Genomic DNA, 57,671 nt, shown 5'->3' on the forward strand with positions numbered 1-57,671 from the left:
TGTCCAGATGATCCAGAGGATAACCAGCCTGGGTCACACGTCGCGAGGCAGTTTTCAGCGCGGCTGCAAGATCGCTGCGGCTGCCATCAAATAACGGCAAAGGCGTAATGCCCGAAGGCGGATTCCTTAAAATGATCAGGCCGTAATCATAAGGAGCGGCTGAAGAAGGGACGATCCAGCCTTCGCCATCGGCCTTGAGTTTTTTACCCAGTTCCGGATCGACGCGGCTAATAATGTCGTGGATTTCATAGCGCCAGCCGCCTTTGCCGTTGGAGATAAAACGCAACGCGATGGCCTTGTCGAGTTTACCCGGAGGGGCGAACAGACAGTGTCCGGCAGTTAACGCCAGATGAGCAGAAATCAGGGTGGCGGTGCAGAGGTTACCGCTGGCGGTTTCCAGCTGGCCAATGGCTTCCCAGGGTTGTGTCGCCGTTTCGGTGATCGCCTTGCGGTCATCTTTCCCGAAGAACAGCGTTTTGACTTCAGCCGGGCCTGGGCCTTCATCATCATCGTCAGCATGGGCATAAAACGAAAAGGCTAAACATCCGATTAAAAAAACAGCAGTCAGGCGCATATCTCTCTCTGAGTGGAGAATTATTGGAAAGTGTCGGAACCACCAGTGACGATAACTATAGTCGGATAGTGAGAAAAAAGGGAGTTGAATATTGGAATATCAGAAAGCAGGGTATCAAAGATAGAAGCTGACAGCGACAACGCCGCAGAGGATCATTAAACCCAGGATAATTTCGAATAAATAGCGGCGCACCATCATCCGATACTCCAGAAAGAAACACCCGGACGAACCGGGTGTTTAAGTTATCAGTCTTAAGAGGGAGCAAGGCTCCCGCTTCATCAGTTATGCTTTAGGGGCAGCGGATTTTTTAGCCACTTTTTTGTGATGAACTTTTTTAGCAGCCTGAGCTTTCTGAGCTACTGGTTTTTTAGCTACTTTTTTGTGATGAACTTTTTTAGCAGCCTGAGCTTTCTGAGCTGCTGGTTTTTTAGCTACTTTCTTGTGGTGCTTTTTGGCAGCCTGAGCTTTCTGGGCAGCGGCTTTCTTTGCCACTTTCTTATGGTGTACTTTTTTAGCAGCCTGAGCTTTCGCAGGTACAGCTGAAGTCGTGGTAGCAGCAGGAGCAGCTGGAGCAGCGGTGGTTTCAGCTGCGAAAGCAACTGAAGACAGACCCATAGCAGCGGCTACAACCAGAGCAAATAATTTTTTCATTGCAAAACCCTCAAAGTTTATTTCACGTGTCAGCCCACTGCGGGGCCGGTGAAACAAATATATGAGATAGCGATGAAGGTTTCCGTGAGTGATTGGTATCGGCGTGTAACCGATTGTACAAAGCAGAGAGGGGAGCAAAAAACTGAGGATATACAGCATTGCGGCCCCAGCATAAAGGTTTATGGCAGTGACCGCAATCCATCAGCCTGCTATCGGTTGTTGAGGTAGCGGTTTTCAAGATGCTGTTTAAAATACAGCGGGTTAAGATCTTCACCGGTAGCATTTTCAATCAGCTGGCGGGTGCTGAAGCGGCTGCCGTGCTGCCAGATATTCTGTTCCAGCCAGTCAAATACCGGCTGCAGATTGCCTTCACGCAGCAGCTCGTTGACCTGAGGTAACGCTTTTTTCACTCCCTGAAACAGCTGAGCCGCGTACATTGCGCCCAGTGTATACGTTGGGAAATAACCAAATGCGCCATCAGTCCAGTGAATATCCTGCATACAACCATCGCGATAATTGCCGGTGGTATCAATACCCAGCAGGGATTGCATCTGTTCCTGCCACAGCGCCGGAATATCATCGACCTCAATTTCTCCGCCAATCAGCGCTTTTTCGATTTCATAGCGCAGAATAATATGTGCCGGATAGCTGACCTCATCAGCATCCACACGGATCAGGCCGGGCTTCACACGCTGATTCAGAGCGATAAAGTTGGTTTGCTCCAGCGCCGTTTGATCGCCCAGCAGCAGCTTTACATGTGGCAGCAGCAGGTTAAGAAATTCTGCACTGCGGCCCAGCTGTTTCTCAAAAAACAGGCTCTGGGATTCATGAATTGCCGTGGAGCGTGCATGGGCAACCGGCTGGCCTGCCCACTGTTTGGGCAGATTTTGCTCGTAACGGGCATGTCCGGTTTCGTGGATTACTCCCATCATCGCGCTGATGAATTCGTTCTCGTTGTATCGCGTAGTAATGCGGACATCTTCCGGCACGCCACCACAGAACGGGTGCGCACTGACGTCCAGCCGCCCGGCGTTAAAATCAAAATTCAGCAGCTTCATAATCGCCAGTCCCAACTGTTCCTGGGATTCAACCGCAAACGGGCCGACCGGGATATCAACCGTCTCCTGCGCCTGCTTATCAACGATGCGCTGAAGCAGGGAAGGCAGCCACTGTTTGATTTCACCAAATGTTTGATCCAGCCTGGCGCTGGTCATTCCCGGTTCGAAAACGGACAGCAACGCATCATAACGTGTGCAGCCGTTGGCCTGCGCGCGGATCTCCGCTTCCTGGCGGCTCAGCTTTACCACCTCTTTAAGGTTTGCTGAGAATCCCTGCCAGTCATTGGCCGGGCGCTGCTGACGCCAGGCGTGCTCACAGCGGGAGCCGGCAACCGATTTGGCTTCCACCAGCGAGGCCGGAAGCAGGGAAGCCTGCTGCCAGGCACGCTGCATTTCGGACAGGTTGGCACGCTCAACATCATTCAGTGGATCCTGTGCCGCCTCTTCCAGCCACTGGCCGACCTTTTTGTCGGTCAGAATTTCATGCTGTAGCACGCTCAGTTCAGCCAGTGCAGCCCCACGGGCGCTGCTGCCACCGGGCGGCATCATGGTCATCATATCCCAGCCGGTGATGGCGGAAAGATGGCTGAACCGGGACAGGCGGGTGAAGGTTTTCGTCAGATTAGCGTAGGCAGATGACATGGGTATCCTTGACGTTTTCGGGCGCTGTCAGGCAGCGCGGGGAGGAGTTAAGGGTAAATCAACCGGCCAGCAAAAGCGAACGCTTGCACCGCCAAGCGGGCTGGCGTCAATGACCACGTGGCCACCAAATGCCTGGGCAACGGAGTGGACGATAGCCAGACCCAGACCGCAGCCGCCGGTAGCACGGTCACGGCTGGGATCGAGGCGGACGAACGGCTCAAATACCCGCTCACGTTCGGCCTGCGGGATGCCCGGACCGTCATCCTCAACCTGCAGGCAGGCAACGTTACCGTCAAACCACAGGCCGACGCGCAGGTGCTGACCCGCATAGCGCAGGGCATTATTCACCAGGTTATCGAGTACACGCTCCATCAGGCGGGTGTCCGCTACGCCGACGTTCTGCCGCTGCGGAGTGTTCAGCTCAATCTCAAATTCAGGATGAACAGAGCGGATATCGTCCAGTCGCTCACCCAGCCACTCCGCCAGATCCAGAGACTGCAGGTTGAGATCGACTTTGGGCCGGTCCAGGCGGGCATAGGTCAGCAGCTCTTCGATCAGCGCCTCCAGCTGGCCAATATCCCGGTTCAGCGCAGCCGCTTCGGTATCGCTTAAATTATCACTCATTTCCAGCCGGTATCGCAGGCGTACCAGCGGCGTTCGCAACTCATGGGCAATGCCGTCGATCAGCTGCTTTTTACTGGCGACCAGCGTGTTGATATTGTCAGCCATTTGATTAAAGGCCACCCCAAGGCGCAGCAGGCTGGAAGCACTGTCAAAGTGAATGCGTTCATCCAGATGCCCCTGGCCCAATCGCTGAGCCGCTGATTCCAGCCGCAGCATGTCCTTCCAGTGCGGGCGCATCCAGATAAACACCGGCAACGCCAGTGAAATACCAATAAACGCCAGCAGCGCGATATCAAGAATGCGCATTTCATGCAGGAAAAACAGATAGGGGATTGGTCCAACGGCCAGCACATAATGGCTGCGGGGAATATGCTGCAGGAAAGTGTATTCATCATCCAGCGCCACAATCTCTCCGGCGCGCAGGCGGCGCAAAGTAACCGGATCGAGCTGGTATTTGCTCATCGGTTCAATATGCAGTTTGAACGACAGATTCAGCTCCAGATTATCAATGGTTTTATTCCAGTCGCGCGGTGGTATTTCACGCAGCTCGCTGCGCATCAGATACAACGAGCTTTTCATCAGATCGTCCATCGACTGACGCCCGGCACGTTCGGCGGTAAATTTGTAAACCAGCCCGACCAGCATGGCCATAACCAGAAAGCAGACAAACAGCAGAAGATAGAATTGGATAAAGAGCTTTCTCATTATTCATCACCATTAAAACAATAAGTTACCAATGCTTCCCCCCGCTGGCAAGGGCATGTCGGGAACGGTAATGTAACCGCCAGTGTGCTTATCTGACCGTCATCCAGTGCATTTATCCACGCGCAGCGCACTGTGTAAACCATTTCCGTGTTTTCGTGCCCCAGTTGAGCGGCTATCGTATCAATTGTTTTTCTGTCTTACTCAACTCGCGGTATTGAATAATGACCGGTTTTTTTCACTTGAGGAATCTGCATGAGAATGTATTACTTTCTTTTGGAAATAATTATATTAACGAATATTATTACGCATACAAGATAAATCGCTGTAGAACCCCATGCATAATCTGGCCAGTAATTTACAGAAATAACTAAAAATAGAATTACTGTTCCAAGAGGAATGTATGCGGTAAATAAGCTATCTAATAAATCCTGCCACCATCTACGAAATAAAAACTTCATCTCATCAACCTTAGGATAGCAGACGCTATTTCCTCGTTTGTTTTTGTGGATATGTCAAGTTCAACTCTGGTGACAATTGATTCAATCAAAAAATAGAGCATTTCGACTTCAGCACGATAGAAGGCCTGGTACAGACCAGTATTGCGGGATTTGAGTCTGGCGGCACCCTCAGCAGCTAACTGGACATGTCCATAAAAGCTGGCAGCGACAACATATAATTGGCTTCGTGATTTAAGTTTGCTATCTATAGCGGCACGAAGTCCGAAACTCATACAGATAGCAGAGGTTACTGCATACGTGAAGCTGCGAGTCGTGAACGTTGAACTGGAAATATTTGCACCGAGTTTAAACAATATTGCCTGGGTTTTATTGACTCTTTCGTCCGACATGTTACCTAACCAATATTTAACGAATATGTAAATCAGTAATTTAACAATGTCGGGATGTTTTATTACTTGTATTATTGCCATGCCAAAACGAACATCTTCTTTTTTTAAATTAGCGCAAACATCCTGGTAGTTATCAAAAAAACAAGAAGAATACCATGTCAGGCGAGTGACGCCTGCACTTATCGTTTGGGCCTGTTGCATAATTTGATGACCAGTTTTCCTGACTCCTTTTCAAGGATTATTGCCAGCTGCTTTTCAGCATCTAACTTGTCCAGTATCAGTGAGTTATAACTCATATTCCCTCTTTAATATCTTCCTTACAGATGGCTAAACTGCCATCTTTACTGTACAGAGCAGGAACTTTATCAGGGTTGCGATTAACCACCGTTAGTATGTGGTTTTGGCCGGGCTATGTAAAGTCGGCCCTTATTAATGGGGCAATGATAAAAGCGGCTTTATTGCGCGTCCCAGGCATGCGGTGCAAACAGATACCCTTTATTACGAATAGTTTTGATGCGATAGGGCTCCGTTGCGCTGTCCAGCAGTTTTTTGCGCAGGCGGGAAATGGCCACATCAATACTGCGATCCATGCCGTCATAGCTGACTCCGCGCAGGTTTTTCAGCAGTGCGTCACGGTTCAGGATCGAACCGGCATGCGTTGCCAGTTCCCATAGCAGATCAAAGTCGGCGGTGGAAAGGGCGATGATTTCACTTCCCAGCGTGACCTGACGGTTAATCGGATCGACAGACAGCGTGCCAAAGCGTAACGTTTTTTGTCCCGGAACCGCAGGGGCAATCTCGTCACTCTGAGCATGCGTCCCGGCCTGGCGCAGATGTAAACGCAGGCGTGCCAGTAAAACAGCGGGTGGGGTGGTTTTCAGAATGTAGTCATTCGCCCCCATCTCCAGCGACAAAATATGGTTCATATCGCTGTCCAGTGAGGTCAGCAGCACGATAGGTCCCGACCAGATTTTACCGGCACGCAGGTCGCGGCACAGGGTCATCCCATCTTTGCCTGGCAGCATAATGTCCAGCATCACCAGATCCGGATTGGCGGCGGCGATGGTGGCTTCAGCCCGGTCACCGCGACTTTCCACAATGACTTCAATGTCATGGCGGCTCAGATAAGCTGCAATCAGTTCACCCACATCCTGGTCATCTTCCACGAAAACGATTTTGTTCATAGCGCCATTTATCTGAGGAGGAAAGGTTAGATTACTATTTGTTAACACGGACTACTATGTCTCCGCGCTAAATAACTCTCGATGTATAGTAAAGGAGTCACTAAATATGCCATTATATCCGCAGGGTTGCTTCAGGCCGCCCGGGGGATTTTTTTCGGTGAAAGGAGAGCATAGTGTCGGATAAAGAACTGGCTCCAGCAGTGCACAGTGACCATATCTGCCTCAATTACATCGATTTTCTTGCGGCTTCCTGCAAAAAACGCTGGAGTTTTGTCGACGCTATCTACGGCGTAATGCCCATCTTTGGCATGGTCACCCGCAAGTCGCAGGATCTGCCCGGTGCCCCTTCAGAACGGCTGAAGGTGCTGGCATTACAGATCATCTCCACTCAGGTGAGTGATGAGATTAATATTGCCCGATTGATAACTTTAGCTGAACAACAGCACATCTCGCAGTTCGATATTTTACTGCCTTACCCGCTTTCAGAGCAGCAACTTAAAGGTATTCGCCTGGAGTACGTTAAGTCGCTGGATCTTGAGCAGTATGATGACCGACTGACGGTCACCCTGCCTGCCTTTTCGCATTCGCACTGATTACCGCACCTAAAGCCCAGCACTGCCAGCACAATAAACAGTCCAAGCGGCACCATTTTGCCCAGCGTGGCGGCCAGGTTGATGCTGGCCGCAGTTTGCACGCCGCGCAGCACCAGCCACAACAGGATCGACGCACCGAGAATTGCCTGCCAGGTATTGCCATCGCCAAACACCACATGGCCTGGAGAGTCGGTGAAAAAGCTCAGCGCCGAAAAGACAATCACCAGGTAGGAAACGTTGGCGATCACCGCACACAGCCAGTAGCCCCAGGCGGAGCAGAAACCGACCAGCTCGCCAAAGCCTGCGCGGGCGTAGGTGAAGATCCCGCCGTCCAGCTCAGGTTTCAGGCGGGTCAGCAGCAGCGCCAGCGACAGTAAAATAATCCCCGCGCCGGTAATTGCCCAGCCAATCAGCAGGGCTGCCGGGCTGGCGACAGCGGCCATGTTCAGTGGCAGGCTGAAAACGCCTGCGCCGAGCATGGAACTCAGAACCAGCGCCGTGAGGGCGGTAAGACCTAATTTTTTGTCCAAAAAAGCATCCAAAATTCAGAATAAAAAACCATTACAGCGGCAATGGTACGTTTTTAATTCGACCGGCTGCGCTTAAAAACGAATGAATGCCCGTAAACCGGCGGCGATTTTACGGAGTGAGCCAGACAGATGCAATGCGAAGGGGACGAAAAGATGCATGGTTATGCAAAATTCAGCGGAAAATTATGCATGGCGGAGGCGACCGAAAGCCGCCTCCTTTAAAGCTTACTTAAACAGGTCAGCAGAAACGGTGAGGTTACCGCCGCTCTGATTGGACCACTGACGGGTGATATGGTAGTACTTCGCGCCCTTATCGATAGCGGCACGGCCCACGGCGTCAGAGATTTCGGTAGGGGTACCGAAGTGACCGGTGAAGGTCACGCTGTCAAACGGCTGCATCTGCGCGGCGGTAACAGCGTTAACTTCCTGCACGCTTTTACCGTCTGGTGTTTTAACAGTGTAGCGCTGACCCGTAGAAGACTGAGTCTCAAAGAAACGACCCACTTTATTGCTTGGGGTTTCAGAAGAGGCCACGCCAGGGATCTGCACGGTTTTAGCGGCAGCGCCACCGGCAGCCAGGGCGGCTTTGCCCGCCTGAGAATCCGCCGGGATCAGGTCAGGGGACTGTACTTTACGCTCCGGTGCATCCGCTTTATAGATATAAGCAGTGATGTACTGGTTGCCGCCGCTGTTGGCGTCAATCTGACGGATAATAAAGAAGGAAGCAGCACCTTTGCTTTTTGCCTGCTTGGTGATGGCATCGTTTACATCCGGCTGGCTGCGGTAGAAGCCGCTGATAGAGACGGTATCGTAAGGCTCCAGCTTGTAGGCTTCACTTTTGGTCAGCTCACGGACGCCGTTAATCACACGATCCTGGTTTTTAGTGTCCTCTGGCGCATCTGCATGATACAGGTCTGCCACCACACGCCAGTTACCGCTGTTGCCGTTGCTGTCGTTGATCCCCTGAATATAGTAGGAAGCCGCACCCAGTTCATCGGCACGTTTAGAGATGGCATCGCTCGCATCACCAATCGCATTAAAGCGGCCTGAAATCGCAATACGATCGAATGGCTTCAGTGATGCCGCTTTTTCTGGCGTCAGTTCCTGTGCCGCATAAGCGGATAATGATGTGAGTGACAACAGGGCTGATGCCAGAATGGTATTCTTCAGCTTCATAAAAATAATCCTTCGCCTTACGCAAAAAATGAGTACGAAAACGTGCTGGACTCTTGATGTGTAACAGATTAGCTGCCGATTATTGCATGTAATAATGCATCCTGTCTCAGCCATTTTGAGCGAAACAGGGCAGCGGGGAAAAGTCACGGGCAGCAAGATATTAAAGAAATGTTAAATTGCGGCTTTTGTCACCCACTTACCAGTTATAGCGGTTATTGTTACCTGTTATATAGTTAATCCTTTGTTAAATAATGTTTTTTAACCTCCGTCCTGCTATATCATCCCGGATTTCGTTAGCAGATTATGCGTAATTTCCAGTTAAATTCAGTGCAGAAATAGCGTTATTGGGACTTGCCTCTGAATTTTTATATGAAAAGCGGAGAAATGCGCGCAGGACGGCTGGATCGCAAGTCATAATTTCAGTAGGTTATAAACAGTTTGCAACAGTTCCTGCGAGGGCCCGTTCGGGCCAGCGCAGCGAGGATCAATCTCCATCACCTTTGATGAAAGGGAATATTATGCTAATTGGAATCACCAAAGAGCGATTGCCCAACGAAGCACGAGTGGCTGCCACACCGAAAACGGTTGAGCAACTGCTGGCTTTGGGCTTCAGCGTCGCAGTTGAAAGCGGGGCAGGTAAGCTGGCTAGTTTTGATGACGCTGCTTATGTCGCTGCCGGTGCAACACTCACTGATACCGCCACTGTCTGGCAGTCCGATATCGTTCTTAAGGTTAATGCGCCAACGGATGAAGAGATCGCGTTGACCCGTGAAGGCAGCACGCTGGTGAGCTTTATCTGGCCTGCTCAGAATCCGGAATTGCTGGAAAAACTGGCTGCCCGTAAGGTCACGGTAATGTCGATGGATGCGGTGCCGCGTATATCTCGTGCACAATCCCTTGATGCTCTGAGCTCAATGGCGAACATCGCCGGCTATCGTGCAATTGTCGAAGCTGCGCATGAGTTTGGCCGTTTCTTTACCGGTCAGATCACCGCTGCAGGCAAAGTGCCACCGGCGAAGGTGATGGTGATTGGGGCTGGTGTGGCCGGTCTGGCCGCGATCGGTGCGGCCAACAGCCTCGGTGCAATCGTCCGCGCATTTGATACCCGCCCTGAAGTCAAAGAGCAGGTGCAGAGTATGGGTGCCGAGTTCCTCGAACTGGATTTTGAAGAGGAAGCGGGCAGCGGTGATGGCTATGCCAAAGTGATGTCCGAAGCCTTTATTAAAGCGGAGATGGCCCTGTTTGCCGCTCAGGCAGAAGAAGTGGATATTATTGTTACCACTGCGCTGATCCCAGGCCGTCCGGCACCAAAGCTGATCACCGCAGAGATGGTGGCTTCGATGAAGCCAGGCAGCGTGATTGTCGATCTGGCGGCGCAGACCGGCGGTAACTGTGAGCTGACTGTAGCGGATCAGGTGACCACCACCGAAAATGGCGTAAAGATTATCGGTTATACCGATCTGCCAAGCCGTTTGCCGACCCAGTCTTCTCAGCTTTATGGTACCAACCTGGTGAACCTGCTGAAGCTGCTGTGCAAAGAGAAAAACGGCGAAATCACCATTGATTTCGAAGATGTTGTTATTCGCGGTGTCACCGTAATCCGCGATGGCGAAGTGACCTGGCCAGCGCCACCAATTCAGGTATCAGCCGCGCCAAAAGCTGCGCCTGCAGCCGCGAAAGTGGCCGAAAAGGTGGAAGAGAAACCGGCTTCGCCGTACCGTAAATATGCGCTGTTCGTGCTGGCTATTGTGCTGTTTGGCTGGTTAGCCAACGTGGCTCCGCCTGCGTTCCTCTCGCACTTTACCGTCTTTGCCCTCTCCTGCGTGGTGGGTTACTACGTGGTGTGGAACGTCAGTCATGCTCTGCATACCCCGTTAATGTCGGTGACCAATGCCATTTCCGGCATCATTGTGGTCGGTGCTGTGCTGCAAATCGGTCATGGCGGCTGGGTCAGTTTTCTGTCCTTTATCGCCGTGCTGATTGCCAGCATCAACATCTTCGGTGGATTCACCGTTACTCAGCGCATGCTGAAAATGTTTCGTAAGAACTAAGGGGTAATCAATGTCTGGCGGATTAGTGACTGCAGCATACATTGTTGCCGCAATTCTTTTTATTTGCAGCCTGGCCGGGCTGTCGAAACATGAAACGTCCAAACAGGGCAACCTGTTCGGCATCAGCGGGATGGCAATTGCACTGCTGGCGACCATTCTGGGTCCGGACAGCGGCAACGTTGCCTGGGTTCTGCTGGCAATGGTCATTGGTGGCACTATCGGTATTCGTCTGGCGAAGAAGGTCGAAATGACCGAAATGCCAGAGCTGGTGGCCGTGCTGCACAGCTTCGTCGGTCTGGCTGCGGTGCTGGTAGGCTTTAACAGTTACCTGGATCACGCGCCAGGTCAGGAAGCGGTGATGGAAAATATCCATCTGACCGAAGTGTTCATCGGTATCTTTATCGGTGCGGTGACCTTCACCGGTTCGCTGGTCGCTTTTGGCAAGCTGCGCGGTAAGATCTCTTCCCGTCCACTGATGCTGCCGCATCGCCATAAGCTGAACCTGCTGGCGCTGGTGGTTTCGTTATGCATGCTGATCATCTTTGTGCGTACTGACCGCACCGTGGCGGAAGTGTTTGCGCTGATAATCATGACGCTGATAGCACTGGCCTTCGGCTGGCATCTGGTGGCGTCTATCGGCGGGGCGGATATGCCGGTGGTGGTCTCAATGCTCAACTCCTACTCTGGCTGGGCGGCGGCGGCGGCGGGCTTTATGCTCAGCAACGACCTGCTGATCGTCACCGGTGCGCTGGTGGGCTCAAGCGGGGCGATCCTCTCTTACATTATGTGTAAGGCGATGAACCGTTCGTTTATCAGCGTGATCGCTGGTGGCTTCGGGACGGACAGCAGCTCAACCGGTGAAAGCGAAGAAGTGGGCGAGCACCGTGAAATTGATGCGCAGGGTACGGCTGAACTGCTGAAAAATTCCAGCACGGTAATCATCACCCCGGGCTATGGCATGGCGGTAGCGCAGGCACAGTATCCGGTGGCTGAAATCACCGAGAAGCTGCGTGCGCGTGGTATCAAAGTTCGCTTTGGTATTCACCCGGTGGCCGGTCGTCTGCCTGGTCATATGAACGTGCTGCTGGCCGAAGCCCGCGTGCCTTACGATATCGTTCTGGAAATGGACGAGATCAATGATGATTTCGCGGATACCGACACCGTGCTGGTGATCGGCGCTAACGACACCGTCAACCCGGCCGCGCAGGAAGATCCGCGCAGTCCGATTGCGGGCATGCCGGTACTGGAAGTGTGGAAGGCGCAAAATGTGGTGGTCTTCAAGCGTTCAATGAATACCGGCTACGCCGGGGTACAGAACCCGCTGTTCTTTAAAGAGAACACCCAGATGCTGTTTGGCGATGCGAAAGCCACCGTTGATGCAATTCTGAAAGCACTGTAAACAAAATGCCCCTGAACGGGGGCATCTATTTGGCCAGTCTGATGCGGCCAGCGAAAAGGGGCAGAGAAATCTGCCCCTTTTTTACGTTAAAACCGGGGATCAGTCGTCTTCGTCGTCGTCCAGTTCCACAGGCGAGTTGAAGCCATCTGGCTTGATCGCCAGCAGATCGCAGCGCAGATGATCGATAACCTGTTCGGCGGTATTTCCCAGGAAAGCGGCTGACAGGCCGGTACGGCCAATCGTTCCTAATACCACCACACCGGCATCCAGGTGAGCGGCCAGATCCGGGATCACTTCCTCTGGCAGGCCTTTATCGACGTGGGTAAACTTCTCGTCGATGCTGAATTTCTGCCGCAGGGCCTTCATCGCCAGCAGATGCTGCCCACGGATTGCATCGTTGTACACGCTGGGATCGAAATCAGGCAGTTCGATAGCAATATTGATCGGGGTGATGGGATAGGCTCCCACCAGGTGCACTTCGGTATGATTAACCATCTCCGCCAGTTCCAGCGTCTCCTTCACCAGCTTGGTGTTGAGCGGGTCATGATGCGGTTCTTCACTGGCAAGGTTGACGGCCACTACTGCTTTACCACCTTCCGGCCACGGCTGATCTTTCACCATCCATACCGGGCAGGGACATTTGCGCAGCAGATGCCAGTCGGTTGGGGTGAAGACCACCGCCTGCAGACGGTCATGCTGGTGTGCCATTTTGATCACCAGATCGTAACGGCCATTCAGCACCTCCTGGATAATCGCCTCGTACGGGCGGTTATGCCAGATCACTTTGACATCAATATCCACGCCAGCCTCAAGATAGGCCCTGGCCTGCTCGCGGATCCATTCCGTGCGCTGGCTGACAACGCCTTTACGCATGTTGGTGCGTTCATCGGGCGACAACAGGGTGGTCATCTCATACGAGAAGTCGTAGATAGGAAGGAAGGCGGTGATCCGCCCGCCAAGTCGCTGATTCAGATAAACAGCACGGCGGAGCGCTGGCTGATCGTCCTGCTGAGGATCGATAGCCACGAGAATGTTTTGATACTTGGCCATAACGGGTTCTCCATACGCTGGGTAGGTTAAAGATAGCCCAATAGCGGCGAGTGCAGAAGGAAAAAGTTATAGTCGGATCAATATTATAACAAATAATAAGCAGGCTATTTACAGGCCAGGGATAAGCAAAACAGAAGCTGGCCGGGTCAGGAGGGTAACCCGGCCAGAGAGTCAGGCAATGGCGCGGCTCTGACCGGCAAGCTGCGACAGCTCGTCGTGATTCTCGATAGTGATATATTTGCCTTTTACTGCCAGCATGCCACTCTTCTGGAAGCGGCCAAGCAGGCGACTGATCGTTTCTACGGTCAGGCCAAGATAGTTACCGATGTCACCACGGGTCATGGTCAGGCGGAACTCGCGCTGCGAGAAACCACGCTCACCAAAGCGGCGTGACAGGCCATAAATAAAGGCTGCCAGGCGCTCTTCCGCATTTTTCTTCGACAGCAGCAGGATCATCTCCTGATCGCCTTTAATCTCGCCGCTCATCAGACGCATCATCTGCTGACGCAGGCTCGGCATCTTACCGGAGAGATCGTCCAGGGTTTCAAAAGGAATCTCACAGACCATTGCTGTCTCCAGCGCCTGTGAGAAGCTGGGATGCTGACCGGCGCTGATCGCATCAAAGCCCACCAGATCGCCCGCCAGATGGAAACCGGTAATCTGCTCATCACCCTGTTCGGTGATGGTATAACTTTTGATGGTCCCGGAGCGGATAGCGTACAGTGACTTCAGCTCGTCTCCCGCTTTGAACAGCGTCTGGCCTTTCTGGATCGGCTTTTTGCGTTCAATGATGTTATCCAGCTGATCGAGTTCGTGCTCGTTCAGCGTGAAGGGGATGCAAAGCTGGCTGATGCTGCAATCCTGACAGTGAATCGCACAACCGCCAGACTGAATACGTCTGCTGATAACACGCTTTTCAGGGATCATAGTTATAGGCTCGATTGATTATTGACTGAGGTCAATTTTATCATTTTTTAGTCACTAAAGGGAACTGATCAGAGCAGTTTTAGGCACATTAAAATCAGGGATGTCATCCTCAGTGACTTCCCGTTTAAAAATGTGCCTTATTCGGGCGTTAAAACTTATTCTGTGCCGTTGCAGCAGGCCGGTAATGATTTGTTTCTTTTTTGGTAACAGAGCGAGCAGGTTGTTCCACCTTTATGATTAGCGTCAAAATACCCGCAAAGAGATAGAGAGCAGTGTAAGTCCAGACCACCCCAACGATATCAAAAAAGGGCAAAACCAGTGAGGCAATCGCCGGGGCAAGGAAGTTACTCAGACCGGCAGAAAGGTTATAAATTGAAATTGCCGCGCCCTTATGTTTCGGCTCCAGTACCGGAAATACGGCGGTCATCGGCACAAACGCCGCGACGGTAATCCCCAGCATCACTGCCGGGATCATGGCCACCCAGAAGTTATGTCCGAAGGTGACGGGCAGATAATAAAACGCCAGGCTGGAAAGGGCGCAACCCAGGCAACCGAACCAGCGCACCTGACGGATCCAGCCAATATACTCCCCCAGCACTCCCCACATCACATTGGTGAAGATGGTGACAAAGAAGAACACCGCCCAGATTTGCAGCCATTCTGACATGCTGAAGCCAAGACGGCCGACAAACAGCATCGGCATCACCACTGCAAAGCCAAACAGTGACAATGTGTTGATTATGCGGATAAGACAGGCAAGAAAGATATTGCGGTTGGTAAACAGGATCGTCACCGCGCGTGAAAGCTCGGTGAATTTCTCGCGGGTGGTCAGGTTGGCTTTTTGACTCTCGCCGCCGACGTTGCGCAGCAGGACCATCGCCATCAACCCACCCACGACCACCCAGGCAATTGCAAACCACAGCGTTCCGGTTTCCCCCATCCACGGGATGGTAAAGCTGGGGAGATAGCTGCCGATACAGCCGATGCCAATGGAATACATTGCCCAGAACCAGCCCATCGCGGAGGAGAGCTGTTGCTTTGGCACGTTCTGTACCACCAGCATCACAAAAGAGTAGATAAACAGAGGATAAGCCAGACCGCGAATGCCGTAAAACAGCAGCATCAACGGATAGTTACGCATGCCCAGTCCCAGCGTCATAAACAGGATATGCATGACCACCCACAGCACAAAACCGATGCGCATGGCGCGTTGCGGGGTGATAATTTCAGCCACCACGCCGGAGCTCCAGGCTGCCAGCGCGGCCGCGGCACCGTAAAGGGTAAACACCATCGCGGACTGAGCGGGCGAAAATCCTAAATCGGTGATGTGCTTTGACAGGAAGGCCATTTCAAAGCCGTCCCCGCTCATAAATACGGCTATAGCGATATAGCCCCAGAGTAAAGACAGTGGGAGACCGAACCAGTTTTTTGCTGAATTCATGATAATTCCTCGTGGGATGCAGGGCCCGGACGGACATTGCGTCCGGGTCGGGGTTCAGAAGCCGGGTGCGCGAGCCTCGCGCTGTTGTTGGTATAGCAGGCGAAAATAGTCGAGCCGTTTTTGCAGGTACTTTTGACGCCCGGGATCGGGCAGATAACGTTTCAGTTCTTTCGGTTTGCGGCAGACTTCTGACTCGTCGCCACCGTCGGCCAGCCAGCCCAGCCTTGCTGCGCCCAGCGCGCCGCCCGCTTCGCCACCCGGATGAGTGACCACCGGCAGATTCAGCACGTCAGCAATCAGTTGTGCCCACCTCGGGCTGCGTGCGCCGCCACCAGTCAGCGAGCAGCTGGTCAGGGTGGTTCCCGCTTCCTGCAGCACCTTCAGCCCATCGGCCAGACCAAAAGTCACCCCTTCCAGAACGGCATAGGCCAGCGAGGCCCGCTGGGTGGAGAGCGTCAGGCCATGGAACGATCCGGTGGCCTGTGGATCGTTGTGCGGGGTGCGCTCTCCGGATAAATAGGGCAGGAAAACCGGCGCTCTGCGCTGGTCAGCGCCGCTCAGAGTGGCCACTTCCGACAACAATGTGGTTTCAGAAGCGCCGATCAGTTCACACAGCCAGCGCAGGCTGCTCGCCGCTGTCAGCATCACGCTCATCTGATGCCATCGGTCAGGCAGAGCATGGCAAAAAGCATGGACCGCCGAGGCAGGATTAGGGCGGAAGCGATCGTTCACTGCAAACAACACGCCGGAGGTGCCGAGAGAGATAAATGCATCTCCTGGATTAATTGCGCCAATTCCTGCTGCGCTGGCCGCATTATCACCGCCGCCTCCAGCAATGATCACCTCTTCGTTTAATCCCCACTGGCGGGCCAGCTCAGGGCGTAGTTTTCCGGCCGGTTCGGAACCTTCCACCAGGCGTGGCATATGGTCACGAGTCAGACCACAAGCCGCGAGCAGGCTGTCAGACCAGTCACGACGGCCGACGTCCAGCCACAGCGTTCCGGCGGCATCGGACATGTCGCTGAGTTTCTCACCGCTCATTTTCCAGCGCAGATAATCTTTTGGCAGCAGTATGCTGGCGGTCTGCTCAAAGATCTGCGGCTCATGACGGGCAACCCACAGCAGCTTCGGCGCGGTAAAGCCAGGCATCGCCAGGTTACCGGTTACGCTGTGCAAATCAGGAGCCAGTGCGGTAAGTTCAGCACATTCGGCCGCGCTGCGAGTGTCATTCCACAGGATGCAGGGCCGTAGCACCTGATTATCACGGTTGAGCAGAACGGCCCCATGCATCTGCCCGGAAAGACCAATCGCCCGGATTTGCGACCAGCGGTCACCCACTTTCTGACGTAATTCACTGACCGCCTGCTGAGTGGCCATCCACCATTCAGCCGGATCCTGTTCTGACCAGTGAGGATGCAGGCGCTGCACCGTAAGCTTTGCCCCGGCAGTGGCGACAATCTCTCCCTGACCATCAATCACCAGCGCTTTGATTTCTGAGGTTCCGGCATCGATTCCAAGATACATAGTCCGCTCCTTACTCACTGACCGGCTGCGGCTGCCTGGCCCAGGATTGCAGGCCGGAGACCGTTTCTGCCAGCAGGCTGGCGAACTCCGCACGTTTTGCCAGCGGCCCGAAAAGCGTTTCATCAGCCGCGAAACGGGCCAGCGCGTCTGGTTTGCTGAGCAGGGTGTGCAGCGCATCATCATTCAGTGCGCCATCCTGATACTCATAGGGCAGTTCGCCCTGATGCCAGCGCTGCAGGAAGAGAAAGAACAGCGCTGGCAACACAGTAGTGACCCTTGGTGTTTCATTGCGGGCATAACTTTCAACCAGAGTTGGGGTGATAAAGCCCGGAATTTTCGACAGGCCATCGGCAGCCACACGCTGATTGGTGTCGCGAATATAAGGATTGGCAAAGCGCGCCAGCACCACGTCGCGGTACTCTTGCAGATCCAGCGGGCTGGGCAGCAGAGAGGGGATCACATCCTGAGTGACGTATTCCCAGGCCATCTCCTTGATCTCCCGGGTGCGGGTGCTCTGATGGATATACGACTGGCCCACCAGCGTACCGGCCCAGGCAATGCAGCTGTGGCTGGCATTCAGGATGCGGATTTTGGCTTCTTCCCATGGCAGCACGGAACCGACCATCTCCACGCCGACGTTTTCCAGCGCCGGTCGTCCGGCAGCAAAATCGTCTTCAATCACCCACTGAATGAAGGCTTCGCCCATCACCGGGGCACTATCGCTGAAGCCGGTCTCTTTCAGCACGCGCGGGGCGATATCTGCGGTGGGACGTGGCGTGATGCGGTCAACCATAGTATTGGGTGATGTGGTGTGTTGCTCCACCCACTGCAACAGCGCTTCTCCACCCCGCAAGCTGAGGAATTTCAGGAAACCCGCCCGGAAGCGCTCGCCGTTATGTCGCAGGTTGTCGCAGTTCAGCAACGTCACCGGGTTACCGTGCGCTGCCATGCGGGCCAGTAAAATTCGCGTCAACGCACCATAAATAGTACGTGCTTCGCCTTTTAAGTCAGCCTGAATATCCGGATGGCGTGGATCCAGGCGGTGATCGTTATCCAGGTAATAGCCGCTTTCTGTCACCGTAAAGGCAATCACGCGGGTGGCCGCATCCGATCCCTGCTTGATCATGCCATTTAACTGGCTGTCCCACGGCACGATGGTTTTGATTGAGGTGATTTTCTCATACTCACGCTCACCCTCCGGAGTGACGGTTTCCAGCACGTACTCCCCGTTTTGAGCTGCAAGGGTTTTCAGCAGAGGTGAGGCATCCTCACGAATATTGCTCAGGGCGATGTGCCAGCGATGATCCCCCTGTTGCAGCAGGCGGTGCAGATACCAGGCCTGATGAGCACGATGAAAAGAACCCGCACCGATGTGCATCCAGATTGAGGCTGTAGCAGTCATAACACTCTCCTGTTTGTTTGGGCAATTGCTCTCTAAAGGGGCTTTTGCTTGATTGGGTAACAGCCTGCGGATTAAGCCGCCGTATGTCTGCGGGCGGGATCACAAAATTTGTAATTGCCCGACTGGTGGGCAATTATTCGGAGTAGGCTGGAAAAAACCTTACAGAGCCTTATGATGATCAAGCACGATAAGAAACTGGATCAGGCGGCCAGAGCGGCCTGGATGTATTACGTGGCGGGGGAAACTCAGCATGACATTGCCGATAAACTGGGCGTCTCCCGCCAGGTGGCGCAGCGTCTGATTGCGCTGGCGGCAGAGCAGGGGCTGGTCAGCGTCAACATTACCCACCCGGTGGCGGACTGCATGACGCTGGCACAGCAGCTGAAAGAGCGGTTTGATTTGCAGGTTTGTCAGGTGGTGCCGTCTTCTGGCGTCGAGGGCGACGGACTGCAGAAGATGATTGCGGTGGCCGGGGCCGAAGTCATGGCACAGACCCTGAAGCTCGATCAGGCGCAGATCGTTGCCGTTGGTTCAGGCCGGACGTTACGCGCCACTATTGATGAATTACCCGAGTTTGACAAGCCGCAGCACAGCTGCGTTTCCCTGATTGGTGCAATAGCCAGCGACGGTTCCTGTACCCGCTACGATGTTCCGCTGTGGATGGCGGAGAAAACTCAGGGGCGGTATTTCATTCTGCCTGCGCCGCTGTATGCCGACAGCGCCGAAGACCGCGATCTGTGGTGCAATCATCGCATTTATCGAACGGTGACGGAGAAATCGGAGCAGGCTGACGTACTGTTTGTCGGTATCGGTCAGGTCAATGCAGGATGCCCGTTGAATGCGGACGGTTTTATCAGCGATCGCCAGGTGGCCACGCTGGAATCACAGGGAGTGGCTGCGGAGATCGTCGGGCATTTTATTGGCCAGAATGGGGAAAGGCTGAACAGCGAACTGGATGAGCGGCTGACCAGCGTGCGGCTGACCGCCCACAGCGGGCGCAATATTATCGCTTTTGCCGGTGGCAGTGATAAACATCAGGCGATTGCCGCCGTGCTGAAAGGTCGCTGGGTCAGGGGGCTGATCACCGATGAAGAGAGCGCCCGTTTCGCTCTTGAGCTGCTGTGTTGAGATCTCAATTCAGAAGAGTTTTGCTAAACTAGCCCGGTGGGTCTGAAAATCCACGCCATCATTTTTTGTTGCCACCGGGGATCCACATGATGAGCCTTGATGATAAAGATCTGTTCAAAGACGCGATGGAAGACGTCACGCCGCTGAAAGATTGCGCCAATATTCTCTGGTTGAAATCCCCCTCGACCAAATCTCCCCGCCAGACGCAGGAGGATCAGCAGCTCGACAATCCACTGGTCAGCGGCTTCCTTACTGTAGTCCCGCTGGAAACCCCGCTGGAATACAAAGCCGAGGGCATTCAGCAGGGCGTGCTGGATAAGCTGCGGCTTGGCAAGTATTCGCTGGATGCCAGCCTGAATCTGCTGCGTCAGCCGGTAGAGATCTGCCGTCAGTCACTTTACAGTTTTATGCTGGCTGCGCAGCACGAAAACTTTCGCAATCTGCTGATTATTCACGGTAAAGGCCGGAATGATGACTCTCATGCCAATATCGTGCGCAGCTACGTTTTCCGCTGGCTGCAGCAGTTTGAAGAAGTGCAGGCGTTCTGCAGCGCACAGCCACAGCATGGTGGCAGCGGGGCCTGTTATGTGGGGCTGAGGAAAAGTGAGCAGGCAAGGCTTGATAATCGCGAACGACACGCCAAACGCAGCCGTTAAGAGGCGTAGAAAGCTTAACTCTGGCGCTGCCGTTTACCAGCGGCTAGCCAGAATGAGACTTACGAATAGTCGCCATCAGTACTTCAGCATTCAGGCTCAGTGACGCGCCAGTGCGGGTAATAATCCCCACCGGTTCACCCGGCCCGTGGGAGGCTATTGGCAGGGCCGCCAGCGACTGGTGCAGCAAATCGTCTTTGATGGCACCGGAAGGAACAAACCAAACATAATTATAGCGCAGGGCCAGCTGTCGGGCGAGAGAAGTGGCCGAAGTCTCAACCAGCGAGGCGGGGAGCTGACAGCCTTGTTCCTTAATCATTATATCCGCAATCCGGCGTGGAGCAGTGCCTTCCGGTGAAATGACCACCGGCCAGGTGAGGGCACGTGACAATGTGACATTGTCACTTAACAGGGGGTGATCCGGACGCACCACCAGTTGCAAAGATTCCAGGAACAGCAGCTCATAAGTCAGCCCGGTCATCATTTCCGGATCTGCCATGCGGCCAATCCCGACATCGAACTCACCGGCTCTTAACCCGGCCAGCAGCACATTATTGTGCAGCGTGGCGACCTGAACCAGCGTCTGTGGCTGCTGCTGATGAAAACGCTCAAGAATGGAGGGCAGCATGCCCAGCGCCACGGTAGTCAGCACGCCAACCCGCAGAGTGGCAGGCTCATGCTGCAGGACGGGACTGAAGGACTGACCGGCATGATTTAGCGCATCCAGAATGCGCACCGCATGGGTCAGGAACTGCTCGCCCATGGTGGTCAGCTGTGCACCCAGTCGCCCGCGCTCAAACAGCCTGGCTCCCGCCAGCTCTTCAAGTTCGTTCAGGGTTTTCGACAGCGCAGGCTGGCTGAGAGAAAGCGTCTCGGCGGCGCGACCCAGCGTGCCCTGCTGAGCCACGGCAACAAAAGTATGTAAATGGCGCAAGCGAATGCGCTGATTAAACAGGTAATTTTTGTCCATAACCCAGCGTAGCCAGCGGTGATATTGACAGGCAAGCCTGTGACGAGATATTTGTTAACCTTATTGCAAAATTTAGTTAACATTTTCCGCTTCTGCACGCTTTTCCATCACTTTCTTTATTATCTGCCCATCGTCGCCATCAGTTTCGCTGATGAAATTTTCTCATTGTCCCCATGTTCAGGGATTTCCCACCGCCGCGGAGTGTAATTTAACAGGTGAAGCGGATAACAATCCGTTATTATAGCCGACACATTTTTTCAGGAACTACGCCAGCCGGCCATCGCGCGCTGGCACATGGAGCGCTATCGTGGAAAGTACCGCTGCGACAGATGTGCGAGCCCTGATTAACGAGGGCTGCATCAGTCGCTATCAGCAACGGATTATCGTCCTCTGTTTTGCCGTGGTGGCAATGGACGGCATGGACATCGCCCTGATGGGCTTTATTGCCCCGGCACTGAAAACCGCCTGGGGCGTCACCACCCATCAGTTGGGTGCGGTAATAAGCGCTGCCCTTATTGGCCTGGCGCTGGGCGCGATGTTTGCCGGGCCGCTGGCTGACCGCTTTGGTCGCCGGGTGATCATCATCAGCAGCGTGTTCTTCTTTGGCCTGTGGACGCTGGCTACCGCCTTCTCGCAAAACATCGATCAGATGATGTTGTTCCGCTTTCTCACCGGGCTGGGACTGGGTGCGGCGATGCCTAACGTCGGCACGCTGGTGGCGGAATACTCTCCGGAACGTAAACGCGCCTTTATCATTACCGTGGTGTTCTGCGGCTTTACCTTCGGGGCTGCCGGAGGGGGGGTTGCCGCCTCATGGCTTATCCCTGATTATGGCTGGCATGCGGTGCTGGTGGTCGGTGGTTTACTGCCGCTGATGATCGTGCCGGTGCTGCTTTCATGGCTTCCTGAGTCGGTGCGATTCCTGCTGTCCCGCAACGCGCCGGTTGGACAGATCCGCCGCATTGTGGAGAAAATGGCACCAGGCCGGGTGCATCATGACAGTCACTTCGCAATGGTGGAGCACGCGCACCTTCACGGCGCGGTTCGCCTGGTCACCAGCCGTCCTTACCTGCTGGGCAGCTCGCTGCTGTGGGGCGGTTATTTTATGGGGCTGTTCCTGGTATATCTGATAGGGAGCTGGCTGCCGTCGCTGGTCAAAGATATGGGCATGACCGTGACCCAGGCTGCGCTGGTGACGGCGATGTACCAGGCTGGCGGCACGGTGGGGTCGTTGTTCACGGGTTGGATGATGGACCGCTTCAATGCCAACCTGGCGCTGGCGGCGATTTACTTTGTCGGCGCGATTGCCACCGTGGCAATTGGCTATGCGCCTGCTCACACGCTGGTTCTCAGCCTTGTAGCTTTCTGTAGTGGTTTCTGCCTGAACGGGGCCAACACCGGAATGAACGCCCTGTCGGCCAGCTATTATCCCACCCATGCCAGGGCGACAGGCTCCAGCTGGATGCACGGCGTGGGGCGAATGGGGGCGATCCTCAGTGCCTTCGCCGGGGCGCAGATGCTGTCGATGGGCTGGACGATCACCGACGTGTTCAGCAGCCTGGCGATCCCGGCGGTGCTGACCTCGCTGATGCTGCTGGCAAAATATCGTTACGGCTATCGTCGTGACGGAGTGTAATATAATAAGCCCTTTCGGTGCCGGATCACAGTTTGCTAATTATTCTCCCGGGCGGCCTGGGAGTCCAGTAATCTGACAACATATTCGTAACAGAAAGGTCAGATGATGGCAGATTCATGGGTAACAGCAGACAGTATCCGCGCCGGGTTCGCCAGCGCGATGTCGGCAATGTATCAGCAGGAAGTGCCTCAATATGGGACGCTGCTGGAGTTGGTGGCACAGGTTAACGAAGAAGTGCTGGAACAGAACCCCATGCTGAGAAAACAGCTGGCAGATGCCGGTGAACTTTCCCGGCTGAGCGTGGAACGGCATGGCGCTATCCGCGTGGGTACGGCGGCGGAGCTGTCGATGCTGCGACAGTTGTTCGCCATCATGGGGATGTTCCCGGTTGGCTATTACGATCTCTCTCAGGCTGGTGTCCCCGTACACTCAACGGCCTTTCGCCCTAAGGACGATAACGCATTAAACAACAATCCCTTCCGTCTGTTTACCTCGCTGCTCCGGCTGGAGCTGATAGACGATCCGTCGCTGCGTCAGCAGGCGGCAGAGATCCTCGCCGCCCGCGACATTTTCACTCCGCGCTGCCGTGAACTGATCGCTATCCATCAGCAGCAGGGTGGGTTTAAAGCTGCAGAGGCCGAAGAATTTATTGCGGAGGCGCTGGAAACGTTCCGCTGGCATCAGCAAACCACCGTCGACAGTGCAACGTGGCAGGCGCTGCAACAGCAACACCGGCTGATCGCCGACGTGGTCTGCTTCCCCGGCTGCCATATCAATCACCTGACACCGCGCACGCTGGATATCGACCGCGTGCAGGAACTGATGCCGCAGGCTGGTATTATTCCTAAAGACATTATTGAAGGGCCGCCGCGCCGCAGTGTCCCGTTGCTACTGCGCCAGACCAGCTTCAAAGCGCTGGAGGAGCCGGTGCGTTTCCTCGACCAGCAGCAGGGTACGCACACCGCAAGATTCGGTGAAATTGAGCAGCGTGGCATCGCGCTGACCGCGAAAGGTCGAGCGTTGTATGACCGGCTGTTGCAGGCAAGCTCTCAGGGAACGGATAACGCTGGACATCAGCAGCAGCTTGCTGAGGTGTTCCGGCCTTTCCCGGATGACGAAATGAGTTTACGGCAGCAGCAGCTGGCCTGGTTTAGCTGGACTCTGACCGAAGAGGGAAAAGCCAATCCACAGCTTATTGCTGAACAACAGGATGTGGAAAAGCTGATTGAGCAGGGGTTGATCAGGGCGACGCCGATGATCTATGAGGATTTTCTGCCGGTCAGCGCTGCCGGGATTTTTCAGTCAAATCTGGGCAGTGAAGCGAAAAAGATGTCACAGGGTAATGCCAGTCAGCAGGCTTTTGAGCAGGCTCTGGGTGTGCAGGTCGAAGATGAAATTGCGTTATATGCCCGGCGTCAAACAGCCAGTCTGCAACGCTGCGGGATAGAATGAAGCAAAAGGGGCGAACCAGCGCCCCTGTTCTGAGTTATTGTAGGCTGGTGTTGCGAATTAAGCAGTATCTGCCTGCGCCAAGCAGCATTACGGCGAATGCGCCGAAGAAATAGAACGCTTCACCTTCCAGCGCCCAGGCACCCACGCCAGTGCGGTGCCACACAGCGCCCGTTTTCACCAGCAGCGTTGCCACCACCAGATTCACCGCGATGATAAAGGCTGCCGGACGGGTCATCAGTCCGATAATCAGCATAATCGGGGCGACGACTTCACCCACGTAGGTGCCATAAGCCACAAAAGCAGGGATACCGTGCGCTTTCAGAATGGAGGCGATCCAGCCCACGCCGTGCACTATTTTAAATTCACCATGAAACAGCAGCAGCGCACCGAGAGAGAGGCGAAGCACCAGTTTGCCAAAGTCAGGATGATCGCCGAGGCGGGAAAATCCGCTGTTGATAGCTGCAAACATGTTGGTTCCTTATTTTGAAATTTGAGCCACAGTTAAGCTTAAAGCTGCTGAAAACTCAATTTTCATCAGTATCCTGAGTCGCGTCTGCAATTTTATCCCGCGCAGTAAAGAGTGCGACCGTACCCTGTAAACTGACACCCGCCGCCTCGTGGAAATGCTGATGCAGCATGGTTTTCAGTTCGGACAACGAATCCCGACCGTTACTTAAAATGCCTTTCCTGTTACAGACCGTCATCAATTTGCGGCCAAACACATTGTGGCTGACGCCGCTGCCGACAATGGTTGTGCAGGCAATTCATGAGACGGGAGGGACCAATACGTCTGGCGGCTGAGGTCAGACTGGCGGAATTCAAACCCAGTAGCGTCACGTTCTGCAGATATGGCTGCAATTTTTCGAGGTAGTAACCGGTGCCCACGCCAACATCCAGATGGTTTTCTCCCAGATGACGCCGGAAATGTGGAAGGAGCATCCCATCAGTCTGACAGCGCCAGGCAAAACTGTTGGAGAGGTGAGCACCCACCAGTCATAGAGTCTCAATGTGAGCGGTGTATAGACCTTCGCTCCTTTGGTGCTGTTGATTTGCATATTGTGTCCTTACCTGAATATTCCGGTATTTATTATGGATATAAGTTAATGATTTCATGGAGTGATTACTATCAGTCCGGACGGACATCGGGTTTCTCTCCAGGCATAATCTGCAAATGCTCACAGCGGTTGGACTTTGGCCTGGCGACTGCAAATAATGATTAGCAGGCTAGCTTTGGACGGACCAATGAAAAACGACCAGATGTTAAAAATACGCACGGCGGAAGGACTGCTGCGCGGCAACCTTGAGCAGGGAGTTTTTGTCTTCAGAGGGATCCCCTATGCCGCGCCGCCTACCGGTCATTTACGCTGGCGGGCGCCCAAACCGGTACAGCCGTGGGAAGGGGAGCGCGATGCCACCCTTTGGGGCAATGCCAGTTGGCAAAGCCGGGAATATTGCATGGCTGTTGGAGGAGGCGACCCGGGAGTGTTTAGTGAGGACTGCCTGTACCTGAACGTCTGGACGCCGGAAGTGGATCCTTCCCGGCCACTGCCGGTAATGGTGTGGATCCACGGTGGCGGCTTTGCCATCGGCGCGGGCGGGCTGGCTCCCTACGTCGGCTTGCCGCTGGCTTCGCGCGGCGTGGTGATCGTCACGCTGAATTATCGTCTTGGACACATGGGTTTTTTTGCTCATCCTGCGCTGGATAAAGAGTATCAAGACGGCGAGGTGGTTAACAATTTTGCGCTGCTGGATCAGATGGCCGCTCTGCAGTGGGTACAGCGCAATATTTCCTCTTTTGGCGGCGACAGCCGCAACGTCACTATTTTTGGCGAATCTTCCGGCGCCCGCAGCGTGCTGTCGCTGTTTGCCTCGCCGCTCTCAGCAGGCCTGTTTCATAAAGGAATCGCCCAGAGCGCCTATACATTGCCTGATATCTCGCGCGAAACTGCACTGGAAACCGGAACAAAACTGGCAAAGCATTTCAACCTGGAGAATGCCACCGCTGAACAGCTACGGGCGTTGCCTGCGGACGCTTTCTGGCCGCTTGATCGCTCGCTGGCTAATGGCCCGGTGGCGATCTCCGGCGATAACGTTCTGCCTGAACCGATGCTAAGCGTGTTTAATCATGTCAGGCAGCACAAGCTGCCGCTGATGATTGGCAGCAACAGCGATGAGGCCAGCGTGCTCAGCTACTTTGGCGTCGACCCGGCGAAGGTGATTGAACAGGTCCGTCAGACGCAGCATATCGGCCTGCGGCTGAAGCTGATCCGCATGCTGTATGACGGCGTCTGGGATGACAGCGAGCTGGGGCGTCAGGTAGCCAGAGACATGACTTTTACCACCATGGGCTATGTGGCAGCGCTTTCTCAGCACCGCAACGGGGTGCCAGCATGGCGCTATTATTTTGACTACGTCTCAGAGAATGCCCGTGACCTTTACCCTAACGGAACCTGGCACGGCAACGAGATCCCTTACACGCTGAATACGCTTGATGCGCTGACAACACAGATGGCCGATCGTCCCTTTACCGAAAATGACCGCGCTTTTGCCCGTAAAGTCAGCGAGTACTGGCTGAATTTTGCCCGCGATGCTTCAGTGTTTTCCCACCAGTTGAAGGGGGAAATAATGTGGCCAGCCTGGCAACCCTATGCCGATAATGTGATGCGCTTTGGCGAAAAGGGGGAAGCAGCACTGAAACTGGAAAAACGGTTTATGCGGCGGCGTACTCAGTTATTCCGCTTGCTGATGAAAAAGATGGTGCGCCTGAGAAAGTAGTTTCTCAACAAAATAGTCCCTTCAATAAACTTTTTTGGCATGGTTTTTAAGGAAAATATCAGTCGCGGCAAGCACTTATCTGAATAATGGTGTTTGTAAGGGTATGAATCACAACAATTAATTACTCCAGTGTTGCGAAATGGTGCCGATAAACCGTGTTAAGCGTCCATTTATCAGGACGAGCTGACCCGGTTTATACCGTTACGGAGTAGTTATGAATGCGTTAAAAAACTTTACCATCCGCAGCGTGATGCTCTGGATCCTCGGGCTGTTTTGCCTGTTGTGGTCCGCCGTTGGCATGTACAGCGTCTACTCCCTGACGTCTCTGGGGAAAGGCAATGAGGTTGACCGTGAACTGGTTAACCAGACCAACACCCTCAGTAAGGGCAACGATCAGTACTTCCGGTTTATCACCCGCCTGAGCCGTGCAGTGGAGTCACGTCAGGCTGGCAGCGCCACGGCAGCAGCTGATATGGCTGCCGTGCAGAAGGCGCTGGATAATATGGCGAAACAGCTGGCGGATTTCAAAACTGAAGCGCCTGGCCCCCTTGATGCGAGTTATTCCGCCGCAGTGATTGCCAGCTGGCAGAAGCTGCTGGATGAAGGTGTCCTGCCGCAGATGCGCCTGGCCCAGCAGCCGCTGCTGGATGATTTCAAACGCCATGCAGCTAACGTCACACCGCCGCTGAGCCGCGATTTTGGTGCCAGCGTGGACAAATTCAATGCGGCAGCGAGCAGCAAGCTCGACGTCACCCGCGTCACGGTTGATCATCTGACTAACGTCACTAAAACGGTCATCGTGATGGCAGTGATTGCCGGGCTGATGATCCTGCTGTTTACCGACCGTTATCTGGTGAAAATGCTGGTGCGTCCGCTGGATGGTATGCGCGAGCACTTCCGCATGATTGCCGACGGCGATTTAAGCCAGCCTCTGGAAGACATCGGCCGTAACTGCGTCGGTAAGCTGGTGCCGCTGCTGCGGGTGATGCAGGACAGCCTGCGTGAAGCCGTAACCGCAATTCGCAACGGGACCGACAATATCTACCGTGGCGCCGCTGAGATCTCCTCCGGTAATAACGACCTCTCGTCCCGTACGGAAGAGCAGGCGGCCGCGCTGGAGCAAACGGCGGGGAGTATGGAACAGCTCACCGCGACGGTGAAACTCAATGCAGAGAATGCCGCCCACGCCAGCAAGCTGGCAGAAACTGCCTCGGTAACGGCCGGTAAAGGCGGCAAACTGGTCGGTGACGTAGTGACCACCATGCAGGGCATCTCCGGCAGTTCGAAAAAAATTGCCGAGATCACCAGCGTGATCAACAGCATCGCTTTCCAGACCAATATCCTCGCACTGAACGCTGCGGTTGAAGCGGCCAGAGCCGGTGAACAGGGCCGTGGCTTTGCCGTGGTTGCCAGCGAAGTACGCAACCTGGCACAACGCAGCGCCAACGCGGCAAAAGAGATTGAAATGCTGATTACCGATTCCGTCAGTCGGGTAGATAACGGTTCCCGCCTGGTCGGGGAAGCGGGCAGCACCATGGATGAAATCCTCAGGGCCGTTGGCGAAGTGACGGAGATTATGAAGCAGATTGCCTTAGCCTCTGACGAGCAGAGCAAGGGCATCTCTCAGGTGGGCACGGCAATCACTGAAATGGACAGTGTCACCCAGCAGAACGCCTCTCTGGTGGAGGAAGTCTCAACGGCGGCCAGTGCGCTGGAACGTCAGACGGAAGAGCTGACACTGTCGGTCTCAAAATTCCGCCTGGCCCCGGAAACCACGCAGGTGAAAAAACCGGCCCCGTACCTCAGATCGGCAGGTATCGCTCGTCCGGTAGCCGCAAAAACCGCAACCTCTTCTGCTGACGAGTGGGTCTCTTTCTGACTGTCATTATTTATCCCGCCACCGGCTGTTGATAGCGGTGGCGTTTTTATTTCCCTTCGTTATCCCTTCTTTCCTCACATGTAAACCCTCAGGAATATACCAAGTCCCTTTAAGATGATTCTTATTAATTTTTTATCGATAAAATTCATCAGGTTATCATTTTTCACGCGATGGATGTTATTTTCAGAAAAAGGCCAGTTTGCAGTTTATCTTCGAGTCATTGCGTTTTTATTTTGATAAAAGTCAAAAATGGCGACTCATTCCAGGGATGGCTGTTGCAATAAGGTTTTAAAGTCAGAATGAAAGATTTTTCTCTTAAAGTTCATACGATTGATCTTTATAATGATAGTCTTGCTGGCGCTTTTTCAAGACTGCCTTTCGATAACTGTTCACTAAATAATTACATTTGATACATGGATGATAAGGATGTAATTAATGTGAATAACCGTCAATGCCAATAAGGGCGATTGTCGATTTGTTAATTAACCCTGTGTTAGACTTATCTCCGTTTTCAGAAAGCAATATAAATAATCGGCCCTAAATATTTAATTTAAATAAACCACAACAGGCCTGCTCATCCCGGCTGATGATTTCGGCTGCCTGTTATTTATTCAGAGTGCGGAAATGAACAAGATATTTAAAGTTATCTGGCATGCCAGGATGCAAATGTATGTCGTGGTTTCAGAACTTGCCAGGGGGCTTTGTCATGGCTCACAGGCGGCAGTAAAAGCAGTAAAAGCAGAAAAAAAGACCCCTGAATTAGTGTCCCTGATGACACCGCTGGCGCTGGCTATCGGCCTGATTTACGCGCCCGTATCAACAGCTGCCACGCCTGTAGACACCAGCTCAGCTCTGGATGGTGGATATGACAGCCTTGTGATCATCGCTGCCCATGACACCCTGCAAAGCCCTGATATACTGTTGGGCATCAGTAATATCAGTATTACACGATATTCCGTGCTGACACTGGACGGTTTCACATTTGGACTGGGCAAAGATCAACAGGACGAAGCCGGAACCGGCTACCGGATTGACACCTCCAGCGAGCTGGAAATTAAAACCACTTCGGACCTGATTTTTAAAAGTCATCTTTCAGATTCCGGCGTACTTAAAATCGATACGAAGGGTACAACATTTAACTTCGACAGCAATAACGCCGGAGATGGTTTTACCGGGACTGTGGCGCTGAATAATACACATTTTGAACTTACGGATATAAATACTCAGGCACTGAGTAAGGCAAAGCTGCGCGTTGAGAACGGCAGCATTACACACGTTGCTGAAGGCGAGCAGAAAATTGGCGGACTTGTTTTTGCGGGCGGGACCGTAAAATTTGATGGCGTCACGCCGGGTGGAACGACGTCTTCAGGCACGGTCCAGGCTAATGGTATGAATCTGCTGGGCCGGGGAACGGTGCAGGTCGATACTACCAGCGTCAGCGATGTTCGCCCTGAGGCGGACACTCAGAGTTCGATCCTTGAACAGGATGATACCGGTGAAATGGTCAAATTGGGTAACTCTGATACCCAGGTCTGGGGCAGCGGCGGTAACCTGGTCCTGAAGGATGAAAACGGCAACGTTATTTCTGATGCCGTCACCCATGACTTCACTCAGAACGGTGAAGTGGTGGCGAACGGCACTTACGATTATCGCCTCACCGGCGGTGAAGACTCTGACGGGTTGTATATCAACTATGGTCTGACTCAGGTTGAGTTACTGACCAGCGGTGAAAACGCGCTTAGCCTTGACGCGGAAGGTCATACTGCGGATGCGGCCGATTTAAGCGCCAAAATCATTGGCAGTGGCGATCTCGCTGTCGACAGCCAGCAGGGACAGACCGTGACATTATCCAACATGGATAACAGCTACACCGGGCAGACCGATGTTCGCAGCGGCAATCTGGCGATGCTGAATGACAACGTGCTCGGCAAGACCAGTGAGCTGAAGCTGGCGGAAAATACCGGCTTCGATATGCGAGGGCATTCACAAACCATTGGCGAGCTGACTGCGGCTGCCGGTTCGCTGACCGATCTGAACAGCGGGCATCTGACCATTGCTGATGGGGGAACGTCTCTGGGCGAACTGGCCGGTGACGGCTTGCTGACGCTGGCTGGCGGCACGCTGGACGTGACCAGTGCGAATAACAATCTGCGTGCGACCGTCGCTATCTTGCAGGGAGCCACGGCAAATGTCGACAGTACCCAGGGACTCGGCAGTGGCAACATTGACGATGCCGGTCTGATTAACGTAGATAACGCTGCGGGCATGCTGTACAACAAAATCAGTAACAACGGCGAGGTGGCGCTGCACGGCAGTGATGTTGTGCTGGCTGGCGACAACTCCGGCTTCAGCGGGACATTCGCCATTGATCATGCCTCGACGCTGACTGCTTCTGAGCAGCAACAGCTGGGTAGCGCCACCGTCGATGACTCAGGAACGCTGCTGCTGAATACCGCCAGCGACTGGACGCTGGCTAACGTGGTGACTGGCAGCGGTGGCCTGACCAAAGCCGGTGCAGGTATCTTAACGCTGAATGATAACGCGCAGTGGAGCGGCACGACAGAGATCGCGCAGGGCGAGGTGATTCTTGGCAGTGCAGCCGATCCCTTAACGCTGGCCAGCAACCAGGTGAATATCGATGCTGCTGGCCGGTTGTCCGGATTCGGCGGTGTGGCCGGCAATATCGATAACAGCGGCGTGATGATTGTCGGCTCACAAGAAGCAACAACCACGGCAGAAACGTTTAACGTGGGCGGTAATCTGCAGAACAGCGGCAATGTGTGGATCGGCAGCAGCAATCAGCCGGTGGGAAATCAACTGGTGGTCAACGGTGACTATGCCGGGAATGGCGGTCATCTGCATCTGAATACCGCGCTGGGCGGTGACAGTTCAGCCACCGATAAACTCACTGTTAATGGCAATACTTCCGGCACCACCGGAGTCAGCGTGATGAATGCCGGAGGGACTGGCGCGCAAACGCTGAACGGGATTGAAATTATCCATGTCTCCGGGAACTCCGACGGCGAATTTACCCAGGATGGCAGGATCGTGGCCGGGGCTTATGATTACTCTCTGGTCCGTGGTCAGCAGGATAACAGCGGTAACTGGTATCTGATCAGCCACAAACCCGACCCTGATCCACAGCCGGATCCGCAACCCGGCCCGGCACCACAACCGGATATCCGCCCTGAAGCAGGCAGCTATACCGCGAATCTCGCGGCTGCCAACATGCTGTTCACCACCCGGTTGCACGATCGTCTGGGTGAAACTCAGTATGTTGATGCGTTCACCGGTGAGACGAAAGAAACCGGTATGTGGATGCGCCATGAAGGCGGACATAACAACTGGCGCGACAGCAGCGGACAGCTTAAAACCCAGAGCAATCGCTATGTTATGCAGATTGGCGGCGACGTTGCGCGCTGGAGCGCTGACCGCCTTGACCGCGGGCATCTGGGCCTGATGGCTGGCTACGGTCACAACAGCAGCAACACCCGTTCCTCCGTGACTCACTACGGTTCAGGAGGCTCAGTAAATGGTTACAGTGCAGGGGCTTATGCTACCTGGTATGCCAATGATGAATCCCATCAGGGCGTGTATGTCGACAGCTGGGCACAGTACAACTGGTTCAACAACCATGTGAAAGGTGACGATATTCAGGGCGAAGCCTACAAATCCAAAGGCTTTACCGCCTCGCTGGAAACAGGTTATACCCGGAAAACCGGTGAGTTCAGGGGGAGCCACGGTTCACTCAATGAGTGGTTTATCCAGCCGCAGGCCCAGATTGTCTGGATGGGCGTGAAAGCTGACGATCACCGTGAATTTAACGGTACCGGGGTTCATGGCGAGGGTGACGGTAATATTCAGACGCGCCTCGGGATGCGTACTTTCCTGAAAGGTCATCATGCCATGGATAATGATAAAGAGAGAACGTTCCAGCCGTTTGTGGAAGTTAACTGGCTGCATAACAGCCATAATTTCGGGACAAAAATGGATGGTATCAGTATCCACCAGACCGGCACGCGCGATCAGGGCGAAGTGAAAACCGGCCTGGAAGGGCAGATCGCTCCGCAACTGGATGTCTGGGGCAACGTTGGGGTACAAATTGGCGATAAAGGCTACAACGACGCCGCTTCTATGGTTGGCGTCAGATATAACTTTAAATAGGTTCTAAGACCTTAACCACGCCACCAGCTCCTGGAGTTGTGGTGGCGCTTCCTCCGACGGGCGCTGGATCAGACTGTAGACCGCGCCCGTTTTTACTGTCGCTGTAAAAGGCGCGATCAACCGTTTCATTGCCAGATCTGCCTCGATCAGCGTGACATCCGCCACCGTCACGCCAAATCCCTGAATAGCCGCACTGATTGCCAGATCCATCGTATCAAAATGCTGGTTGCGCCTGATAGCAACTTTCACCTGTTGCTGGCTGAGCCACAGTTGCCAGTCACGGCTGTCAGCAGTTGGGTGCAGAAAGGTAAAGCGTGGCAAATCCTCAATCTTCAGATCGGTTTCCGGCTGCAGGCTCGCAGCGATCACCGGCGTCAGCTCTTCATTAAACAAACGGTAGCTGCCCGTGGTGGGGGGGCCATAGACAATCGCCGCATCAAAATTATCCAGCTGGCTGCTGTGGTCGACGGTGGTGGTCAGCGCCACATGTAGATCGGGCCGCGCCTGCTCCAGCGCCACCAGTTTGGGCACCAGCCAGCGCATGGCACAGGTCGGGGCTTTCAGGCGGACCACTGCATGCGTTTTACTGGCCCGTTCCGCTGCCTGCATCATCTGTTCAAAGCTGGTTTTCATCGCCGGGAGCAGGCTGGCGCCCTGCGGGGTGAGATACAGACCCCGTGCGTGACGGTCAAACAGCGCAAAACCCAGCCAGTTTTCCAGTGCAGCAATCTTGCGGCTGACGGCTCCCTGAGTGATACAGAGTTCACTGGCTGCGCGGGTCAGGTTGAGATGGCGTGCGGTGACAATAAAGGCATGAACTGCATTTAGCGGAAGCGGACGCCGTGACATGAATACCCTTTGAGCTATGTTTAAAAGTCATGGCTATTATGACAACAATTCGCTTGTCGGCTCAAGCAGCCTCACGTTGAATGAGGAATAAAGCCTCAGATCACTACCGGAGACAGCATGACCATCCTTTCATCCGTTCAGCAGCGTTCCAAACTTCCTGATGTGGGCACCACCATTTTTTCCGTTATTGGCCAGCTTTCCGCGCAGCACAATGCCATTAACATGTCGCAGGGTGCGCCAAACTTCCCTTGCGATCCGGCGCTGGTACAGGGCGTGACCCGGGCGATGGAGCAGGGCCATAACCAGTATGCGCCAATGACCGGGCTGGGTGCGCTGAAAGAGGTGCTGGCCAGCAAGGTTAAAGCACTGTACGGCCAGCAGTATGATGCGGGCAGTGAAGTGCTGATCACCGGCAGCGCCAGTCAGGGGATCTATGCGGCTATTGGTGGCCTGGTGCATGCAGGCGATGAGGTCATTTTCTTCGAACCTGCGTTTGACAGCTATGCACCGGTAGTGCGGCTGCAGGGAGGTGTTCCCGTCGGCCTGAAATTGCAGATGCCGGACTTTGCCATCAACTGGGAACAGGTGCGGGCGACTATTACCCCGAAAACCCGGATGATCATTATCAACACGCCGCATAACCCAAGTGCGCAGGTGCTGAGCCGCGAAGATTTGGATCAGCTGGCGGCGATCACCCGCAACACCAATATCGTGGTGCTGTCTGACGAAGTGTATGAGCATATTCTGTTCGATGGCCGTCAGCATCAGGGCATGGCGATTCACCCGGAGCTGGCACAACGCAGCGTAATCGTCTCTTCCTTTGGCAAAACCTTCCATGTCACCGGCTGGCGGGTGGGCTACTGCCTTGCTCCGGCTGAGCTGATGGAAGAGATGGTGAAGGTACATCAGTTTATGATGTATTCCGCCGACACGCCGATGCAGGTGGCCTTTGCCGACTATTTGCGCAACCCGGAAAACTACCTTGGTCTCGGCGCGTTTTATCAGCAAAAACGCGACACGCTGATTGAACTGCTGAAAGAATCGCCGTTCCGTTTGCTTCCTTCGGCTGGATCTTTCTTTATGCTGGCGAGCTATGCAGATTTCAGTGACGAAACCGACAGTGAAATGGTAAAACGTCTCATTGTTGATTACGGTGTAGCAACTATCCCACTTTCGGCGTTCTACACGGATGGTACCGACAATAAATTGATCCGTCTCTCTTTCGCAAAAGACGAAGCCACGCTGCGGGCAGGCGCTGAAGCGCTGTGCCGGGTGAAGCCTCGCTAAACACTCCTGAGGGGAAGTTGATGAAGAAGTTAAGTGCACTGTTAGTGGCGGCAGGGTTGCTGTCTTCCATCTCTGCAATGGCGCAGGAAACGCTGCGTTATGGTCTGGAATCACAATATCCACCGTTTGAGAGCCGCAATGCTTCCGGCGATCTGGAAGGCTTTGATATCGAGCTGGGCAAGGCGATCTGCCAGGTCGGTAACTTCAAGTGCAGCTGGGTCGAGAGCAGCTTTGATGCACTGATCCCGGCCCTGGCCGCGAAGAAATTTGATGCGATTAACTCGGCGATGAACATCACCGAAGCGCGGATGAAAAGCATTGGCTTCACCAACCCGATTTACCGTATTCCAAGCCAGCTGATCGGCAAAGAAGGTTCCGACCTGCAACCTGCAATTGACTCGCTGAAAGGTAAAAATATCGGTGTGCTGCAGGGTTCCGTACAGGAAACCTATGCCAAGAAACACTGGGAACCGCAGGGCGTGACCGTGACTTCCTATCAGGACCAGAACCAGGTTTATAACGACATGGCGGCCGGCCGTCTGGATGGCACGCTGGTGATGTCGGCGGCGGGTCAGTCCGGCTTCCTGGAGAAACCACAGGGCAAAGGCTTTGCTTTCGCCGGTGGCCCGGTTGAGGATAAAGATGTTCTCGGCGTGGGGATTGGTTTTGGACTGCGTAAAGACGATACCAAACTGAAGCAGGAACTGGATGCAGCGATCGCTAAGGTTCAGACTGATGGTACAGTGACTAAACTGGCCGCGAAGTTCTTCCCTGGTATTGATGTTTCCGTTAAGTAACGGCGAACAAGCGGCCTGTACCTGCAAAGGGGAGCAGGTACAGGCCGCATGACCTTCTTTATTTCTGCGATTGTGCCAGTTCTACTGCGTCATCGCCTGCCGGGATCCTCATCGGCGACGTTGGATCGGTAGCTGCACGCCACACGGCTTCAGCCACAGCTTCAGATTCTGTTATCGGTCCGCTGTACTCACGCCATTCGGTAAATACCTGCTCGCCCTGGGTAACATAAGCGGGTGGGAAAGCCCCTTCCAGTCTTGGTTGCGCATTTTCCCCAAAGCGGGTACCTGGCGCACGCCCCGGCAGTACAAGCCTCATACGGATATTGAACGGTTCCAGTTCCAGCGCCACCGATTCGGTAAAGGCATTCACGGCAGCTTTGCTGGCGGTGTAAACGGAAAGCAGCGGCAGTGATTTGATGGGCACGGTCGAAGTGACATTGACGATCACACCTGTTTTACGCTCCCGGAACTGGGGCAGAACAGCCTGAGTCAGCGCGATAGTCCCCAGCGTGTTGGTTTCAAAAACTTCCAGCGCAGTGTCCATCGGAGTGCCTTCCAGCGCGCCGAGCATGCCAATCCCGGCGTTGTTGATCAGGACATCAATCGGTCCGGCAGCCTGCAGTGCTTTGCTGATGCTTTGCGGATCGGTCACGTCCAGTGGCAGGATGCGCAGGTTAGAAGACCGCGGCAGAATATCCTCGCGCGGGGTGCGCATGGTGGCAATCACCTTCCAGTCGCGGGCAAGAAAGTACTGTGCAGTCGCCAGGCCAAAGCCGGATGAGCATCCGGTGATCAGGACAGTTTTCATGGTTCACTCCTTTTCGGTTGGGGTATGAAAAGGATAGGGGGGAATAATCGGACTGACTATCACTCAGCGTCCATAAAACGTTTGCGAGAGTCCTGATTATGACGGTGAAAACCACCCGGCCTCATGACCGGGCGAAAAAGTCTCACTACTCAGCAGCCAGCAGGCAAAGCCTCTCTGCAACCTGATAGGACTTCACAAATGAAGGGACCGGCAAAAACTCGAACTTAGAGTGGAAGTTATGCGCGCCGGTGAAAAAGTTTGGCGTCAGCAGACCTTTGGCTGACAGGGCTGCACCGTCGGTACCGCCACGCATTGGCGTGACTTTCGGTTGGATATCCAGCTGCTCCAGCGCGGTAAAGATCAGGTCAACAGCCCGGCGATCTTCACCGATCGCATTGCTGATGTTGCTGTAGATATCGCTGATTTCAAGCTCAACTTTACTGGTTGGATACTGCGCGGCAATCTTCGCGGCGACGTCGTGCAGCCGGGTTTTACGCTGCTCAAAAGAACCCAGATCGAAGTCACGAATCGAGGCCTTAACCACGGCCTCGCTGGCATTGGCGGACATATCGTTAAACCAGACATAGCCTTCGCGGCCTTCGGTGTGTTCCGGCGTCTGCTGGCGGTCGAAATGGCCGATAAAGTCCCATGCCATCAGCAGAGGATTGACCAGCACGCCTTTGCCCGACATGGGATGTGCGGTCACGCCGGTGAAGGTAATCCTGGCTCCTGCTGCATTAAAGTTCTCGTAAACCACTTCACCCAGCTCGCAGCAGTCGATGGTGTAAGCGAAGTCGACGTTAAAACGTTTCTCCAGGTCCAGCGCCTTCGCGCCGCGCAGCCCAATCTCTTCGTCCGGCACAAACGCCACCACGATATCGCCATGTGGCGTGTCGTGGGTCAGGTTTTCCATCAGCGTCATCACCACGGTGACGGCCGCTTTGTTATCCGCACCCAGCACGCTGGTGCCGTCGCTGAAGATAATGTCCTGGCCGTGATAGGCATTGATCTCAGGATGTTCCGCCGTTCGTAACCAGATGTCCTGTTGCTGATTAAGGCACAGATCTTTGCCTTCAAAGCGCAGCGTCTGCGGGTGGATATGCGGGGAAAGACCGACGTCGACGGTATCGATGTGGGTGATAAAACCGATGCGCGGTGCAGCAGGGCGATTGCCTGGTTTGACGGCGGTCACGGTGGCGAACTCATCAATCACCACGTCCTGCAGCCCCATCTCCCGAAGTTCATCCGCCAGCATCTTCGCCATATCATGCTGCTCCGGCGTGCTTGGCAGCACGCTCGCTGAGGCATCGCTCTGGCTGGTGACGGCCAGATAGCGGTAAAAGCGGGTGCAAAGCTGATTAGCCAGTTCCTGATTCATGCAAATGTCCTGTTTGTGATGAGTGCATTGATAATTTACGGACAGAGACTGGCCGATTGCAAGCCGGTGTCCGGCAAAGTGCTGAAAACTCACTATACTCAGAGTTCACGACAAACAAACGGGAGGAATGGAATGACCATTCATAAGAAAGGGCAGGCTCACTGGGAAGGCGACATCAAACACGGTAAGGGCACCATCAGCACCGAAAGTGGTGCGCTGAAGGAGCAACCATATGGCTTTAACACCCGTTTTGAAGGCAAACCCGGCACAAATCCGGAAGAGCTGATTGGCGCCGCCCATTCGGCGTGCTTCTCCATGGCATTGTCACTGATGCTGGGCAACGAAGGTTTCACACCGGAAAGCATCGACACCGTGGCCGACGTCTCGCTGGATAAAGCCGGAGACGGTTTCAAAATCACCAAAATAGCGCTGGACAGCAAGATCAGGCTGCCGGGCGTGGACAGCAGTAAATTCGATGAAATCATCAATAAAGCGAAAGCCGGTTGCCCGGTTTCTCAGCTGCTGAACGCTGAAATCACGCTCGACTACAAACTGAACTGAGCCTGATTCCACACTCCCTGCCGTCCGGCGGGGAGTAAATTTTCTGCCGCATGCCTGATTTTAAACCGGTTCAACTTCCTGAAATATAGCTAAATTATATACCTGTAAATGCAAATTTTTTGCTGGCCCCCTCTCTTTTTCCTGCGTAAATTGTTATCCGGACAACAGGTATTTAAAACGCGAGGATGCAATGAAAAAATCCGTATTGAGAACGGCAGTGGCCGCTCTGACGCTGGCGGTGGCCTCCGGGGCCATGGCGAAAACGCTGGTATATTGCTCTGAGGGATCGCCAGAAAACTTTAACCCGCAACTCTACACTTCCGGCACCAGCGTGGATGCCAGCGCCGTGCCGGTCTATAACCGGCTGGTGGATTTTAAAGTCGGCACCACCGAACTGGTGCCCAGCCTTGCCGAAAGCTGGGACATCAGCCCGGACGGCACGGTTTACACCTTCCATCTGCGCAAAGGGGTGAAATTCCAGAGTAATAAAGCCTTCAAACCCACCCGGGATTTCAACGCCGACGATGTGATTTTCTCCTTTATGCGGCAGAAAGATCCCAAAAACCCTTATCACAACGTCTCAAACGGGGCCTACACCAACTTTGAGAGCCTGGAGTTTGGTTCGCTGATTAAAAGCATCGATAAGGTCGACGATCACACGGTCCGCTTCACGCTGGCCCATGATGAAGCGCCGTTTCTCGCCGATCTTGGCTGGTACTTTGCTTCCATTCTTTCGTCAGAATATGCCGATGAAATGCTGAAAGCCGGTACACCGGAAAAAGTCGACCAGGATCCGATTGGCACCGGCCCGTTTGAGCTGGTGCAGTATCAAAAGGACTCGCGCATTCTGTTCCGCGCCTTCCCGCAATACTGGCAGGGCAAAGCGAAGCTCGATCGCCTGGTGTTCTCCATCACCCCGGACGCTTCGGTACGTTACGCCAAACTGGAAAAGAACGAGTGCCAGGTGATGCCGTTCCCGAATCCGGCTGACCTCAAGCGGATGGGCGAAAATAAAAATATTACGCTGATGCAGAAAGCCGGACTGAACATCGGTTTCCTGGCGTTTAATACTCAGAAACCCCCGTTTGACAACGTCAGGGTCCGTCAGGCGCTGACCATGGCAATCAACAAACCGGCGATTATTCAGGCAGTATTCCAGGGTACTGGCACGATGGCGAAAAACCTGCTGCCGCCGGGAGTGTGGAGCGCGGACAAAGACCTGAAGGATTACGATTACGACCCGGAAAAGGCGAAAACGCTGCTGCAGGAAGCCGGGATTAAACCAGGAACCGCAATTGACCTGTGGGCCATGCCGGTGCAGCGTCCTTACAACCCGAATGCACGTCGTATGGCCGAGATGATTCAGGCAGACTGGGCAAAAGTGGGAATTAAAGCAAATATCGTCAGCTTTGAATGGGGCGAATACCTCAAGCGGGTGAAAAATGGCGAGCATCAGGCGGCGCTGATGGGCTGGACTACCGCCACCGGCGATCCGGATAACTTCTTCGGTCCGCTGTTCAGTTGCACCTCCGCCAACGGCGGGTCCAACTCGTCAAAATGGTGCTATAAGCCGTTCGACAAGTTGATTACCGAAGCCCGTGGAGAGCAGGATCATAACAAGCGCATCCAGCTCTACCAGCAGGCTCAGAAAATCATGCATGACCAGGCTCCGGCAGTGATGATTGCTCATTCAACGATTTTTGAACCGGTTCGCAAAGAGGTGACTGGCTATGAGATCGACCCGTTTGGTAAACATATTTTCTATCAGGTTGATGTGAAGTAATTTCCTGAGTAATCCTGTAAAATGAGGTCGTTACAGGCCTCTTTTTCCTCTCCGCTGGCAACCGGTCGGGTTCGTTGCCAGGTGTCTATCAGACGCTGAACCTTGTTGCGATCAACCAGGCTGGCAGGGGTGTAGATCACCAGACCAAGATCGGCCCGGCCATCGATAGCAAACGAGGAGTATTCAAAGGAGACTTCTCCCACTTCGGGATGTTCAGTCCGCTTCAGCCCTTCGCCAAAGCGCTGTACGTCATAGTCACCCTGCCAGATGGCCGCAAAATCAGGGCTGAGCTGGCACAGTTCATCAACCAGCCCCTGTACTTTCTCCTGCGCCCCGGCACGGATCACTTCAGCGCGGAAAACGGCAACGACATTAGCTACATCCCGCCGCCAGTTACTCATGCTGTCACGCACCCGGGGATTGCAGAACAGGATGCGCAGAATATTGCGGTCTTCCGGTGCCAGCGTTTCATAGTCGAGCAACACGGCGCGTGCGGCATCGTTCCAGGCCACAATGTCCCACAGCGATGTTCTGACCAGCGCCGGGCTGTGCTCAAGCGAGTCCAGCACGCGCTGCAACTGCGGTGAAACCGGTTCGCCGGGCTGATACTGCACGCGGGGCGGGCGCTGCTGCGCCAGTAAAAAGAGGTGTTCGCGCTCTTCTTTATTCAGTTCCAGTGCTTCCGCAAGGCGGTTCAGCACTTCTGAAGAGGGGGAGCCGCCACGGCCCTGTTCCAGCCAGGTGTACCAGGTGGCGCTGACATTGGCTCGCTGCGCCACTTCTTCCCGCCGCAGTCCGGGTGTGCGGCGACGGATCGGTGAAATGCCAAAATTCGCCGGATCTAGCTTGCCCCGGCGATCCTTCAGGTAGTTACCCAACAGTTTGCTGTCTGGCGTCACAGAAAAGCCCTCAAGGTCATAAGCGGAAAAACAGGTCCGACTGCGTGAGGCGGCCTGCAATGATTACCAGTATAACGCAGACCCTACAGGCCATATTCATGCATGAATATGGCATTCTGCTGTTGCAACTGTTCGCGGATGAATTCCAGAAACAAATTGAGCGCCGCCGAGCGCTGGCGTCCGGAGACGGTCTGTACCTGCAGCGTTCGCTGGGTAAGCTGGTCGATCCCCATTGAGCGCAACGCGAGACCGTGTTCCCGCGCCTGATAAAGCACGGTGAACTGGCTGCAAATGGTGATGGCCAGCGGATTCTGCTGCAGGAAAGTATAGAGAGTGCTGAAATTATTGCAGGTCAATGCCGGTTCGATAAAGGTACCGTTCATCTGGCAGCTCAAATCAAACAGCTGGCGTACCGTGGTGCCCTGGTCAGGCAATGCAACAGGATAAGCCGTTAAATCCTGCAGCTGAAATGTCCTGCTCGCCAGCGGGTGTTGCTGATTCATCACGATCAGCACCGGCGCAGCCCAGGAACCCACCACGTCCACGCCGCGCTCCGGATGCAGGCTGAACTGGAATGCCACGTCACATTCGCCGTGGCGCAAAATGTCGGCCACCTCCAGCGCACTGCTGACCGTCAGATTAAAACTCACCGAAGGATTCTGCTGGCGAAACTGTGAGCACAGCGTTGGAAGAAGGCTGAAGGCCATGCCGTCCGTGCAGGCCACGCGCAGTGCGGTACGTCTTACGGCTTTCAGCCCTTTAATTTCAGCCAGCGCGTGTTCCATGCCCAGCATGCTGCGGCGGACGTGATTTTCGAAGATTTTTCCGGCGTCATTCAGCACCATTCCCCGCGGATGACGTTCAAACAGCGGTGCGCCCACCTCACTTTTCAGCCGCTGGATCTGGCGACTGATGGCCGATACCGCGACAAAGAGCTGCTGGCTGGCTGCGCTTAATGACCCGCAGTTGGCGACAGCCAGAAAATAGCGAATTTCGGTACTGTGCATCTGTGCGCCTCTTACTGGTTCATGCCGCGTGATTGTGCAGGAATGCTTTGCTTTTAAAGCAATGCTGGTTTGATATTTTGGTAATTGTGGCAAAGCGGGATTTTAGCTTAGATGGTCTGCATAACAAAACAACAAATCAGCAAACACAACGGGCAGGCTTATGACAGGTGAACAGGCGGTGGCACAAGCCACGGCGTACTTTGACAGTGGCGAATTTAAACAGGTGCTGGCCCGGCGGGTGGCAATCCGTTCAGAAAGCCAGCGAGAGGATCGTGACAGCGAACTGCAGCGATATCTGGCTGATGAACTCACCCCGGCGATGCAGGCACTGGGTTTCACGCTGACGCAGATTGATAATCCTCAGGCCCCGCTGCGGCCATTTCTTCTGGCCACACGCATCGAACAGGCTGAGCTGCCCACGCTGTTATGCTACGGGCATGGTGACGTGGTGTTCGGCGATGATGAGAACTGGTGTGAAGGGCTGACGCCCTGGGAGTTGAAAGAAGAGGGCGATCGCTGGTACGGCCGCGGAAGCGCAGACAATAAAGGGCAGCACTCGGTCAACATCGCCGCGCTTGAGCAGATCTTTGCAGCGCGGGGCGGTAGTCTGGGTTTCAACTGCAAATTCCTGTTCGAGATGGGGGAAGAGATCAGCTCGCCAGGTCTGGCGCAGATTTGCCGGGACCATCAGGAGCTGCTGAGCGCGGATATCTTTATTGCCTCGGATGGCCCGAGGCTGAATGCCTACAGCCCGACGCTGTTCCTCGGTTCACGTGATGCAGTCAATGTTCGCCTCAGTATCAACGCCCGTGACCGCGATTACCACTCCGGCAACTGGGGCGGTTTACTGAGCAACCCCGGCACGCAACTGGCGAACGCTGTGGCGTGCCGGGTGAATCAACACGGTCAGCTGCAGGTCAGTGCGCTGAAGCCACCGGCCATTTCCGATGACGTTCGCGCTATTCTCAGCGAAATAGACGTGATGACTTCCGGCAGCGGCCCGCAGATTGATCCCCAGTGGGGCGAAGCGGGTCTGACCCAGACTGAACGCCTGTACGGCTGGAATACGCTGGAGGTGCTCTCTTTTCTGACCGGTAACCCGGCACGGCCGATGAACGCTATTCCCGGCAACGCAACGGCAGTTTGCCAGTTGCGTTTCGTGGTGGGAACTGACTGCGAAAATATTGAGCGGCATTTGCGCCATCACCTGCAGGAGCACGGTTTCAGCCAGGTGGAAGTGACCGTGTTACGCGGCTCCCCGGCAACCCGTCTTGACCCACGCGATCCCTTAGTGGGTTGGGCGCTGGAAGCGATGCAGCAAACCAGCGGTAAAAAGCCGGCGCTGCTGCCGAATCTGGGGGGGGGCGCTGCCCAACGGCGTGTTTGCCAATATTCTGGGGCTGCCAACGCTCTGGGTGCCTCACTCCTATCCGGCCTGCGGACAGCATGCGGTTGATGAGCATATGCTGAAGTCCATCGCCCGTGAAGGGTTGCAGATCATGACCCGCCTGCTGTGGGATTTGGGCGAGCAGGGTGAACAACTGCTCGCCAGCCATCGTGACTATCAGTAGCAGAAAGGAGCAAAGCAATGAGCACCTTAATGCAACCGTCTGCGGCAACCGCAGTAAAGCCCAATCTCTACAAAACCCTCTTTGCTACCTGCGTGGGGAATGCGCTGGAGTGGTTTGATATTGCTGTCTACGGCTTCTTGGCCAGCTATATCGCCCATGCCTTTTTCCCCACTCAGGATCCGTCCGTTTCCCTGCTGCTGACCTTTGGCAGTTTTGGCGTGCCATTTCTGATCCGACCGTTTGGGGCGATTGTGCTGGGAGCCTATGCCGATCGCGCAGGGCGCAAAAAAGCGCTGATGTTATCCATCCAACTGATGATGCTGGGCGGGGTAATCATCGTGCTGATGCCGTCCTATAGCAGTATCGGATTGATTGCTCCGGTGATGATCCTGCTGGCCGGGGTGATCCTGACGGTGGTGACGCCGCTGATGGGGATGTGGGCGGAAAAAATAGGTCGCAGACCGCTGATGTGGAGTTCGCTGGGACTACTGATCCTGACTATTTACCCGGCCTTCCTGCTGGTGGTTAACCATCCCATCGCCGGGATGCTGCTGGTGCTGGTGGGCTGGATGGCGCTGCTGAAGTCGGTTTATTTTTCTACCGTTCCGTCGATGACGGCCGATCTTTTCCCGATAGCTACCCGTGCCAGCGGCATAGCAATTAGCTATAACATTGCGGTGACAGTGTTCGGCGGTTTTGCACCGCTGATCTGCATCATGCTGATTACTGCAACCGGCACCAGCCTCGCCCCCAGCTATTATCTGATGGTACTGGCACTGGTCAGCGGCTGGGCGCTGTATAAAAGCCAGCGTAGGCTCAAGGATTAACAAAAAACACGTTGCAAGTTTTAATGACGGTGGTATCAGTAATAGCTGATTAACAGGGTTGTTACTGTAAAACAGGCAAAACCTGAGCCGGTCTGAATATTTTCAGACCGGCTCAGGTTTTTTTTTGGATTAATTATGGAGATCACAATGAAAAAAATTTTACTGACCACAGGGATCCTGCTCGGCAGCATAATGACCGCACAGGCAGCAGATCGACCATTACGCATTTTGCTGGTGAACGATGATGGTTGCCACTCGCCGGGCATCACCCAACTGCAGAGTAAGCTGGCGGCAAAAGGCTATGACGTCTGGCTGGTGGGGCCTGCCACTAATCAAAGCGGCATCGGGTCGGCCATCACTTTTAAACCCAATAAAATTTTTGATGTGGAAAAAGTTGCAGAAAAAACATGGTGTTTTCCCGGCACTCCAGCGGATTCTGTGGACTTCGGTCTGCTGGGCGTGATGAAGGACTCGCCACCGGACCTGGTCATTTCAGGGGTTAACGATGGCCCGAACACCGGCGTTGCCCAACTGAATTCCGGTACGCTGGGAGCGGCGGTCAGGGCTGTCCGCTATGGCTATCCGTCCATTGCTGCCAGCATTGGGTATAACCTGACTGAAGAAGAGATGCGCAGCGGCTGGCCGAGCACTAAAAAATACTGGCCGGATGCAATAGATTACGTGGTGACCATGGTAGGTAAATTGGCGTATGACTGGCAGCCGGGGAAATCTTTATTACCTGAAGGTTCGGGCCTGAGTATTAACTACCCGCCTTTACCTGAAGTGGAAATAAAGGGCGTGAAATATAGTGATAATGAACGTTATCCGACGCCACAGCATCATTATAAATTGCTGCCTGATGGCAAGGCTCAACAGATTATGAATCAGGCGGTATTGCAGCCCAGCCAGGCTGACACGGATACCGGGTGGCTGAATAAAGGCTATATTGTTTATTCAATTTTTGATGGGGACTGGAATGCAGCTCAACTGACGGGAGAATATCAGCAGCGGTTGGGGAACGGGCCGCTATCGAATTAATCCTGATGACTGAAATGATTAAGGCCGGAATTTCCGGCCTTGTTTTTCGGCTTTTAGTGAGCCTGCAAATAAGCCACATGGGTCTGCAGATACTCTTCCAGCCCGTGACGGCCATCCGCGCCGCCGATGCCAGATTTCCGCCAGCCAGCATGGAAGCCCTGCATCGCTTCGAAGTTTTCGCGGTTAACGTAGGTTTCGCCGAACTTCAGCTGTTTCAGCGCCTGCATGGTGGTGTTCAGGTTCTCGGTAAAAATTGAGGAAGTCAGGCCGTACTCGCTGTCATTCGCCAGCGCGATTGCTTCGTCCAGGGTTTTGAAAGCAATCACCGGCAGCACCGGACCGAAAGTCTCTTCCTGCACGATAGCCATTTCCTGCCGCACGTTGGTCAGCAGGGTGGGTTCAAAGAAGAAGCCACGGTCGCCTTTACGCTTACCGCCCGTCACCACTTTCGCCCCTTGTTCCACGGCGTGAGCCACTTTCTGCTCCACGCGCTTCAGGGCATCGGCAGATATCAGCGGACCCATCGTCACGTTATTTTCTTTCGCCGTATCGCCGCTGGTCACTTCTTTAAATGCTGCGGTCAGGCGTTTTACCACCTCGTCATACACACCTTCCTGCACGTAGAGGCGTTCTGCACAATTACAGACCTGCCCGGTGTTGATCATCCGTGAATCAACAATCGCTTTTACCGCCAGATCGAGGTTGGCATCGTTCATCACAATGGCAGGCGCTTTGCCGCCCAGCTCCAGCGACACTTTGGTGACGTTTTTCGCGGCGGCCTGCAGAGTGGCGATCCCGGCATTGACGCTGCCGGTCAGGCTGACCATACCAACTTTAGGATTGGCGGCCAGCGCCTGGCCCACTTCCGGGCCATAGCCGGTGACAAGGTTGAACACCCCGACAGGCAGGCCGACTTCATCAACAATCTCCGCAAACAGGATCGCATTGTTTGGCGTCAGTTCGCTGGGTTTAATGACGATGGTGTTGCCGGTGATCAGCGCTGGCGCGGCTTTGCGGGCAATCAGGAAGAAAGGGAAGTTCCACGGCAGAATGCCGGTCGTCACCCCAATGGCTTTTTTGAATACCATGATGGTTTCATTGGCGCGGTCACTCTGGACGATTTCACCCTCGTAACGACGCGCCCATTCGGCCATGTAATCGAGGTAATCGGCGGTAAACAGCACCTCGGTTTGCGCCAGCTGCTGAGTTTTTCCGCCTTCGGCAACAATAGTGGCGGTGATTTCCGCTTCGCGACGACGCACGCCAGCGGCAATTTTCCGCAGCCAGTTACCGCGCTCGATGGCTGACAGAGCTTCCCATCCGGCCTGAGCAGCGGAAGCAGCCTCGATGGCGCGGTCGGCATCTTCCCGGCCGCCTTCAGGGATCTGCGAGAGGGTCTCTTCAGTGGCCGGATTAATCACATCAATCCAGCGACCACTACGGTTTTCGACAAACTGACCGTTAATGTACAGACGATGTTGGCGCAGGGACATGGCAAATTCTCCGTAAACGATTTTTTATAGTGTGGTTAATGGGTTGTTGCATAAAAAGCATAGTGCCGGAGCGGCAAAAGAGCCGCCTTTCTGTGGCTGCCAGACGTCCGCAGAAGATGGCAAAAAAGAAAAGGTGTGAAGCAGGACGAAGAAAACAGGATTTTTCTGAGTTAAATTAGATGATTAGGATGATTTACGCTTCTTTACAGTAAAAGTCACCAGTAACCGTATTTGTGATCGCTGTCGGCGGCAGGCGCTGGATTTTGCCATTTTTGCCGGGTGCCGGGCAGTCAGCCTAAGGTGGCACCCGAACGTTCCTTCGTAGACTGCAACCTACCGGGAAACTTACCCTCCTACGAAGGAAGAGAATAATGAGTCAAGCTATCGTGTCAGGCATCCTCTGGCATCTGGTAGGCGCCGCAAGTGCCGCTTGCTTTTATGCCCCGTTCAAAAAAGTCCGCCACTGGTCATGGGAAACCATGTGGTCAGTAGGTGGCATCATGTCATGGATCATTCTGCCCTGGGCCGTCAGCGCCGTGCTGTTGCCGAATTTCTGGGGCTACTACAGCTCCTTTTCCCTCTCGCAGCTGTTGCCGGTCTTCCTGTTCGGTGCGATGTGGGGCGTGGGTAACATCAACTATGGACTGACCATGCGCTATCTCGGCATGTCGATGGGGATTGGTATCGCCATCGGGATCACCTTAGTGGTGGGCACGCTGATGACTCCGCTGTTACAGGGACGTTTTGTCGAACTGTTCAGCTCAGAAGGCGGCAGGCTGACGCTGCTGGGTGTGCTGGTCGCGCTGGCTGGAGTGGCGATTGTTTCCCGTGCGGGCCTGCTGAAAGAGCGGGCGATGGGGATCACCGCTGAAGAGTTCAACCTGAAGAAAGGGCTGCTGCTGGCGGTGATGTGTGGCGTCTTCTCCGCAGGGATGTCCTTTGCCATGAACGCCGCGAAACCGATGCATGATGCGGCTGCGGCATCAGGTATCGATCCGCTGTATACCGCGCTGCCAAGCTACGTCATTATCATGGGCGGCGGTGCGGTGGTAAATCTTGGTTTCTGCTTTATCCGTCTTGCCACCAAATCCAGCCTGTCGGTGAAAAGCGACTTCTCGGTAGCGAAATCACTGTTGATTTCTAATGTGCTGTTGTCGCTGCTGGGCGGAACCATGTGGTATCTGCAGTTCTTCTTCTACGCCTGGGGCCACGCGCGCATCCCGGTGCAGTACGACTTTATCAGCTGGATGCTGCACATGAGTTTCTATGTGCTGTGTGGTGGTCTGGTAGGGCTGGTACTGAAAGAGTGGAAAAACGTTGGACGTCGTCCGGTCAGCGTGCTGTGCGGAGGCTGCTTTGTGATTATCATCGCCGCCAATATCGTCGGCATGGGAATGATGAACTGATCGTTGTCAGACGCCACCGCAAAGTGGCGTCCGATCAATTTACTTTAACCCGCATCCCGGGATGCTCGAACTGCTGCCGGAAGGCACTGGGCGTCATGCCCGTCTCCCTCGTGAACACCACCGAAAAATAATTGCTGTCATCAAAGCCGCTGCTGGCAGCCACTTCGCCGATCAGACAGTCGCTGCTGCGTAGCATAAACTTGGCCTTGCACAGTTGCAGCTGACGAATGTACTGCGAGGGCATCATACCAGTCTGCTGGCGGAACAGCTGTTTCAGCGCACGCTCCGAAAGTTGATGCTGCTGGCAGAAAGCGGCCAGATCAAAGTGGGTGGCAATCTGTCCCTGAATGGCGGACATCAGCAGATCCAGCTGCTCTCCTTCAGGAAGCTGCCAGGCGCAGTCTGCTTTGTAGCGGTGGCGCTGCAGAATCAACAGCAGTTGCAGGAACAATGCCTCGGTCAGCTGGCGGGAAAGCAGATCGCTCTTGCGGCTCTCCTGTGACAGCTGCTGGATCACGCCGCGTGCCAGCGCCATTCCCCTTATGGTCAGCCGCCAGGCAGCCTCATCCTGCGGCAGAAATTGTGACCAGTTCAGGCCAAGGCGAAACCGATCAGGGCAGTAGATGATGTTATCGAGCACCAGCTCATTGACCGATTCGTAGCTGTGGCAGTCATCAGGGCAAACATAGAAGAGATCGCCGCAGGTGATCAGCCACGGCCGGTCGTTCATCAAATGCATCCCGTTGCCACGCCAGACGATCACCAGCTCACTGAATTCATGAATATGTGGGGGAAAAGAGGGCTGAGGGGTGCGGTCAGCAACCGCCACCGGCATCAGCTCTGAAGGAAAATAGTCGGCTTTCGCCAGACGAAGGGGCACGCTCACGTTTCACCTCACAGGTCATTTTGCCTGATGGTACGCGGAGAAGTGCCGAACTCGCGTTTAAAGAGTGTGGAAAAGTGATTGCTGTCACCAAATCCGCACTGAAATGCGATATCGGTGATGCGTGTTTCACTGTGGCGCAGCAGATGCCTGGCCTGCAACAGGCGCAGACGGTTAAGGTAACGTTGCGGTGTACTACCGGTCTGTTGCTTAAGCTGACGGTGTAGCGTGCGCAGGGAAAGTGCAAACTTCTCTGCCAGCTCTTCCCAGTCCACTTCCTCGCTGTAATGGTCGGCCAGCCAGTCGAGCAGGCTGCACATCCGGCCGTTCTGGTCATCGCCCGGCTGCTCGCTGCAACCCCGACGCAGCATCACCAGCAGTTGCATAAAACGCATCTCCTGTTCCGCATGGCTTTCCAGAGTTATTGGCGCGTTGGGCTTTTCCAGCTGGTTAATCAGCTGTTTTGCCTGTTCCAGCACTTTATTACTGATGCGCCAGTGGGAAGGGTAATTGCCATCGCACTCCTGCGGCAGCAAATGTTGAAAACCGGTGATGAAGCGAAAGGCTTCCGGCCCGCGATAAAGCACGTTGGTCAGGATCAATTGATCGGTTTTCTCATAAAGGTGGCGGTCGTGATCGCGGACGAAGCAAACGCAGCCGCCACACAATGGCTTAGGTTCACCGTTAAAGACATGAATGCCAGCCCCCTGTTCGACAATCACTATTTCATGAAAATCATCGTGATGATGCTCAGGAAAAGCACCCTGCGGAGCTCGGGGTTCAATCGCCACCGGCAACCCACCACCGGGGAAGAAATCCACGCTATGTAACACGGTCATGATCTGTCCTCGTTAGTCACTGTCGACGCAGTCTACTGCCTGGTCCTGACCCTTCACCTTGAATTTTCGACAGGAAAAGCCAGCCCGGAAGCTGATTTTTCAAGAACGGGCAGGCGGAAATGCAGAATTGTGTGTCGTGTCACATCCGGTTCCGGCGGCAGGCAAAAATGAAAATGTGAGCTGATTCACGTTCACCTTTGCCGTGCTGCCAGGCCGTTGCAGCGTCTGGCAGTGGCGGGAAGGTACTAAATTTGCTGGCTTTTAGACTGAAGGCATTGAACTGACAGGAAGCCAATGCCATGAGCATGAGAAATTGTGTTGCCATTGACCTGGGGGCATCCAGCGGCCGTGTGATGCTGGCCCGCTTTAATGCCGCCAGCGGGAAACTGCAACTGGAAGAAGTTGCCCGCAGTAAAAACAGTCTGGTCACCGTGGACAATCACCAGTGCTGGGATGTGGATGCGCTTGAAGCGTTTATCGTCAGCTCACTTAACAAGCTGGAGCCGCAGGGTATTGTGGCCGACAGCATCGGGATTGATACCTGGGGCGTGGATTACGTGCTGCTGGATAAGGAAGGTCAGCGCATTGGTCTGCCGGTTGCTTACCGTGACGATCGCACCCATGGCGTGCTGAACCGCGCCTGCCGGGAGCTGGGTCGTGAGAATATCTATCATCATACGGGCATCCAGTTCCTGCCATTTAACACTCTTTACCAGCTAAGAGCGCTGTGCGAGAGCAAAGCCGAATGGCTGGATGACGTGCAGCACGCGCTGTTGATCCCGGATTATTTCCATTACCGGCTTACCGGTGAGCTGAACTGGGAATACACCAACGCTACTACGACTCAGTTACTGAACATCCACAGCGGCGTATGGGATGCTGATTTGCTGAAATGGACCGGTGCTAATCCGGACTGGTTCGGCAAGCCTTCTCAGCCTGGCCGTAAAGTGGGTCACTGGCAGACGGCTTCAGGACAATCCGTACCGGTGATCGCGGTGGCGACTCACGACACTGCCAGTGCTGTACTTGCCGCACCAGTGCCAGGGAATAATGCCGCCTGGCTCAGCTCCGGTACCTGGTCATTAATGGGTTTTGAAAGCCCTGAACCCTGCAACGGCAAAGCGGCGCTAGCGGCCAATATCACCAATGAAGGCGGTGCAGAAGGGCGCTATCGTGTGCTGAAAAACATCATGGGACTTTGGCTGCTGCAGCGCGTCTGCAACGAGCTTCAGATCGAAGATCTGTGTGGACTGGTGAAAGAGGCAGAAGGCCAGCCAGCATGCCGTTCGCTGGTCAACCCGAACGATGACCGCTTTATTAACCCCGCCAGCATGGTGCGTGAAATTCAGGATGCCTGCATGGAACAGGGTATGCCGCTGCCTGCAACCGCTGCCTCGCTGGCCCGCTGTATTTTCGACAGTCTGGCGCTGTATTACCGTCAGGTGCTGGAAGAACTGGAACAGGTTCGCGGCGACACCTTCAGTCAGTTGCATATTGTTGGCGGTGGTTGTCAGAACCCGCTGTTGAACCAGCTTTGTGCTGATGTCTGCGGCATTCCGGTTATCGCCGGCCCGGTTGAGGCCTCCACGCTGGGCAATATCGGCAGCCAGCTGATCGCCTGCGGCGATGTGCGGGACGTGTCGCACTTTCGTCAGATCGTTGCACAGAATTTCCTCTTACAAACTTATAACCCACAAGCCAGTGACGTATACCGCCGCAGTTGGCCACTTTTCCAGTCACTGACACACACGGCTAAGGAGCTATGTATATGACCCGAGCAATCGATCAGGCCTTTGAACTGGCTAAACAGCGTTTTGCCGAGATCGGCATTGATGTTAACGCCGCAATGGCCCAGCTGGATAAGATGCCCATTTCCATGCACTGCTGGCAGGGTGATGACGTTCGTGGTTTCGAAAATCCGCAGGGAGCGCTGACCGGCGGCATTCAGGCCACCGGTAATTATCCGGGCAAAGCCCGCAATGCCGTGGAGCTGCGTGCCGATCTGGATAAAGCGATGTCGCTGATCCCAGGCCCGAAAAGATTGAATCTGCATGCGATCTACCTGGAGAGCGATACGCCGGTGGAGCGTACCGATATCCAGCCAAAACACTTTGCCCACTGGGTGGAATGGGCGAAAGCCAACAAGCTGGGGCTGGATTTCAACCCATCCTGCTTCTCCCATCCGATGAGTGAAAGTGGATTCACCCTGTCCAGTGCCAATAAAGAGGTACGCCAGTTCTGGATCGAGCACTGTAAAGCCAGCCGCCGGATCTCTGCTTCGTTTGGTGAGCAACTGGGCACGCCGTCAGTGATGAACATCTGGGTGCCGGACGGCATGAAAGATTTGACCGTGGACCGCTTTGCTCCTCGCCAGCGCCTGATGACCGCTCTGGATGAAGTGATCAGCGAGAAATTCAGCCCGTCTCTGCATATCGATGCGGTGGAAAGCAAGCTGTTCGGCATCGGTGCCGAGAGCTATACCGTCGGCTCTAACGAATTCTGCCTGGGTTACGCCAGCAGCCGCCAGACCGCACTGACGCTGGATGCCGGTCACTTCCATCCGACAGAAGTGATCTCCGACAAAATCTCCACTGCGATGCTCTATGTGCCGCGCCTGCTGCTGCATGTCAGCCGCCCGGTACGCTGGGACAGCGATCACGTGGTGCTGTTGGACGACGAAACTCAGGCCATTGCCAGCGAAATCGTCCGTCAGAAGCTGTTCGATAAAGTGCATATCGGTCTGGACTTCTTTGATGCCTCAATCAACCGCATCGCCGCCTGGGTTATCGGCACGCGCAATGCGAAAAAAGCCCTGCTGCGTGCGCTGCTGGAGCCGGTTGACCAGCTGAAAAAACTGGAGCTGGAAGGGGATTACACCTCACGCCTTGCGCTGCTGGAAGAGCTGAAATGTTTGCCGTGGCAGGCTGTGTGGGAGGCATATTGCCAGCGTAACAACGTCGCGGCCGATGCCAGCTGGATCGGCGACGTCCGTCATTACGAACAACAAATTCTCAGCAAACGTTAAGGGTGCAACATGCAACACATTCAGACTTCATGGTTTGTCCAGGGGATGGTCAAAGCTACCAGCGACATGTGGCTTAAGGGATGGGACGAGCGCAACGGGGGTAACGTCAGTCTGCGCCTGCTGGATGAAGAGGTAAAACCTTTCGCACAGGATTTCTATCGTGAGCCGAGAACCGTTGAGCTTACCCAACCTGCGCCGGGGCTGGCTAACTGCTGGTTCCTGGTTACCGGTTCAGGCAAATTTTTTCGTAACGTTCAGCTCGATCCTGCTGACAGCCTGGTACTGCTTCGGGTTAGTGAGGATGGCCGCGCCTACAGCATTTACTGGGGCCTGACCAACGGCGGCCTGCCGACATCTGAACTGGCTTCGCACTTCCAGTCGCACAGCGTGCGCATGAAGGTCAGCAACGGTGCGGACCGCGTCATTATGCACTGCCATGCCACTAACTTTATGTCGCTGAGCTACGTGGTGGATCTGGATTCTGCGAGTTTCACCCGCCTGTTATGGGAAGGCAGCACCGAGTGTCTGGTGGTGTTCCCGGACGGCGTGGGGATTGTACCGTGGATGGTACCGGGCACTGACGGCATTGGTGATGCCACTGCAGAACAGATGGCTTCGCACAGTCTGGTGATGTGGCCGTTCCACGGCATCTTCGGCGCGGGACCGACGCTGGATGAGACTTTCGGCCTGATTGATACCGCCGAAAAATCATCTGAGGTGGTGGTTAAAGTGCTGTCGATGGGCGGCATGAAGCAGAGCATCACGACCCAGGAACTGATTGCGTTGGGTGAACGCTTCAGCGTGAAACCCTGGCAGGCGGCGCTGGACGCAAGGCATCCTCATGTTGCGTAAAGCGTTCGTGATGCAGGTACATCCCGATAAGCATCAGGAATACCAGCAGCGGCACAATCCCATCTGGCCCGCACTGGCTCAGACGCTGAAAAATCACGGCGCGCATCACTACAGCATTTTTCTTGATGCTTCCCGTAATCTGCTTTTTGCGGTGGTGGATATTGAGTCAGAAGAACGCTGGAATGCCGTGGCGCAGACGGAAGTGTGCCAACGCTGGTGGCGCTCGATGTGTGAGCTGATGCCGTCGAATGCCGACTGCAGCCCGATAAGCGCTGAGCTGCCTTCGGTGTTTTATCTGGAGTAAACAACTCTCCCGGTTAACGCAACCGTCCTGACTGAAAGCCTGATAATTGTTATCAGGCTTTTTTTAATCAGGCCAGGGACAGACATGTCCTGCCAATTTTCGCACGTTGACTGTCATTAATTGAAATTGTGAGGTTTTCAGTTGGGGCTTACGCTATTTGCGTCACTGTTTTTGACGTATTTATTAAAGAGGGCTTTATATGAAACTTCACACACTTACCGATCTTGTTGCGGCTCATGATACTAATGATGGGCTGGAATATGTTAGTACCAATCCAACTTTATTAAGTGGAAGGTGGACCACAATTGCCAGAGCAAATTGAACCTCTTCCGCGCTTTGAAGATTGAATATGTGGATTGGAATAATCCCCGGGCATTATTCGGGGATTATTTTGAGGAGCGACGGTTGATCGCTGTGAAGATCAACCGTTAATGCGAAGCTGCGGATAGCGCTTCATACTCCAGGCGCACCACGCCAGTGAGACCAGACCGATGGTCCCTCCCACATAGCCAATATTGGCCATATCCAGATGCAAACTGACCTGATTTCCCAGCAGCGCGCCGCCACCGATCCCGATGTTATAAATACCCGACAGCAGCGACATTGCCACATCTGTGGCATCCGGCGCCAGCGCCAGCACGCGCACCTGAACCGCGAGGCCAATAATCATCATCGACATGCCCCAGATAATACACAGCGTTGAAATTGCCACGCTGTGAGTCGCCGCGAGATATAGCCCCAACATACACAGTGAAATCAGCGCTATTGCACCCAGTAAAAATGTTGCCGGGTATTTATTCCCCAGTGAGCTGAACAGGATACTGCCGACAATTCCGGCAGCTCCAAATATCAGCAGCAGGAAGGTAGTGAAATTATCACCCATTGAAGCGACGCTCTGAATAAACGGCTCTATATAGCTGTAAGCGGTATAATGTGCAGTAACCACCATCGCAATCAGCAAATAAAGCGAAACCAGAGCGGGGCGCTTAAATAACATCGGCACGCTGGAAAGCGATCCGGTATGTTCACTTGGCAGCTTCGGCAATAATTTCGCCAGGCACAGCATGGTGATCAGCGCCACCATGCCAATCACGCCAAAAGTGATCCTCCAGCCCAGATACTGCCCAATCAGACGGCCAATCGGTAAGCCCAGCACCATCGCCAGCGCGGTACCGGTTGCCAGCATACTCAGCGCCTGAGTTTTTTTACCGGCCGGTGCCACACGGATCGCCAGAGAGGCGGTGATTGACCAGAAGATCGCATGCGACAGGGCGATGCCAATCCTCGAGACCACCAGGGTATTGAAACTCCAGGCAAAAGTGGAGAGCGCATGACTGGCGATAAACAGCAGGAAAATAGCAATCAGTAGAAAACGCCGCTCAACCCGGCGGGTCAGCAGCATCATCGGCAGCGACAGCAGGGCCACCACCCAAGCGTAGATGGTCAGCATCAGCCCGACCTGCGCCGTATTCATGGAGAAGCTGGCGGCAATATCAGACAGCAGACCAACCGGCGCAAATTCGGTGGTATTAAAAATAAACGCGGCAATGGCTAACATGATGACACGTAGCCATGCGGTTTTGCGTGAGACGGTAGATGATTGCATGGAAGTTAACGACTTGTTGGTATTAAGTTAATTTCGCGCCAGGCGAAATCAGAAAAAGAGCGCATATTGTGTTTTATTTAGGTGACAGATGACATCTAAAAAAACATTTTTTTTTGTAAATCAGATCCTTTAATCCCCTGAGGGCCGTTCAGTATAGTCAGTCAACGTGGTTGTTCCAGTTAAAACGGGAAAATTACCGCGATTCAGAATTATTTAATGGCGTTATTTCGCCAATATTGGCGATGACAGCGTCAATAAAAGTTTTAACAGCCGTTTGCAACAGCTCCTGATAAGCAAAAAGCCCGGCAGGCAGGCGGACTGCGCTTCCGGGCTTTAGTATGGTGTTGCTTACCGGTCAGAATCCGGCTCAACGGTCTCTGTCAGCCTGGCTGTACCTGAACGCTGCGGCGTAAAGCTATGGCGCGGATAACCAGCACCAGCATAATCACCCATTCGGCGACCAGCGCGGTCAGTACGGCTTCTTTATAGCTGCCGTGTTGCAGGACCTGACTGTAGACCGAACCAAGCAGCATCGGGCCAAGACCAAAGGCAGCCTGCTGCACGGTGGAGAGCATTGCATCCAGCGCCACGTTGACGATCGAGAAGTCGATCATCGGTAACAGCTGACCCGCCAGCAAAACCAGCAGACCACTGCGGCCTAAAGTGGGGGAGTCAACAGTATTTTTCATCGGGTAAAAGCCTTGTCAGAAAGCAGATTGAGGCATAGCATCAGCGATCTGTGAAATGGGTACCAGTTTTTGATTATCATGGTATAAAATCTACCCGTCTTGCCCGAAGACCGCACTATGCCTGAAATGAATGTTATTCCTGTCAATGAAAGTAATCGGCAACTGCTCGGGGCTTTTTTGCGCCGAGGAGGATCGCAACTGTATCCTGCTGGCTTTTACCAATCAGGAGTGGCGTCGTTCGATGCTGGACTGGGAAACGCTGATGCCGAATATGGTGGCGATGTTCCGGACACAGATGGGGGACAATCATGAAGACCCTTACTGGAAATCCATGCTGGATCGCCTGCTGACCTCCTCTGAGGAGTTCCGGCAGTTCTGGCAGCGCTATGAAATCCACGCCATCGACAATCAGGTGAAGCGTTTTTTCCATCCGAAAGTGGGCGTGATGTCGCTAAGGCAGAATAACTGGTGGTCTGCGCCACGTAATGGCGATCGCCTGCTGGTTTATATCCCGAATGATGAAAACAGCGCCACCGCGTTGAGTCAAATCACGGCGGGCTGCGGACAGCCGGGCTGAAGCCCCGGTTCTAATCGATGCACGCTGGCACCCACTCTGGAAGCGATGAAAATTTGGAGCGATAACTATATTGCACAGCAGGTCTGACTCCCGGCGTTCTGGCATTCAGAGCATTTCAGGGCGAAATTACGAGCGGCGGCTGACGTGTTTACCCGAC

The 57,671-nt window shown here is 54.3% G+C and carries 47 protein-coding genes and 5 pseudogenes (2 of these 52 running past the window's edge); 24 read left to right on the forward strand and 28 right to left on the reverse strand.

Annotated features, from left to right (window positions below):
* The 7 genes and pseudogenes from AC3Y5R_RS02305 to rstA form a co-directional block, all read right to left on the reverse strand.
* A protein-coding gene (locus AC3Y5R_RS02305; RefSeq protein ID WP_489919972.1) for a trypsin-like serine peptidase crosses the window boundary here: on the reverse strand, positions 1–574 show its 5' portion. It extends 239 nt beyond the left edge of the window; only the first 574 of its 813 coding nucleotides appear in the window; the start codon lies at positions 572–574; the stop codon falls past the left edge of the window.
* Positions 575–688: 114 nt separating this feature from the next.
* Positions 689–772 (reverse strand): small membrane protein YdgU, encoded by an 84-nt coding sequence (ydgU, locus tag AC3Y5R_RS02310; protein ID WP_489920157.1) that lies wholly within the window; start codon positions 770–772, stop codon positions 689–691.
* A gap of 87 nt (positions 773–859) precedes the next feature.
* A pseudogene (gene asr, locus AC3Y5R_RS02315) lies at positions 860–1,225 on the reverse strand (acid resistance repetitive basic protein Asr); the annotation flags it as partial.
* Positions 1,226–1,434: 209 nt separating this feature from the next.
* Complete coding sequence (locus tag AC3Y5R_RS02320; RefSeq protein WP_489919973.1) at positions 1,435–2,925, reverse strand: carboxypeptidase M32; 1,491 nt, start codon at positions 2,923–2,925, stop codon at positions 1,435–1,437.
* Between the two features lie 27 nt (positions 2,926–2,952).
* Complete coding sequence (gene rstB / locus AC3Y5R_RS02325; protein ID WP_489919974.1) at positions 2,953–4,254, reverse strand: two-component system sensor histidine kinase RstB; 1,302 nt, start codon at positions 4,252–4,254, stop codon at positions 2,953–2,955.
* 454 nt (positions 4,255–4,708) lie between these two features.
* Positions 4,709–5,302 carry a hypothetical protein gene (locus tag AC3Y5R_RS02330; protein WP_489919975.1) on the reverse strand — a complete coding sequence of 198 codons (594 nt, stop codon included), beginning with the start codon at positions 5,300–5,302 and terminating at the stop codon, positions 4,709–4,711.
* A 254-nt stretch (positions 5,303–5,556) separates the two neighbouring features.
* A complete protein-coding gene (gene rstA / locus AC3Y5R_RS02335) occupies positions 5,557–6,285 on the reverse strand; it encodes a two-component system response regulator RstA (protein WP_489919976.1) in 729 nt (242 codons plus the stop codon).
* A 173-nt stretch (positions 6,286–6,458) separates the two neighbouring features.
* On the opposite strand from rstA, the gene AC3Y5R_RS02340 reads away from it, so the two are divergent.
* Positions 6,459–6,878, forward strand: a complete 420-nt coding sequence (locus AC3Y5R_RS02340) for a hypothetical protein (protein ID WP_489919977.1) — start codon at positions 6,459–6,461, stop codon at positions 6,876–6,878.
* A gap of 11 nt (positions 6,879–6,889) precedes the next feature.
* Here AC3Y5R_RS02340 and AC3Y5R_RS02345 read toward each other — a convergent pair.
* Together AC3Y5R_RS02345 and ydgH are read right to left on the reverse strand one after the other, a co-directional pair.
* A pseudogene (locus AC3Y5R_RS02345) lies at positions 6,890–7,408 on the reverse strand (amino acid permease); the annotation flags it as partial.
* 225 nt (positions 7,409–7,633) lie between these two features.
* Positions 7,634–8,584 (reverse strand): DUF1471 family protein YdgH, encoded by a 951-nt coding sequence (gene ydgH, locus AC3Y5R_RS02350; protein ID WP_489919978.1) that lies wholly within the window; start codon positions 8,582–8,584, stop codon positions 7,634–7,636.
* Between the two features lie 518 nt (positions 8,585–9,102).
* Here ydgH and pntA point away from each other — a divergent pair.
* Both pntA and pntB read left to right on the forward strand, forming a co-directional pair.
* On the forward strand, positions 9,103–10,635 hold the full coding sequence (gene pntA / locus AC3Y5R_RS02355; RefSeq protein ID WP_489919979.1) for a Re/Si-specific NAD(P)(+) transhydrogenase subunit alpha: 1,533 nt from the start codon (positions 9,103–9,105) through the stop codon (positions 10,633–10,635).
* 10 nt (positions 10,636–10,645) lie between these two features.
* Complete coding sequence (gene pntB, locus AC3Y5R_RS02360) at positions 10,646–12,034, forward strand: Re/Si-specific NAD(P)(+) transhydrogenase subunit beta (RefSeq protein WP_489919980.1); 1,389 nt, start codon at positions 10,646–10,648, stop codon at positions 12,032–12,034.
* Between the two features lie 99 nt (positions 12,035–12,133).
* Here the strand turns inward: pntB and uspE are convergent, their stop codons facing one another.
* From uspE to dalD, 5 genes are all read right to left on the reverse strand, one after another.
* Complete coding sequence (gene uspE / locus AC3Y5R_RS02365) at positions 12,134–13,084, reverse strand: universal stress protein UspE (protein ID WP_158781528.1); 951 nt, start codon at positions 13,082–13,084, stop codon at positions 12,134–12,136.
* A 171-nt stretch (positions 13,085–13,255) separates the two neighbouring features.
* Positions 13,256–14,011, reverse strand: a complete 756-nt coding sequence (gene fnr / locus AC3Y5R_RS02370) for a fumarate/nitrate reduction transcriptional regulator Fnr (RefSeq protein ID WP_158781527.1) — start codon at positions 14,009–14,011, stop codon at positions 13,256–13,258.
* A 148-nt stretch (positions 14,012–14,159) separates the two neighbouring features.
* Positions 14,160–15,452 (reverse strand): MFS transporter, encoded by a 1,293-nt coding sequence (locus tag AC3Y5R_RS02375; RefSeq protein WP_489919981.1) that lies wholly within the window; start codon positions 15,450–15,452, stop codon positions 14,160–14,162.
* A gap of 54 nt (positions 15,453–15,506) precedes the next feature.
* On the reverse strand, positions 15,507–16,976 hold the full coding sequence (gene xylB / locus AC3Y5R_RS02380; RefSeq protein WP_489919982.1) for a xylulokinase: 1,470 nt from the start codon (positions 16,974–16,976) through the stop codon (positions 15,507–15,509).
* A gap of 10 nt (positions 16,977–16,986) precedes the next feature.
* Complete coding sequence (dalD, locus tag AC3Y5R_RS02385) at positions 16,987–18,378, reverse strand: D-arabinitol 4-dehydrogenase (protein ID WP_489919983.1); 1,392 nt, start codon at positions 18,376–18,378, stop codon at positions 16,987–16,989.
* A 174-nt stretch (positions 18,379–18,552) separates the two neighbouring features.
* Here dalD and AC3Y5R_RS02390 point away from each other — a divergent pair, with 174 nt between their 5' ends.
* Positions 18,553–19,506 carry a sugar-binding transcriptional regulator gene (locus AC3Y5R_RS02390; RefSeq protein ID WP_158785223.1) on the forward strand — a complete coding sequence of 318 codons (954 nt, stop codon included), beginning with the start codon at positions 18,553–18,555 and terminating at the stop codon, positions 19,504–19,506.
* Positions 19,507–19,595: 89 nt separating this feature from the next.
* Entirely contained in the window at positions 19,596–20,162 is a 567-nt protein-coding gene (gene smrA, locus AC3Y5R_RS02395; RefSeq protein ID WP_489920158.1) for a DNA endonuclease SmrA, read from the forward strand.
* A gap of 43 nt (positions 20,163–20,205) precedes the next feature.
* Here smrA and AC3Y5R_RS02400 read toward each other — a convergent pair whose 3' ends face one another.
* Entirely contained in the window at positions 20,206–21,129 is a 924-nt protein-coding gene (locus tag AC3Y5R_RS02400) for a LysR substrate-binding domain-containing protein (protein ID WP_489919984.1), read from the reverse strand.
* Between the two features lie 307 nt (positions 21,130–21,436).
* On the opposite strand from AC3Y5R_RS02400, the gene AC3Y5R_RS02405 reads away from it, so the two are divergent.
* Together AC3Y5R_RS02405 and hglS are read left to right on the forward strand one after the other, a co-directional pair.
* Positions 21,437–22,765 (forward strand): MFS transporter, encoded by a 1,329-nt coding sequence (locus tag AC3Y5R_RS02405; protein WP_489919985.1) that lies wholly within the window; start codon positions 21,437–21,439, stop codon positions 22,763–22,765.
* Between the two features lie 105 nt (positions 22,766–22,870).
* A complete protein-coding gene (gene hglS / locus AC3Y5R_RS02410) occupies positions 22,871–24,217 on the forward strand; it encodes a 2-oxoadipate dioxygenase/decarboxylase HglS (protein ID WP_489920159.1) in 1,347 nt (448 codons plus the stop codon).
* A gap of 34 nt (positions 24,218–24,251) precedes the next feature.
* Here hglS and AC3Y5R_RS02415 read toward each other — a convergent pair whose 3' ends face one another.
* Both AC3Y5R_RS02415 and AC3Y5R_RS02420 read right to left on the reverse strand, forming a co-directional pair.
* Positions 24,252–24,686 carry a DoxX family protein gene (locus AC3Y5R_RS02415; protein ID WP_489919986.1) on the reverse strand — a complete coding sequence of 145 codons (435 nt, stop codon included), beginning with the start codon at positions 24,684–24,686 and terminating at the stop codon, positions 24,252–24,254.
* A gap of 55 nt (positions 24,687–24,741) precedes the next feature.
* Positions 24,742–25,272 (reverse strand): annotated as a pseudogene (locus AC3Y5R_RS02420) (SAM-dependent methyltransferase).
* A gap of 187 nt (positions 25,273–25,459) precedes the next feature.
* On the opposite strand from AC3Y5R_RS02420, the gene AC3Y5R_RS02425 reads away from it, so the two are divergent.
* The 4 genes and pseudogenes from AC3Y5R_RS02425 (at position 25,460) to AC3Y5R_RS02440 (ending at position 33,035) form a co-directional block, all read left to right on the forward strand.
* Complete coding sequence (locus AC3Y5R_RS02425) at positions 25,460–26,992, forward strand: carboxylesterase/lipase family protein (RefSeq protein ID WP_489919987.1); 1,533 nt, start codon at positions 25,460–25,462, stop codon at positions 26,990–26,992.
* Positions 26,993–27,206: 214 nt separating this feature from the next.
* Positions 27,207–28,871: a methyl-accepting chemotaxis protein gene (locus AC3Y5R_RS02430; RefSeq protein WP_489919988.1), complete on the forward strand. Its 1,665-nt coding sequence runs from the start codon at positions 27,207–27,209 to the stop codon at positions 28,869–28,871.
* A gap of 624 nt (positions 28,872–29,495) precedes the next feature.
* Positions 29,496–29,594 (forward strand): annotated as a pseudogene (locus AC3Y5R_RS02435) (ESPR domain-containing protein); the annotation flags it as partial.
* 39 nt (positions 29,595–29,633) lie between these two features.
* Entirely contained in the window at positions 29,634–33,035 is a 3,402-nt protein-coding gene (locus AC3Y5R_RS02440) for an autotransporter outer membrane beta-barrel domain-containing protein (protein WP_489920160.1), read from the forward strand.
* Positions 33,036–33,038: 3 nt separating this feature from the next.
* Here AC3Y5R_RS02440 and AC3Y5R_RS02445 read toward each other — a convergent pair whose 3' ends face one another.
* On the reverse strand, positions 33,039–33,884 hold the full coding sequence (locus AC3Y5R_RS02445) for a LysR substrate-binding domain-containing protein (protein ID WP_489919989.1): 846 nt from the start codon (positions 33,882–33,884) through the stop codon (positions 33,039–33,041).
* Between the two features lie 117 nt (positions 33,885–34,001).
* Here AC3Y5R_RS02445 and AC3Y5R_RS02450 point away from each other — a divergent pair, with 117 nt between their 5' ends.
* On the forward strand, positions 34,002–35,171 hold the full coding sequence (locus tag AC3Y5R_RS02450; RefSeq protein WP_489919990.1) for a methionine aminotransferase: 1,170 nt from the start codon (positions 34,002–34,004) through the stop codon (positions 35,169–35,171).
* A gap of 20 nt (positions 35,172–35,191) precedes the next feature.
* On the forward strand, positions 35,192–35,968 hold the full coding sequence (locus AC3Y5R_RS02455) for a transporter substrate-binding domain-containing protein (RefSeq protein ID WP_489919991.1): 777 nt from the start codon (positions 35,192–35,194) through the stop codon (positions 35,966–35,968).
* Between the two features lie 58 nt (positions 35,969–36,026).
* Here the strand turns inward: AC3Y5R_RS02455 and AC3Y5R_RS02460 are convergent, their stop codons facing one another.
* Entirely contained in the window at positions 36,027–36,776 is a 750-nt protein-coding gene (locus AC3Y5R_RS02460) for an SDR family oxidoreductase (protein WP_489919992.1), read from the reverse strand.
* A 145-nt stretch (positions 36,777–36,921) separates the two neighbouring features.
* A complete protein-coding gene (gene pepT, locus AC3Y5R_RS02465) occupies positions 36,922–38,154 on the reverse strand; it encodes a peptidase T (protein WP_489919993.1) in 1,233 nt (410 codons plus the stop codon).
* 132 nt (positions 38,155–38,286) lie between these two features.
* On the opposite strand from pepT, the gene AC3Y5R_RS02470 reads away from it, so the two are divergent.
* Together AC3Y5R_RS02470 and AC3Y5R_RS02475 are read left to right on the forward strand one after the other, a co-directional pair.
* Entirely contained in the window at positions 38,287–38,715 is a 429-nt protein-coding gene (locus AC3Y5R_RS02470) for an OsmC family protein (protein WP_158781512.1), read from the forward strand.
* Between the two features lie 190 nt (positions 38,716–38,905).
* Entirely contained in the window at positions 38,906–40,498 is a 1,593-nt protein-coding gene (locus tag AC3Y5R_RS02475; protein WP_489919994.1) for an ABC transporter substrate-binding protein, read from the forward strand.
* Here AC3Y5R_RS02475 and AC3Y5R_RS02480 read toward each other — a convergent pair.
* Both AC3Y5R_RS02480 and AC3Y5R_RS02485 read right to left on the reverse strand, forming a co-directional pair.
* Positions 40,480–41,397 (reverse strand): helix-turn-helix transcriptional regulator, encoded by a 918-nt coding sequence (locus AC3Y5R_RS02480; protein WP_489919995.1) that lies wholly within the window; start codon positions 41,395–41,397, stop codon positions 40,480–40,482. The genes AC3Y5R_RS02475 and AC3Y5R_RS02480 overlap by 19 nt on opposite strands.
* Before the next feature lie 83 nt (positions 41,398–41,480).
* Positions 41,481–42,404, reverse strand: a complete 924-nt coding sequence (locus AC3Y5R_RS02485; protein ID WP_489919996.1) for a LysR family transcriptional regulator — start codon at positions 42,402–42,404, stop codon at positions 41,481–41,483.
* A 160-nt stretch (positions 42,405–42,564) separates the two neighbouring features.
* Between AC3Y5R_RS02485 and AC3Y5R_RS02490 the strand changes: the two are divergent.
* The 3 genes and pseudogenes from AC3Y5R_RS02490 (at position 42,565) to surE (ending at position 45,840) form a co-directional block, all read left to right on the forward strand.
* A pseudogene (locus AC3Y5R_RS02490) lies at positions 42,565–43,975 on the forward strand (M20 family metallopeptidase).
* A 17-nt stretch (positions 43,976–43,992) separates the two neighbouring features.
* The gene (locus AC3Y5R_RS02495) at positions 43,993–44,802 is read left to right on the forward strand and encodes an MFS transporter (protein WP_489919997.1); all 810 of its coding nucleotides are present in this window, start codon (positions 43,993–43,995) and stop codon (positions 44,800–44,802) included.
* Between the two features lie 147 nt (positions 44,803–44,949).
* Positions 44,950–45,840 carry a 5'/3'-nucleotidase SurE gene (surE, locus tag AC3Y5R_RS02500; protein WP_489919998.1) on the forward strand — a complete coding sequence of 297 codons (891 nt, stop codon included), beginning with the start codon at positions 44,950–44,952 and terminating at the stop codon, positions 45,838–45,840.
* Between the two features lie 53 nt (positions 45,841–45,893).
* Here the strand turns inward: surE and aldA are convergent, their stop codons facing one another.
* On the reverse strand, positions 45,894–47,333 hold the full coding sequence (gene aldA / locus AC3Y5R_RS02505; RefSeq protein WP_489919999.1) for an aldehyde dehydrogenase: 1,440 nt from the start codon (positions 47,331–47,333) through the stop codon (positions 45,894–45,896).
* A gap of 371 nt (positions 47,334–47,704) precedes the next feature.
* On the opposite strand from aldA, the gene rhaT reads away from it, so the two are divergent.
* Positions 47,705–48,739 (forward strand): L-rhamnose/proton symporter RhaT, encoded by a 1,035-nt coding sequence (gene rhaT / locus AC3Y5R_RS02510; protein ID WP_489920000.1) that lies wholly within the window; start codon positions 47,705–47,707, stop codon positions 48,737–48,739.
* A gap of 34 nt (positions 48,740–48,773) precedes the next feature.
* Here rhaT and rhaR read toward each other — a convergent pair whose 3' ends face one another.
* Complete coding sequence (gene rhaR, locus AC3Y5R_RS02515) at positions 48,774–49,625, reverse strand: HTH-type transcriptional activator RhaR (protein WP_489920001.1); 852 nt, start codon at positions 49,623–49,625, stop codon at positions 48,774–48,776.
* A gap of 8 nt (positions 49,626–49,633) precedes the next feature.
* Positions 49,634–50,461 (reverse strand): HTH-type transcriptional activator RhaS, encoded by an 828-nt coding sequence (gene rhaS, locus AC3Y5R_RS02520; protein WP_489920002.1) that lies wholly within the window; start codon positions 50,459–50,461, stop codon positions 49,634–49,636.
* A 299-nt stretch (positions 50,462–50,760) separates the two neighbouring features.
* On the opposite strand from rhaS, the gene rhaB reads away from it, so the two are divergent.
* The 4 genes from rhaB to rhaM are packed head-to-tail and all read left to right on the forward strand — an operon-like array spanning position 50,761 to position 54,642.
* A complete protein-coding gene (gene rhaB / locus AC3Y5R_RS02525) occupies positions 50,761–52,233 on the forward strand; it encodes a rhamnulokinase (protein ID WP_489920003.1) in 1,473 nt (490 codons plus the stop codon).
* The gene (locus AC3Y5R_RS02530; protein WP_489920004.1) at positions 52,230–53,486 is read left to right on the forward strand and encodes an L-rhamnose isomerase; all 1,257 of its coding nucleotides are present in this window, start codon (positions 52,230–52,232) and stop codon (positions 53,484–53,486) included. The genes rhaB and AC3Y5R_RS02530 overlap by 4 nt, the downstream gene beginning before the upstream one ends.
* Positions 53,487–53,495: 9 nt before the next feature.
* Complete coding sequence (gene rhaD, locus AC3Y5R_RS02535) at positions 53,496–54,338, forward strand: rhamnulose-1-phosphate aldolase (RefSeq protein WP_158781500.1); 843 nt, start codon at positions 53,496–53,498, stop codon at positions 54,336–54,338.
* On the forward strand, positions 54,328–54,642 hold the full coding sequence (gene rhaM / locus AC3Y5R_RS02540) for an L-rhamnose mutarotase (RefSeq protein ID WP_489920005.1): 315 nt from the start codon (positions 54,328–54,330) through the stop codon (positions 54,640–54,642). The genes rhaD and rhaM overlap by 11 nt, the downstream gene beginning before the upstream one ends.
* A gap of 421 nt (positions 54,643–55,063) precedes the next feature.
* On the opposite strand, the gene AC3Y5R_RS02545 is transcribed toward rhaM, so the two are convergent.
* Positions 55,064–56,248, reverse strand: coding sequence for a sugar transporter (locus AC3Y5R_RS02545; RefSeq protein WP_489920006.1), 1,185 nt, complete (start codon positions 56,246–56,248; stop codon positions 55,064–55,066).
* Positions 56,249–56,628: 380 nt separating this feature from the next.
* Complete coding sequence (locus AC3Y5R_RS02550) at positions 56,629–56,937, reverse strand: hypothetical protein (protein WP_489920007.1); 309 nt, start codon at positions 56,935–56,937, stop codon at positions 56,629–56,631.
* 145 nt (positions 56,938–57,082) lie between these two features.
* On the opposite strand from AC3Y5R_RS02550, the gene AC3Y5R_RS02555 reads away from it, so the two are divergent.
* Positions 57,083–57,514: an MmyB family transcriptional regulator gene (locus AC3Y5R_RS02555; protein ID WP_489920008.1), complete on the forward strand. Its 432-nt coding sequence runs from the start codon at positions 57,083–57,085 to the stop codon at positions 57,512–57,514.
* A gap of 126 nt (positions 57,515–57,640) precedes the next feature.
* Here AC3Y5R_RS02555 and AC3Y5R_RS02560 read toward each other — a convergent pair whose 3' ends face one another.
* Positions 57,641–57,671 carry the 3' end of a flavin reductase family protein gene (locus tag AC3Y5R_RS02560; protein ID WP_489920161.1) on the reverse strand. 497 nt of this gene lie beyond the right edge of the window, so 31 of the gene's 528 nt are visible here — the last part of the coding sequence; its start codon lies off the right edge, out of view — the gene reads right to left on this strand; the stop codon is at positions 57,641–57,643.

Source organism: Erwinia sp. 009765445, assembly GCF_058137865.1.

Bases quoted from the DNA above. Each gene is read 5' to 3' on its own strand.
- ydgU (WP_489920157.1), bottom strand. From the start codon at position 772: ATGATGGTGCGCCGCTATTTATTCGAAATTATCCTGGGTTTAATGATC.
- AC3Y5R_RS02320 (WP_489919973.1), bottom strand. From the start codon at position 2,925: ATGTCATCTGCCTACGCTAATCTGACGAAAACCTTCACCCGCCTGTCC.
- rstB (WP_489919974.1), bottom strand. From the start codon at position 4,254: ATGAGAAAGCTCTTTATCCAATTCTATCTTCTGCTGTTTGTCTGCTTT.
- AC3Y5R_RS02330 (WP_489919975.1), bottom strand. From the start codon at position 5,302: ATGCAACAGGCCCAAACGATAAGTGCAGGCGTCACTCGCCTGACATGG.
- rstA (WP_489919976.1), bottom strand. From the start codon at position 6,285: ATGAACAAAATCGTTTTCGTGGAAGATGACCAGGATGTGGGTGAACTG.
- ydgH (WP_489919978.1), bottom strand. From the start codon at position 8,584: ATGAAGCTGAAGAATACCATTCTGGCATCAGCCCTGTTGTCACTCACA.
- pntA (WP_489919979.1), top strand. From the start codon at position 9,103: ATGCTAATTGGAATCACCAAAGAGCGATTGCCCAACGAAGCACGAGTG.
- pntB (WP_489919980.1), top strand. From the start codon at position 10,646: ATGTCTGGCGGATTAGTGACTGCAGCATACATTGTTGCCGCAATTCTT.
- uspE (WP_158781528.1), bottom strand. From the start codon at position 13,084: ATGGCCAAGTATCAAAACATTCTCGTGGCTATCGATCCTCAGCAGGAC.
- fnr (WP_158781527.1), bottom strand. From the start codon at position 14,011: ATGATCCCTGAAAAGCGTGTTATCAGCAGACGTATTCAGTCTGGCGGT.
- AC3Y5R_RS02375 (WP_489919981.1), bottom strand. From the start codon at position 15,452: ATGAATTCAGCAAAAAACTGGTTCGGTCTCCCACTGTCTTTACTCTGG.
- xylB (WP_489919982.1), bottom strand. From the start codon at position 16,976: ATGTATCTTGGAATCGATGCCGGAACCTCAGAAATCAAAGCGCTGGTG.
- dalD (WP_489919983.1), bottom strand. From the start codon at position 18,378: ATGACTGCTACAGCCTCAATCTGGATGCACATCGGTGCGGGTTCTTTT.
- AC3Y5R_RS02390 (WP_158785223.1), top strand. From the start codon at position 18,553: ATGATCAAGCACGATAAGAAACTGGATCAGGCGGCCAGAGCGGCCTGG.
- smrA (WP_489920158.1), top strand. From the start codon at position 19,596: ATGAGCCTTGATGATAAAGATCTGTTCAAAGACGCGATGGAAGACGTC.
- AC3Y5R_RS02400 (WP_489919984.1), bottom strand. From the start codon at position 21,129: ATGGACAAAAATTACCTGTTTAATCAGCGCATTCGCTTGCGCCATTTA.
- hglS (WP_489920159.1), top strand. From the start codon at position 22,871: ATGGCAGATTCATGGGTAACAGCAGACAGTATCCGCGCCGGGTTCGCC.
- AC3Y5R_RS02415 (WP_489919986.1), bottom strand. From the start codon at position 24,686: ATGTTTGCAGCTATCAACAGCGGATTTTCCCGCCTCGGCGATCATCCT.
- AC3Y5R_RS02425 (WP_489919987.1), top strand. From the start codon at position 25,460: ATGAAAAACGACCAGATGTTAAAAATACGCACGGCGGAAGGACTGCTG.
- AC3Y5R_RS02430 (WP_489919988.1), top strand. From the start codon at position 27,207: ATGAATGCGTTAAAAAACTTTACCATCCGCAGCGTGATGCTCTGGATC.
- AC3Y5R_RS02445 (WP_489919989.1), bottom strand. From the start codon at position 33,884: ATGTCACGGCGTCCGCTTCCGCTAAATGCAGTTCATGCCTTTATTGTC.
- AC3Y5R_RS02450 (WP_489919990.1), top strand. From the start codon at position 34,002: ATGACCATCCTTTCATCCGTTCAGCAGCGTTCCAAACTTCCTGATGTG.
- AC3Y5R_RS02455 (WP_489919991.1), top strand. From the start codon at position 35,192: ATGAAGAAGTTAAGTGCACTGTTAGTGGCGGCAGGGTTGCTGTCTTCC.
- AC3Y5R_RS02460 (WP_489919992.1), bottom strand. From the start codon at position 36,776: ATGAAAACTGTCCTGATCACCGGATGCTCATCCGGCTTTGGCCTGGCG.
- pepT (WP_489919993.1), bottom strand. From the start codon at position 38,154: ATGAATCAGGAACTGGCTAATCAGCTTTGCACCCGCTTTTACCGCTAT.
- AC3Y5R_RS02470 (WP_158781512.1), top strand. From the start codon at position 38,287: ATGACCATTCATAAGAAAGGGCAGGCTCACTGGGAAGGCGACATCAAA.
- AC3Y5R_RS02475 (WP_489919994.1), top strand. From the start codon at position 38,906: ATGAAAAAATCCGTATTGAGAACGGCAGTGGCCGCTCTGACGCTGGCG.
- AC3Y5R_RS02485 (WP_489919996.1), bottom strand. From the start codon at position 42,404: ATGCACAGTACCGAAATTCGCTATTTTCTGGCTGTCGCCAACTGCGGG.
- AC3Y5R_RS02495 (WP_489919997.1), top strand. From the start codon at position 43,993: ATGAGCACCTTAATGCAACCGTCTGCGGCAACCGCAGTAAAGCCCAAT.
- surE (WP_489919998.1), top strand. From the start codon at position 44,950: ATGAAAAAAATTTTACTGACCACAGGGATCCTGCTCGGCAGCATAATG.
- aldA (WP_489919999.1), bottom strand. From the start codon at position 47,333: ATGTCCCTGCGCCAACATCGTCTGTACATTAACGGTCAGTTTGTCGAA.
- rhaT (WP_489920000.1), top strand. From the start codon at position 47,705: ATGAGTCAAGCTATCGTGTCAGGCATCCTCTGGCATCTGGTAGGCGCC.
- rhaS (WP_489920002.1), bottom strand. From the start codon at position 50,461: ATGACCGTGTTACATAGCGTGGATTTCTTCCCCGGTGGTGGGTTGCCG.
- rhaB (WP_489920003.1), top strand. From the start codon at position 50,761: ATGAGCATGAGAAATTGTGTTGCCATTGACCTGGGGGCATCCAGCGGC.
- AC3Y5R_RS02530 (WP_489920004.1), top strand. From the start codon at position 52,230: ATGACCCGAGCAATCGATCAGGCCTTTGAACTGGCTAAACAGCGTTTT.
- rhaD (WP_158781500.1), top strand. From the start codon at position 53,496: ATGCAACACATTCAGACTTCATGGTTTGTCCAGGGGATGGTCAAAGCT.
- rhaM (WP_489920005.1), top strand. From the start codon at position 54,328: ATGTTGCGTAAAGCGTTCGTGATGCAGGTACATCCCGATAAGCATCAG.
- AC3Y5R_RS02545 (WP_489920006.1), bottom strand. From the start codon at position 56,248: ATGCAATCATCTACCGTCTCACGCAAAACCGCATGGCTACGTGTCATC.
- AC3Y5R_RS02550 (WP_489920007.1), bottom strand. From the start codon at position 56,937: ATGAAAAATACTGTTGACTCCCCCACTTTAGGCCGCAGTGGTCTGCTG.
- AC3Y5R_RS02555 (WP_489920008.1), top strand. From the start codon at position 57,083: ATGAAAGTAATCGGCAACTGCTCGGGGCTTTTTTGCGCCGAGGAGGAT.